Source organism: Providencia rettgeri (assembly GCF_013702265.1).
GTDB lineage: Bacteria > Pseudomonadota > Gammaproteobacteria > Enterobacterales > Enterobacteriaceae > Providencia > Providencia zhijiangensis.
Genome location: NZ_CP059348.1, coordinates 403,701 through 461,371 on the forward strand (window position 1 = coordinate 403,701; position 57,671 = coordinate 461,371).

Here is a 57,671-nt window from a genome sequence, read left to right on the forward strand (position 1 = left end):
CATGGCCACGTCCATGGTGCTGATGGTCACGACCACGACCATGACCACGAAGGTGGTTGCTGTGGCGGTGGCGGTCATAGCCACGGTTCAGAAGGCGGTTGCTGTGGTGGTGGTGAAGGTCAAGGCCACGGTCACAAGCATGGCGGTTGTGGTTGCCACTAATCCCTAGCGCCAATGAGTAAAAAAAAGGAAAGCAGATGCTTTCCTTTTTTCGTTGATAGTTTCAGTAATGTGGCGGTGGAGTCTCTTCTTCTGGACGAGCTAGGTGAGATGATTGCGATGCTTTTAATCTCTCCGCCACAATACGTAAATGTTCCTGCATTTTTGACAGCTGCATTTGTTGTTCTGTAATTACTTGGTTAAGCTGTTCAATGGCCAATTCTTGGAAAGCAACTTTGCTTTCTAAAAGTTCTAAACGCTGTTCAAAATTGTCTGATGAATCCATTTTAGACTCTCCTTATGGGTTCTCATCATGAAAAAACATCATAATAACCGAACATTACAAATCAACAGATAAGTTTTATTTAAAGGTGTAGGCGTTGAAACCTCTTTTTGTTAATGTGGTCTAAGATATTCTTATATTTATTGTGTTAACTGACAGCTTGTTTTTTTAAGGTAAGGAACAGCTATCAATAAAAATGAGCCGTATGGCTCGAATAATAGCTATCGGAGATTAGGATGAAATCACTGTTTAAGGCAAGTCTATTAGCAACAACATTAGCATTCGCTTTTACTGCCCCACAAGTTATGGCGGAAGAAGCAAAAACACAAGCGAGCGCTTTCAAAAATGCAGAAGAGCGTAACGCATACGCATTAGGTGCCTCTTTAGGTCGCTATATGCAGAATTCTTTAGAAGAACAAAAATCGATCGGTATTAATCTGGATAAAGCCCAATTACTGGCTGGTGTTCAAGATGCATTCAACGGCAAAAGCAAAATGACTGATGCACAAGTTGAAGAAACATTACGTCAATTCGAAGGACAAGTGAAAAAAGCAGCTGAAGATAAAATCAAAGCTGAATCAGTAGCTAACGTGAAGAAAGGTGACGAATATCGCGAGAAATTTGCAAAAGAAAAGGGCGTAGTGAAAACTAAGTCTGGCCTACTGTACAAAATTGAAAAAGACGGTACTGGCGCCAAACCTAAAGAAGACGAAACCGTTGTTGTTCACTATAAAGGCTCTTTAGTTGATGGCACTGAATTCGATAGCTCTTATTCTCGTAACGAGCCACTGACTATCCCATTAAACTCAGTGATCAAAGGCTGGACTGAAGGTTTATCTAACCTGAAGAAAGGTGGCAAGATGACATTAGTTATCCCACCAGAATTAGCTTACGGTGAAAACGGCGTTCCAGGTATCCCAGCAAATTCAACGCTGATCTTTGATGTTGAATTATTAGACATCAAACCTGCTGCAAAATAAGATTTCACAGCGTTAAAAACAAAAAAGCTCAGATTCGTTCTGGGCTTTTTTCATTGGGTTACGCAATTCAATGCTAAAAAAGCAGAGTTGTGTCATTCTCGATTAAAAATTTACATTTAAAAATCTTATATTCTTTAAAACTTGTGATAAAACATACTCTCTTGCATTCATTCGCTTGACGGCAACGCCTTGGAGTTTTAACTTCAGTAGATTCGTTTTTATTTTTAATCATCACATCCGTTGACTATGTACGATAAAGTGAAGGCAAATGAGTCGAATAATGAATGCCTCATTGGTTGACGTGATGAATTTTATACACTTTAGAAGGATGCCGTTGAAATGTCTGATGCATTACAATCCCAAGACCTCAGTGATATTAATATTCTTGATAACCAGCCGTTTACTGAGACTGACCACGAAATTTTAAAATCATATGAAGCTGCGGTTGACGGGCTCGCTATGCTAATCGGTGAGCATTGTGAAATTGTTCTTCACTCTTTAGAAGACCTCAAATGTTCAGCAGTGAGAATAGCGAATGGTCAGCATACAGGGCGTAAAATTGGCTCCCCTATCACTGACTTAGCATTAAGAATGCTTCATGACATGGCGGATGCGGAATCCAATGTCTCTAAAGCGTATTTTACGAAAGCGAAAAGTGGCGACTTAATGAAGTCCGTGACGATTGCGATTCGTAACCGTAAGCAACGTGTTATTGGCTTACTGTGTATCAACATGAACTTGGATGTGCCATTTTCTGAAATCATTAAGTCTTTTGTACCGGAAGAAAAACAAGAAGTGACTTCCGATGTGAACTTTGCATCTTCAGTTGATGACTTAGTTGCACAAACATTGGAATACACCATCGAAGAAGTTAGCAATGACCGTAATGTTTCTAACAACGCGAAAAATAAACAAGTGGTTCTGAACCTGTACGAAAAAGGGATCTTTGATATCAAAGATGCTATCAACCAAGTTGCTGACCGCCTGAATATTTCCAAGCACACTGTCTATTTATATATCCGCCAATTTAAGAGTGGTGAATGAGTAAAACAACCCCGCTAACCTATTGTTTGTTAGTGACAGGCCCCGCATACGGCACTTCACAATCAGCAAGTGCCTATCAATTTGCCAAGGCCCTTCTTCAAGAGGGGCATCTATTGAAGACGGTGTTTTTCTATCAAGATGGCGTTCTGAATGGCAATGCTTTAACTTCCCCTGCGAATGATGAATTTGATCTGGTCAAAGCATGGCGCCAGCTGGCACAAGAGTCGGGCTGTGAAATGAATATCTGCGTTGCAGCAGGGTTACGTCGTGGTATTACAGATGAAGAGCAAGCTAACGCGCTATCGCTATCTGCTTATAATTTATCTGAAAGTTTTACCATGAGCGGTTTAGGAAGTCTGGCTGAATCCATGTTAACCACTGACCGCACAATCCAGTTTTAAACCTGAACATCATGAACCACGTCACTCTATAAGATATAAGATAAGGTCTCTTGTGAAGAAAATAGCCTTTGTTTTTACGACTATGCCACATGGTAGTGCCAGTGGGCGTGAAGGACTGGATGCGTTATTAGCGACCTCAGCACTGACTGAGGAAATCAGTGTATTCTTTCTTTCTGATGGCGTATGCCAATTACTCGCTCATCAGCAGCCTAAAGAAATTTTAGCTCGGGACTATATTGCGACGTTCAAGATTTTACCTCTCTATGACATTGAAAACATTTACCTATGTTCAGAGTCATTAAAGGAAAGAGGCCTTAGCCAGCAAAATGAGTGGATTGTGACGCCTGAATTTTTAACACCCCAGCAGATCCAAGAGCAGTTATCTGTCTGTGATGTTGTGCTGAAATTTTGAGCTTGTGTTCAAAATTTGATCTTGTGTTCGGATTTTGATCTATAGTAGGATCCTGCCTATGCTATACACCCTAGCCACTTCTCCATTTAAATGTGATTTTTCCGCGCTATTGCGTTTAATCACCAATGAAGACGCTATATTGCTTTTCCAAGATGGTGTGATTGCCGCTGTTTCACAATCCAAATATCTTGCGGAACTACAAAATAGCGGTGTCCAAATCTATGCCTTGGATGCAGATATTGACGCCCGAGGGCTACAAGATCAGGTAGCAGATGGTGTTTCTATCATCTCATATCAAGGTTTTGTAAAGCTAACTGAAGCTCATAAGCAACATTTTGCCTTATAAAGTCACTAAAAGTTGTATATTTCTTGACACCTGAGCCAGTCGGCAATAAAATTTCGCGTCCTCGTGTATCGTCATGTTGGCGAACGAGGTCAAAATCCGTGTTTACGAAGCAAAAAAACCAGGAGCTTTTTTAATAATGGCAACTATTAATCAGCTGGTACGCAAATCTCGTAGCTCGAAAGTTGTGAAAAGCAACGTTCCAGCACTGGAAGCTTGCCCGCAAAAACGTGGCGTATGTACTCGTGTATATACTACCACTCCTAAAAAACCAAACTCAGCATTACGTAAAGTATGCCGTGTTCGTTTAACTAACGGTTTCGAAGTATCTTCCTACATCGGTGGTGAAGGCCACAACTTGCAGGAACACTCCGTAATCCTGATCCGTGGCGGTCGTGTTAAAGACTTGCCAGGTGTGCGTTATCACACCGTTCGCGGCGCACTGGACTGTTCTGGTGTTAAAGACCGTAAGCAAGCTCGTTCTAAATACGGCGCGAAGAAACCTAAGGCTTAATGGATTTCCGTTAAGTAAGGCCAAACATTTTTAATCTTAATGTCAAAATACTCTCGTAGAGTTTTGGACAAACCTGAATTAACAACGGAGTCATATCCATGCCACGTCGTCGCGTAATTGGTCAACGTAAAATTCTTCCAGATCCTAAGTTCGGATCAGAATTACTGGCCAAATTTGTAAATATCCTGATGGTAGACGGGAAAAAATCTACTGCTGAAGCAATCGTATATAACGCACTTGAGCTCCTTGCTCAGCGTTCTGGTAAAACTGAACTTGACGCATTCGAATTAGCACTTGATAACGTGCGTCCGACTGTGGAAGTTAAATCCCGCCGTGTTGGTGGTTCAACTTACCAAGTTCCAGTTGAAGTTCGCCCGGTTCGTCGTAATGCCCTGGCAATGCGTTGGATCGTTGATGCTGCTCGTAAACGCGGTGATAAATCTATGGCGCTTCGCCTGGCAAACGAATTATCAGACGCTGCTGAGAACAAAGGTTCATCTGTTAAGAAACGTGAAGACGTTCACCGTATGGCAGAAGCTAACAAGGCGTTCGCACACTACCGTTGGTAATCTCTTACCAATCTTAGTGATGTATCTCAGGGTAGCTTTCAGCTGCCCTTTATATGAAGAATTGAACGCCCACGAGAGAGGAAAAAATGGCTCGTCAAACGCCCATAGCACGCTATCGTAACATCGGTATCAGTGCACACATCGACGCCGGTAAAACCACAACTTCTGAACGTATTCTGTTCTATACTGGTGTAAACCATAAGATCGGTGAAACCCACGAAGGTTCTGCAACAATGGACTGGATGGAGCAGGAGCAAGAGCGTGGTATTACTATCACTTCAGCTGCGACTACTGCATTCTGGTCTGGTATGGCTAAGCAGTATGAACCACACCGTATCAACATCATCGACACCCCGGGACACGTTGACTTCACAATCGAAGTAGAACGTTCTATGCGTGTTCTTGATGGCGCGGTAATGGTTTACTGTGCGGTTGGTGGTGTTCAGCCACAGTCTGAAACTGTATGGCGTCAGGCTAACAAATATAAAGTTCCACGTATCGCGTTCGTTAACAAAATGGACCGTATGGGTGCGAACTTCTTACGCGTTGTTGAGCAGTTAAAAACTCGTTTAGCAGCTACTGCAGTTCCACTGCAATTACCAGTTGGCGCAGAAGAGTCGTTCACTGGTGTTGTTGACTTGCTAAAAATGAAAGCAATCAAATGGAACGATGAAGACCAAGGCGTTACCTTCGAATACGAAGATATCCCTGCGGACATGCAAGAGCTGGCTGAAGAGTGGCACAACAACCTGATCGAATCCGCTGCAGAAGCATCAGAAGAACTGATGGAAAAATATCTGGGCGGTGAAGAACTGACTGAAGCAGAAATCAAAGGTGCTTTACGTCAACGTGTTCTTGCTAGCGAAATTATCCTGGTTACCTGTGGTTCTGCATTTAAGAACAAAGGTGTTCAGGCGATGCTGGATGCGGTCGTGGATTACTTACCAGCTCCTACAGATGTACCGGCAATTAACGGTATTCTGGACGATGGTAAAGATACTCCAGCTGAACGTCATGCAAGTGACGAAGAGCCGTTCTCATCTTTAGCATTTAAAATTGCAACTGACCCATTCGTTGGTAACCTGACATTCTTCCGTGTTTACTCCGGTGTTGTTAACTCAGGTGATACCGTTCTGAACGCTGTTAAAGCGAAGAAAGAGCGTTTTGGTCGTATCGTTCAGATGCACGCTAACAAGCGTGAAGAGATTAAAGAAGTTCGCGCTGGTGACATCGCGGCTGCTATCGGTCTGAAAGACGTAACTACAGGTGATACTTTATGTGCAGTTGATGCACCAATCATCCTGGAGCGTATGGAATTCCCAGAGCCAGTAATCTCTGTTGCAATCGAACCAAAAACTAAAGCTGACCAAGAAAAAATGGGTATCGCATTAGGCCGTCTGGCTCAAGAAGACCCATCATTCCGCGTATCAAGTGATGAAGAGACTAATCAGACTATCATCGCTGGTATGGGTGAATTGCACTTGGACGTTCTGGTTGACCGTATGCGTCGTGAATTCAAAGTTGAAGCGAACGTTGGTAAACCACAAGTAGCTTACCGCGAAGCAATCACTGCTAAAGTGACTGACATCGAAGGTAAACACGCGAAACAGTCTGGTGGTCGTGGTCAGTACGGTCATGTCGTTATCGATATGTACCCACTGGACAAGAAAGACAAAGATGGTCTGCCAATGGACTACGAATTTGTCAACGAAATCAAAGGTGGTGTAATCCCTACGGAATACATTCCTGCGGTTGACAAAGGTCTGCAAGAGCAGCTTAAGTCTGGTCCATTAGCTGGTTATCCAGTAGTTAACATGGGTGTTCGTCTGCATTTCGGTTCTTACCATGATGTTGACTCCTCTGAATTGGCGTTTAAATTGGCAGCATCGCTGGCATTTAAAGACGGCTTCAAAAAAGCGAAACCAGTTCTGCTTGAGCCAATCATGAAAGTTGAAGTGGAAACTCCAGAAGACTACATGGGCGATGTAATTGGTGACCTGAACCGTCGTCGTGGTATGATTGAAGGTATGGATGACTTACCTACTGGTAAAGTTGTTCGTGCACAAGTACCATTGTCCGAAATGTTCGGTTATGCTACTGACCTGCGTTCTCAGACACAAGGTCGTGCTTCATACTCTATGGAGTTCCTGAAGTACAATGAAGCGCCAAACAACGTTGCACAAGCTGTAATCGAAGCTCGTAACGCTAGATAATCGATTTTTATCGATTTAACTACTTTAATTTAAGTTCCTTCTTTATCGTGAAGAGGGAACTCCATAAGGAATAGAGTCGTGTCTAAAGAAAAATTTGAACGTTCAAAACCGCACGTTAACGTTGGTACAATCGGCCACGTTGACCATGGTAAAACTACCCTGACAGCAGCAATCACTACTGTTCTGGCTAAAACTTACGGCGGTAACGCTCGTGCATTCGACCAAATCGATAACGCACCAGAAGAAAAAGCGCGTGGTATCACCATTTCTACTTCTCACGTAGAATATGACACCCCAACTCGCCACTACGCACACGTAGACTGCCCAGGACACGCCGACTATGTTAAAAACATGATCACTGGTGCTGCGCAGATGGACGGTGCAATTCTGGTTGTTGCTGCGACTGATGGCCCAATGCCACAAACTCGTGAGCACATCCTGTTAGGTCGCCAAGTAGGTGTTCCTTACATCATCGTTTTCCTGAACAAATGTGACATGGTAGACGACGAAGAACTGTTAGAATTAGTTGAAATGGAAGTTCGTGAACTTCTGTCTCAATACGACTTCCCAGGCGACGACACTCCAGTTGTTCGCGGTTCAGCACTGAAAGCGCTGGAAGGCAACCCAGAGTGGGAAGCGAAAATTGTTGAATTAGCAGGCTACCTGGATTCTTACATCCCAGAACCAGAGCGTGCAATTGACAAGCCATTCCTGCTGCCAATCGAAGACGTATTCTCAATTTCTGGTCGTGGTACAGTAGTAACAGGCCGTGTTGAGCGTGGTATCATCAAAGTTGGTGAAGAAGTTGAAATCGTTGGTATTCAAGCAACGGCTAAGACTACTTGTACTGGCGTTGAAATGTTCCGTAAACTGCTGGACGAAGGTCGTGCGGGTGAGAACGTTGGTGTTCTGCTGCGTGGTACTAAGCGTGAAGAAATTCAACGTGGTCAAGTACTGGCTAAACCAGGTTCAATCAAGCCACACACCCAATTCGAATCAGAAGTTTATATTCTGAGCAAAGATGAAGGTGGTCGTCATACTCCATTCTTCAAAGGCTACCGTCCACAGTTCTACTTCCGTACAACTGACGTAACCGGTACTATCGAACTGCCAGAAGGCGTAGAGATGGTAATGCCAGGCGACAACATCAACATGATCGTGACTCTGATTCACCCAATCGCGATGGATGATGGTTTACGTTTCGCAATCCGTGAAGGTGGTCGTACTGTAGGTGCGGGTGTTGTTGCAAGAATCATTGCATAATACCGCTCTTTCTGAATAAGAAAGAACCACTTTAGTAAAAAGGGCATCGACTGATGCCCTTTTTATACTCAAGTTTTTAAAATGTTAGCGCTTAAACCTAAGAACCTATCTCATCAATCGTTTTCATAATTATTGGTGAGATAGGCTCTGAAACAACGATTGACTGACTGTATTGAGAGCCCGATACAGTTATATGAGATTTATTAAGGTTTTGCTCAGAAGTTATGGTATATTTTACCGCTGCCACGAAAAGAAATTTATTTTCGAAATAGGGTGGTCATTAAATTTACTGGGTATGCTGGCATATTCTATTGGTGTGCTCTGATTGCCATACTGCATAGGTAAGGCAAGCGAGCTTTATACATACTTCATGGTAACAGGTTGAATTATGAGTGCGAATAGCGAAGCTCAAGGAAGTGGACGCAGTGCAGACATCTTCAAATGGGTAGTTGTCTGTGCCTTATTAATTGTTGCTATCGTGGGCAACTATTACTTCCGTCAATATAATCTCGCACTGCGTGCTTTTGCAGTTGTGGCTGTAGTAGCTATTGCTGGTGCTGTTGCTTTGTGGACCACAAAAGGTAAAGCAACTCTGGCGTTTGCGCGCGAAGCTCGCATCGAGGTGAAGAAAGTCATTTGGCCTACTCGCCAGGAAGCATTACAAACGACTCTGATTGTTGCTGCTGTAACGGCTGTAATGTCACTGATCCTGTGGGGATTAGATGGTATCCTAGTGCGTTTAGTTTCATTTATTACAAGCCTGAGGTTATTCTAAATGTCAGATTTACCTAAAAAACGCTGGTATGTCATTCAGGCATTCTCTGGTTTTGAAGGTCGCGTAGCACAGTCTCTGCGTGAACATATCAAATTACATAATATGGAAGAGTTATTTGGCGATGTTATGGTTCCAACTGAAGAAGTTGTTGAGATCCGTAGCGGCCAGCGCCGTAAGAGCGAGCGTAAATTCTTCCCTGGTTACGTATTAGTTCAAATGGTCATGAATGATGACTCTTGGCACTTAGTACGCAGTGTTCCGCGTGTAATGGGCTTTATCGGTGGGACTTCAGATCGTCCAGCACCAATTAGTGATAAAGAAGTTGATGCGATCATGAATCGCTTACAACAAGTTGGTGATAAGCCACGTCCTAAAACGCTATTTGAACCAGGTGAAATGGTTCGTGTTAGCGAAGGTCCATTCTCTGACTTCAACGGTGTTGTTGAAGAAATCGACTATGAAAAGAGCCGCTTAAAAGTCTCTGTTTCTATTTTTGGTCGTGCAACTCCAGTTGAGTTAGACTTCGGACAGGTAGAAAAAGCCTAACTAATCCGAATAGCAGACTTGCAAAAGGCGCGAAATTTTCATACAATTTCGCGCCTTTTGTTTTTTATGCTTGGCATCATACTGCGCAAACGGTGTGTTGCGGGGCGTTAATGTAACGGGGAGCCTTAATCCATTAAGGCGTTATTACCCAATTTGAGGAAATATTCATGGCTAAGAAAGTACAAGCCTACGTTAAGCTGCAAGTAGCAGCTGGTATGGCAAACCCAAGTCCACCGGTTGGTCCAGCACTGGGTCAGCAAGGTGTGAACATCATGGAATTCTGTAAAGCGTTCAACGCAAAAACAGACAGCCTGGAAAAAGGTTTACCAATTCCTGTTGTTATTACTGTTTATGCAGACCGTTCATTCACTTTCGTAACTAAAACTCCACCGGCAGCAGTTCTGCTGAAAAAAGCGGCTGGCGTTAAGTCTGGTTCTGGTAAGCCGAACAAAGACAAAGTTGGTAAAGTGACTTCTGCACAGGTTCGCGAAATCGCAGAAACTAAAGCTGCGGATATGACTGGTGCTGACGTTGACGCGATGATGCGTTCAATCGCTGGTACTGCTCGTTCCATGGGCCTGGTAGTGGAGGACTAATAGAATGGCTAAACTGACTAAGCGCATGCGCAATATCCGTGAGAAAGTTGATGTAACTAAACAGTATGACATCAATGAAGCCGTTGCTCTGCTGAAAGAATTAGCGACTGCTAAATTCGTTGAAAGCGTTGACGTAGCTATCAATCTTGGTATCGATGCTCGTAAATCTGATCAGAACGTTCGCGGTGCAACTGTACTGCCAAACGGTACTGGCCGTTCAGTTCGCGTTGCTGTGTTCGCACAAGGCGCAAACGCTGAAGCTGCTAAAGCTGCTGGCGCTGAACTGGTTGGTATGGAAGATCTGGCTGATAAAATCAAAGCTGGTGAAATGAACTTTGACGTTGTTATTGCTTCTCCAGATGCAATGCGCGTTGTTGGCCAATTAGGTCAAGTTCTGGGCCCACGTGGTCTGATGCCAAACCCGAAAGTTGGTACTGTAACTCCTAACGTTGCTGAAGCGGTTAATAACGCTAAAGCTGGTCAGGTTCGTTACCGTAACGACAAAAACGGAATCATCCACACCACTATCGGTAAAGCTGATTTCGACGCTGACAAACTGAAAGAAAACTTAGAAGCACTGCTGATCGCGCTGAAAAAAGCAAAACCAGCTTCTGCTAAAGGCGTTTTCATCAAGAAAATCAGCCTGTCCACTACCATGGGCGCAGGTGTTGCTATCGACCAATCTGGTCTGTCAGCAGCAGTTTAATTCCGTTAGCATCTGCTAATTGGCAATTAGGCTTTACCTTTGCGGCAAATTTGTATAAAATTTGACGCCTCGAGTTTGTTGGGTATAGAAATGTGCCCAACAAACCACAAATTTCGGTATGGAGTCTGGCCTTTCCAGACCCCGTCCAAGACCGCAGGTGTAGTTTATTAGTTACTAGTAGCTACTTAATTTACCTGCGTAGACGGTGACAGAGATACCTAGAATTTAATTCTGGATTTCTATTCTGCTCACCGTGTTTTAGCGCTCTTACATAATGTTGTGTTTGAGTGATGTGAGTCCCGGGTTTTCCCGGTTAATCCAGGAGCAAGAAGCTAATGGCACTAAATCTTCAAGACAAACAAGCGATTGTTGCTGAAGTCAGCGAAGTAGCCAAAGGCGCGCTTTCTGCAGTTGTTGCTGATTCACGCGGCGTAACTGTAGCAAAAATGACTGAACTGCGTAAAGCAGGTCGCGAAGCTGGCGTTTATATCCGTGTTGTTCGTAACACGCTGATTCGCCGTGCTGTTGAAGGTACTGCTTATGATGTACTGAAAGACGCGTTTGTTGGTCCAACCTTAATTGCTTTCTCTAACGAACATCCGGGCGCTGGCGCTCGTCTGTTCAAAGAGTTCGCGAAAGCGAATCCAGCATTTGAGATTAAAGCTGCGGCCTTTGAAGGTGAGTTAATCCAAGCGAAAGATATCGATCGTCTGGCAACTCTCCCAACTTACGATGAAGCAATCGCACGCCTGATGGCAACCATGAAAGAAGCCGCTGCCGGCAAATTGGTTCGTACTCTGGCTGCTCTGCGCGATCAGAAAGAAGCTGCATAAGCCCTTTCCTTCGTTGCTTTTTAACGTATAAACTATTTCTGAATTTTAGGAACACTTGTTATGTCTATCACTAAAGACCAAATCCTTGATGCAGTTGCAGAAATGTCTGTAATGGACGTTGTTGAACTGATTACTATGATGGAAGAAAAATTCGGCGTTTCTGCTGCTGCAGCTGTTGCTGTTGCTGCGGGCCCAGCTGAAGCTGCTGAAGAAAAAACTGAATTCGACGTTGTTCTGGCATCTGTTGGTGCGAACAAAGTTGCAGTTATCAAAGCAGTTCGTGGTGCAACCGGTCTTGGCCTGAAAGAAGCTAAAGACATGGTAGAATCAGCTCCAGCAGTTATCAAAGAAGCTGCAAGCAAAGACGAAGCTGAAACTCTGAAAAAATCTCTTGAAGAAGCAGGCGCTTCTGTTGAACTTAAATAAGTTCAATTTCAAGAACGCAGCTTAAGTAATTAGGCTGATGGCTGGTGATTTTTTAATCACCAGCCTTTTTGCGCTGTAAAGCGTGATGGGTGTTAACAGCTTTTCACGCAGTTTTAATGTTAACAAACAACCCTCCAATACTTCTTTCTATTTGACGACTTAATATACTGTGTTCTGCGCTACGACCCGCTCGGGTAGCTCGGTAGCAACTGCAACGCAATGAAATGATTTAAGAGTAATAGAAATGGGTATTCAGGAAAGTATTCATTTTCCATTTCTTCAAAAAACGCGTTCCTGTTCTGCCCTTAATCTAAAGGCGAACGATTTGGGTCACTGATCAACGAGCTGAGGAAACCTATGGTTTACTCCTATACCGAGAAAAAACGTATTCGTAAGGATTTTGGTAAACGTCCACAAGTTTTGGATATACCTTATCTCCTTTCCATCCAACTTGACTCGTTCCAGAAGTTTATCGAGCAAGATCCTGATGGCCAGAATGGTCTGGAAGCTGCTTTCCGTTCCGTATTCCCAATTCAGAGTTACAGCGGTAATGCTGAACTGCAATATGTCAGCTATCGTTTAGGCGAGCCTGTTTTTGACGTTAAAGAATGTCAAATTCGCGGCGTGACCTATTCTGCACCACTGCGTGTAAAACTGCGCCTGATCGTGTATGAGCGAGAAGCTCCAGAAGGCACCGTTAAAGACATCAAAGAACAAGAAGTTTACATGGGTGAAATTCCACTCATGACTGAAAACGGAACTTTTGTTATCAACGGTACTGAGCGTGTTATCGTTTCCCAGTTACACCGTAGTCCTGGTGTATTCTTCGATAGCGATAAAGGTAAAACTCACTCTTCAGGTAAAGTGCTGTATAACGCACGTATTATTCCTTACCGTGGTTCATGGCTTGATTTCGAATTCGATCCGAAAGATAACCTGTTTGTACGTATTGACCGTCGCCGTAAATTACCTGCGACCATTATTCTGCGTGCAATGGATTACAACACCGAAGAAATCTTAAATCTGTTCTTCGACAAAACTGTATTCCAAATCCGCGATAACAAACTGATGATGACGCTGGTTCCTGAGCGTCTGCGTGGCGAAACTGCTTCTTTCGATATCGAAGCAAACGGCAAAGTTTATGTTGAAAAAGGCCGTCGTATCACTGCTCGTCATATTCGTCAGTTAGAAAAAGAAGAAGTTAGCAATATCGAAGTTCCTGTTGAATACATCGCAGGTAAAGTTGTTGCAAGAGATTACATCGATGAGAGCACCGGTGAGCTGATTTGTGCAGCGAACATGGAACTGTCATTAGATATGTTGGCACGTCTGAGCCAGTCTGGTCACAAAACAATCGAAACATTGTTCACCAACGACTTAGACCACGGTGCTTATATCTCTGAAACCGTTCGCGTCGACCCAACTAACGATCGCTTAAGTGCACTGGTAGAAATCTACCGTATGATGCGCCCTGGTGAGCCGCCAACACGCGAAGCTGCAGAAAACCTGTTCGATAACCTGTTCTTCTCTGAAGACCGTTACGACTTGTCTGCTGTAGGTCGTATGAAGTTCAACCGTTCACTGAACCGTGATGAAATCGAAGGTTCTGGTATCCTGAGTGAAGAAGACATCATTGATGTTATGCGTAAACTCATCGATATCCGTAACGGTAAAGGCGAAGTCGATGATATCGACCACTTAGGTAACCGTCGTATTCGTTCCGTTGGCGAAATGGCCGAGAACCAATTCCGTGTAGGTCTGGTTCGTGTTGAGCGTGCAGTGAAAGAGCGTCTTTCTCTGGGCGACCTCGATGCATTAATGCCACAGGATATGATCAACGCTAAGCCAATTTCAGCAGCAGTTAAAGAGTTCTTTGGTTCCAGCCAGCTGTCTCAATTTATGGACCAGAACAACCCACTGTCTGAAATTACGCATAAACGTCGTATCTCTGCATTAGGCCCAGGTGGTCTGACTCGTGAACGTGCAGGCTTCGAAGTACGTGACGTACACCCAACTCACTATGGTCGTGTTTGTCCAATCGAAACCCCTGAAGGTCCGAACATCGGTCTGATCAACTCATTATCTGTTTATGCACAGACCAATGAGTACGGTTTCTTAGAAACTCCATACCGTTTAGTCCGTGATGGCATCGTAACTGATGAAATCCATTACCTGTCTGCAATCGAAGAAGGTAACTTCATCATTGCTCAGGCAAACACCGTATTAAGCGACGATGGCCGTTTCATTGAAGAATTAGTTACTTGCCGTAACAAAGGCGAGTCAAGCTTATTCAGCCGTGAACAAGTTGAATATATGGACGTTTCGACTCAACAGGTTGTTTCTGTTGGTGCGTCACTGATCCCATTCCTTGAACACGATGACGCCAACCGTGCATTGATGGGTGCGAACATGCAACGTCAAGCGGTTCCTACTTTACGTGCTGACAAACCATTAGTTGGTACAGGTATGGAACGTGCAGTAGCGGTTGACTCCGGTGTTACTGCTGTTGCAAGACGTGGTGGTTCAGTTCAATACGTTGATGCTTCTCGTATCGTTATCAAAGTTAACGAAGATGAGATGTATCCGGGCGAAGCTGGAATCGATATCTATAACCTGACTAAATACACTCGTTCTAACCAGAACACCTGTATTAACCAGATGCCTTGCGTATCTTTAGGTGAACCAGTTGAACGTGGTGATGTGTTAGCGGATGGTCCTTCAACAGACCTCGGCGAATTAGCACTAGGTCAAAACATGCGCGTGGCATTCATGCCATGGAATGGTTATAACTTCGAAGACTCCATCTTAGTTTCTGAGCGTGTTGTTCAAGAAGACCGTTTCACAACTATTCACATTCAGGAACTCTCTTGTGTGTCTCGTGACACCAAATTAGGGCCTGAAGAGATCACTGCGGATATTCCAAACGTTGGTGAAGCAGCACTGTCTAAACTTGATGAATCCGGTATCGTTTATATCGGTGCAGAAGTGAAAGGCGGAGACATTCTGGTTGGTAAAGTCACCCCTAAAGGTGAAACCCAATTAACACCAGAAGAAAAACTGCTGCGTGCTATCTTCGGTGAAAAAGCTTCAGACGTTAAAGACTCTTCTTTACGTATTCCTAACGGCGTATCTGGTACGGTTATCGACGTACAAGTATTTACCCGTGATGGCGTAGAGAAAGACAAACGAGCTCTGGAAATCGAAGAAACTCAGTTACGTGATGCGAAGAAAGACTTAACAGAAGAGCTGCGTATTTTTGAATCTGCACTGTTCTCTCGTATCCGTTCTGTACTGATCAGCGGTGGTATTGAAGCTGATAAACTGGACAAACTGCCTCGTGACCGTTGGTTAGAATTAGCATTAGCTGATGAAGAGAAACAGAACCAGTTAGAGCAATTAGCTGAACAGTACGATGAACTGAAATCTGAGTTCGCTAAGAAACTGGAAGCAAAACGTCGCAAGATCACTCAAGGTGATGACCTTGCACCGGGCGTACTGAAAATTGTTAAGGTTTATCTGGCTGTTAAACGTCAGATTCAACCGGGTGATAAAATGGCGGGTCGCCATGGTAACAAAGGTGTTATCTCAAAAATCAACCCAGTTGAAGACATGCCTTACGATGAAAACGGTAACCCAGTTGACATCGTTCTGAACCCACTGGGCGTACCATCACGTATGAACATCGGTCAGATTCTGGAAACTCACTTAGGTATGGCTGCTAAAGGTATTGGTGAAAAAATCAATGCTATGCTTAAACAGCAGCAAGAAGTTGCCAAACTGCGTGAATTCATCCAGAAAGCTTACGATTTAGGTGATGATCCGCGTCAGAAAGTTGACTTAAATACTTTCTCTGATGAAGAAGTTATGCGTTTGGCAGAGAACCTGAGAAAAGGTATGCCAATTGCAACACCAGTGTTTGATGGTGCAAAAGAGAAAGAAATTAAAGAACTGCTGAAACTGGGCGGTCTGCCAACTTCAGGTCAGATTACATTGTTCGACGGTCGTACTGGCGAGAAATTTGAGCGTCAAGTCACCGTAGGTTACATGTACATGCTGAAACTGAACCACTTGGTTGACGATAAGATGCACGCCCGTTCAACTGGTTCTTACAGCTTGGTTACTCAGCAACCGCTGGGTGGTAAAGCGCAGTTCGGTGGTCAGCGTTTCGGGGAGATGGAAGTGTGGGCACTGGAAGCATACGGTGCAGCCTATACCCTTCAAGAAATGCTTACAGTTAAATCGGATGACGTTAACGGCCGTACGAAGATGTATAAAAACATCGTCGATGGCAGCCATCAGATGGAACCTGGTATGCCGGAATCTTTCAACGTATTGCTGAAAGAAATCCGCTCACTGGGTATCAACATCGAGCTGGAAGACGAGTAATTCGTTCTGTGCCGGAAGGTTTGCCTTCCGGCCCATGTAAGCACTGGGATTTGGGGAGAGTCGCTTCGAGCACTCACCTGACAGGTCTAACTCCGACAGGAGCCATTTTGTGAAAGACTTAATTAAGTTTCTGAAAGCGCAAACCAAGACCGAAGAGTTTGATGCGATCAAGATTGCTCTGGCATCACCTGACATGATCCGTTCATGGTCATTTGGTGAAGTTAAAAAGCCAGAAACCATTAACTACCGTACGTTCAAACCTGAGCGTGACGGTCTTTTCTGTGCGCGTATTTTCGGGCCAGTAAAAGACTACGAATGCCTGTGCGGTAAGTACAAGCGTTTAAAACACCGTGGTGTGATTTGTGAGAAGTGTGGCGTTGAAGTTACACAAACTAAAGTGCGTCGTGAGCGTATGGGTCATATTGAACTCGCGTCTCCAACTGCGCATATTTGGTTCTTAAAATCACTGCCATCCCGTATCGGTTTGCTGCTCGATATGCCACTGCGCGACATCGAACGCGTTCTGTATTTTGAATCTTATGTTGTTGTTGAAGGCGGGATGACCAGCCTTGAGCGCGCCCAGATTCTGACAGAAGAGCAATACTTAGATGCGCTAGAAGAGTTCGGTGACGAATTCGACGCGAAAATGGGTGCGGAAGCAATCCAAGGTCTGCTGAAAAACCTCGATCTTGAGAACGAGTGTGAAACGCTGCGTGAAGAGTTAAACGAAACTAACTCAGAAACCAAGCGTAAAAAGTTGACTAAGCGTATCAAACTGTTAGAAGCGTTTATTCAATCTGGTAATAAACCAGAGTGGATGATCCTGAACGTTCTGCCAGTTCTGCCACCTGATCTGCGTCCATTAGTACCACTGGATGGTGGTCGTTTCGCAACGTCGGATCTGAACGATCTGTATCGTCGCGTAATCAACCGTAACAACCGTCTGAAACGTCTTCTAGATCTGGCTGCGCCAGACATCATCGTACGTAACGAAAAACGTATGCTGCAAGAAGCGGTTGACGCACTGTTAGATAACGGTCGTCGTGGTCGCGCAATCACAGGTTCTAACAAACGTCCTCTGAAATCTTTGGCAGATATGATCAAAGGTAAACAAGGTCGTTTCCGTCAGAACTTACTTGGTAAGCGTGTTGACTACTCAGGTCGTTCTGTAATCACCGTAGGTCCATACCTGCGTCTGCATCAGTGCGGTCTGCCTAAGAAAATGGCACTTGAGTTATTCAAACCATTTATCTACGGCAAATTAGAATTACGTGGTCTGGCAACAACCATTAAAGCTGCGAAGAAAATGGTTGAGCGCGAAGAAGCGGTTGTTTGGGATATCTTGGATGAAGTTATCCGCGAACACCCAGTTATGCTGAACCGTGCACCAACACTTCACCGTCTGGGTATCCAAGCTTTCGAACCAATTCTGATCGAAGGTAAAGCTATCCAATTGCACCCACTCGTTTGTGCGGCATATAACGCCGACTTCGATGGTGACCAAATGGCGGTACACGTTCCTCTGACTCTGGAAGCTCAGTTAGAAGCACGTGCGTTGATGATGTCAACCAACAACATCCTGTCTCCGGCAAGTGGTGAGCCAATCATCGTTCCTTCTCAGGACGTTGTATTAGGTATCTACTACATGACGCGCGACTGCGTAAACGCGAAAGGCGAGGGCATGGTTTTAGCCGGTCCTAAAGAAGCTGAGCGTGTTTACCGTTCAGGTCATGCTTCACTGCATGCCCGCGTTAAAGTTCGTATCACTGAAGAAGTGAAAGACAGCGAAGGTAACATTACGATTAACACTGGTTTAGTTGATACCACTGTTGGCCGTGCAATTTTATGGATGATCGTACCGAAAGGTCTGCCTTACTCTCTGGTTAACCAGGCGTTAGGTAAGAAAGCAATCTCCAAAATGCTGAACACCTGTTACCGCGTACTGGGTCTGAAACCAACTGTTATTTTTGCGGACCAAATCATGTATACCGGTTTTGCCTACGCGGCACGTTCTGGTGCATCGGTTGGTATCGACGATATGGTTATTCCAGAGAAAAAAGCTGGGATCATCGCCGAAGCAGAAGCAGAAGTTGCAGAAATTCAGGAACAGTTCCAGTCTGGTCTGGTTACAGCAGGCGAACGTTACAACAAAGTTATCGATATCTGGGCAGCAGCAAACGAACGTGTTGCTAAAGCGATGATGGAAAACTTGTCTACTGAAGCAGTCATTAACCGTGACGGCCAAGAAGAACAACAAGTTTCCTTCAACAGTATCTTTATGATGGCCGACTCCGGTGCTCGTGGTTCTGCAGCGCAGATTCGTCAGCTGGCCGGTATGCGTGGTCTGATGGCTAAGCCAGATGGCTCCATCATCGAAACGCCAATCACGGCGAACTTCCGTGAAGGTCTGAACGTTCTCCAGTACTTTATTTCTACCCACGGTGCTCGTAAAGGTCTTGCGGATACCGCATTGAAAACTGCGAACTCCGGTTATCTGACTCGTCGTTTAGTTGACGTTGCTCAGGACTTGGTTGTCACTGAAGATGACTGTGGTACTCACGAAGGTATCCTGATGACTCCGGTTATCGAGGGTGGCGACGTTAAAGAACCACTGCGTGAACGTGTACTTGGACGTGTAACTGCAGAAGATATCCTGATCCCAGGTACTGCAGATATTCTGGTTCCACGTAATACACTGTTACACGAAAAACTGTGTGACCTGTTAGAAGCTAACTCTGTTGACAGTGTGAAAGTACGTTCCGTAGTAAGTTGTGAAACTGACTTCGGTGTGTGTGCTCACTGTTATGGTCGTGACCTTGCTCGTGGTCATATCATCAACAAAGGTGAAGCTATCGGTGTTATCGCGGCACAATCAATCGGTGAGCCGGGTACACAGCTGACGATGCGTACGTTCCACATCGGTGGTGCGGCATCTCGTGCGGCAGCAGAATCTAGCATCCAAGTTCGTAACACAGGTACGTTGAAATTGTTCAACGCGAAATATGTTACTAACTCAGAAGGCAAGCTGGTAATTACTTCTCGTAATACAGAACTGCGTCTGATTGACGAATTCGGTCGTACTAAAGAGAGCTATAAAGTTCCTTACGGTGCGCACTTGACGAAAGGTGATGGTGCAGCAGTGATCGGCGGTGAAACCGTTGCAAACTGGGATCCACATACCATGCCAGTTGTCAGTGAAGTATCTGGTATCATCAGCTTCTCCGACATGCTTGAAGGTCTGTCAATGACTCGTCAAACTGATGAGTTAACCGGTCTATCTTCAATCGTTGTTATGGATACCGCTGAGCGTACCAGTGCTGGTAAAGACTTACGTCCTGCACTGCGTGTAATCGATGCGAATGGTAAAGATGTTCTGATCCCTAACACGGACATGCCTGCTCAGTATTTCTTACCGGGTAACGCAATTGTTCAGTTAGATGATGGCATCGCTATCAACGTCGGTGATACTTTAGCGCGTATTCCACAAGAATCCGTAGGTACTAAAGATATCACGGGTGGTCTGCCACGCGTTGCTGACCTGTTCGAAGCTCGTCGTCCGAAAGAGCCTGCGATCCTGGCTGAAATCAGCGGTATTATCTCGTTTGGTAAAGAAACCAAAGGGAAACGCCGTCTGGTTATCACTCCATTAGATGGAAGTGAGCCATACGAAGAGATGATCCCTAAATGGCGTCAACTCAACGTATTCGAAGGTGAAATCGTTGAACGCGGTGACGTCGTTTCTGATGGTCCAGAGTCTCCACATGACATCCTGCGTCTGCGTGGTGTTCATGCTGTGACCCGTTACATCACCAACGAAGTTCAGGAAGTTTACCGCTTACAAGGCGTTAAGATTAACGATAAACACATCGAAGTTATCGTTCGTCAGATGCTGCGTAAAGTTACCATCGCGGATGCAGGAAGTTCTGAATTCCTCGAAGGTGAGCAAGTTGAATACTCACGAGTTAAAGTTTCTAACCGTAAACTGGAAACTGAAGGCAAGATTCCAGCTAACTTTGAGCGTGATCTGTTGGGTATTACTAAGGCATCTCTGGCAACAGAATCCTTTATCTCAGCGGCATCGTTCCAAGAAACAACTCGCGTACTGACAGAAGCAGCGGTAGCAGGTAAGCGTGATGAATTACGCGGCCTGAAAGAGAACGTTATTGTTGGACGTCTGATCCCAGCTGGTACTGGTTTCGCGTACCACCAAGATCGTATCCGTCGTCGCCATCTGAGCGAAGCTGTGGAAGCTCCACAAGTTAGCGCAGATGAAGCAACAGCGAACTTAGCTGAACTGTTAAATGCAGGCTTCACCAGCGACAATCAGAACTAATTTCTGATTTGCAAATCGCTTAGTAGAAACCGGTATCGAAAGATACCGGTTTTTTTTGCCTGCCAATTGCCAGCTATTCATTATTAAGGTAACTCAGTGGCACAGGAATGCGACGACTTTCTTGACTCGTCAACCAGTGAGCCGTATCAAATAACCACCACTGTTCAACAATAAGCTCATAAAAACGTGAATAACCATTTTCTTGAAGTTGCTCAAGGGCAATAGAAGGCAACGCATTTTGAGTCTCATCGAAAAGCGAATTTTGATGAAATTCATGATAAGCATCCGCAGACTCATCAACTGATAATTCACGTGCAACCCCCGTAAACTGAGCCCCATCAAAACCAGCCGAACCAAATTCAGGTAAATGATAATTAAACAGTGTTCCGCTCACTTGAGAGTGATAACGAATATTTTGAGAATGTTGGCTTTGATAAGCGGAATACCAAAGAAACCGCACTGGATTGAACAGAATTTTTGGTTCGACAGTGGTTGCCCACGGAACATTTTCAGGACTGAGTGTCGCAAAAGTGACGAAACGGGTGGTGTGCAAGAGAACTAAACTGCGCTGCTTTAAACTCATGGGGTCTCCATTGTATGTATATAAGAAGAAAGCCCGCTATTGGGACTTTCGAGATTGGTCGTCGTGTATTGAATTAGATGGTAATTAAGGTGTGTCTTGGGGAGAGCGATAATTAAAAATAGTAAGGCTTGGTATTATTAATATTTTCATTTCATATAGGGTTATAGTTAGGATTAATAATTCATTTAGGAAATAGTTGAAGCTATTTCTCTATAAGCTTGTGTTTTTAATTGACTATTTTCACGGTGAATAAATTTGGCAATTAAAATTTTGAAGTAATATAGGTGAACAATAACGTGATGAACATTATCTCATTTATTAGGAACTACTAATAATTGAAGGGTAGTGATTGATTCATGAATGTATGCTTTATAATTCAATTAATTAGATTTTGTTTTTCTGAAAATATGATGTCGAGTAAAAATATTTAACTAATTTTATTTGTTAATGAATTGATTTTTAACTGAAGAAATTAATATTTATCAGTGCGTTGATATTAATTGTTATGTCAATGCAAATGCGAATAAATTAATAATACCGCCCTCGATTGAATCAATTAGGGGGTAGTTAAATACGTCATAAAAATATTATCTAAATATATTATTCAAATATTAAAATCCAATAAGTCAAATGCTATGAATTTAACAGGAATATAAATATGGGTAAAAATACAGAAAGTAATGACATTGAAAATAATAATAAAATGACGTCTAGCAGTATGATGCAAAATATGGCTTCGTTTGGAGCGCCAAGTATTATGGTTAATCAAACCTCGCAGCTTGTTACAGGGACGGGGGATATTGCCTTAGATTTGGTCGTGGTGATTGATACTAGCGGCTCCATGTCTGATGAATCTACGGATTTAAGCCAACAAATTGACGCTGCTATTGAAAAAGCGGCAGCAAATTGCCCATCACATTTACGCGCCACATTCTTAGGGATACAAGGTGTTTGGTCTGGTACTAAGTTTGATCAATCAGTGAGTGATTATTTAATCTTAAAAGGGGTTAACGAAAGCAGCCTACAAGCGCGCCCACCTTTTAAAGAGGCTGATGGTATTGACCATGCAGGTAATAAAGAAGATCTTTGTCGTGCCGTTATTGATGTGAGTAAATACTTTGATTGGCGTGATGGCGCTCGTCGAGCCATTTTTGTCTTAGGTGACGAAGGCATGGAGGGAGGAGGTGGCCGACTTACCAGTGCGGCAATAGCCAAAAACAATGAAGCGATTGACGTTGCTCAACATGCTCATGTCAAAGTGTATACCTATCAAGGGACACCGGATGATGCGCCAACCAATCTTGACCGTTTCCCAAGCCTAGCGGATAGAGACAGAGTCACAAAAGAATATGCCCGCCTAGCTGAGCAAACGGGGGGGCGTTCTTATATCTACACCACTGGCATAGCCAACTTCGCTTTAGTCTTGCAAGAAATTCTTTGTGACAGTTTGATCCCTCCGACTATCCCAAATCCAGAGCGTTCAGACTGTGCAAATGTCTGTGACCAACTGCCGACTATCTTAGGAACGGTGAATACGCTAGCTGAAATTATCAATAAGGCGATAGATGCTTGCTGTGGTAACGAAAGCCATCACAGCCACCACTCGCATCATCATTCAGCTTGCCAGTGTCAAAAATAATAACAAAAAGGCCTGCAATTGCAGGCCTAATTAAAGATAACAGTAGATTTAGTAGAAGATGCCGATAATTGCGCAGTGAGCCACAAAGCCCACCATCAACGGTATGGCAGTTCGTTTCACCACATCGAATGGCTGAAGTTTGGCACCACTGGATACGGCGATTATCACCCCCGAAACCGGAGACATACCGCGCCCCATATGAGAAGCCTGCTGCATTGGCAGGATCATCGCAATTGGGTTAACCCCCATGCTGTGTGCAATTTGTGGGATCAATTCCACGAATGCTAAGAATGGTGCGTTACCAGAACCCATAATAATCGCGGCGGCTAAGGTGACTAATGCGAACACAATCGCCATTGCAAACGGTGGTAAACCAACGGATTCAGCGCCAAGGATTAACTGGTCGATGGCACCACTGACTTTGATCCCGTGAGCAAACACGCCCGCAGCGACTAACAGCCCGACTACGTTACTGAACGCATGCCCCATCCCATTCAAAAAGGTTTGAAAGCCATTACACACTTGCTTGAAGTTACGTACTCGGATGGTTTCCAGTACCATACAAATCGCCATAGCAATCAGTACGATGGTCACAACATCGAGATGAATTCCCTCAAAGAACAGGTTGGAAGAGCCGACCGCCATAATTATGGGCAGCATCGGTAAAATGGCATAGTAGCCCGGTACCGATTTGGTTGTTGCTTCTTTATCGTGAGACTGGACTGCTTTACCGATTTCAGGGACGAAACCCTGTTTTCGGTCACAATGACGTTGCCAGAAAATATGGGTAATACCGACCACTAGCACCGTGGCTAATGCCGCAGGCCCTTGGTAGTAAAGGACATATTCAACGACAGACATATCAACGGCTTTCGCACCACGGATAGCATCAATCGCGGTTGGTGTATAAGCAACCCCAAGGGATGTTGCGATAACCCCAGCGGCAGAGGCAGGAGAGAGTCCCAAACCAATCATAATTGGGAACATCGTACCCATTAACAGCACGGCTAAGCCTGTCGCCGATGGAATAGCTAACTGTAAGATACTCGCTAACAAGAATGAGAAAAATAGCAGCACATAAGGCGAACGCATATTTTTCAGAGGCTTAGTTGCAACACGTACCACAGCTTCGTTGGCACCGATATGATCCATATAGTGAGCAAAACCCATTAATGCCATGATCATCAGACCAAGATCAGCAGCACGGCTACTAAATAGGTCGCGCATCACTTCAAACGGATCAAGCCAAGTAATGCCCGTGGTTGCGACGCTTTTCGGTAGGATCGGACCCCAGCCTAAGGCTAGAGTGAAAATCATCAATGCCAAACCCGCAATTAATAACACGGGTTCAGCTTTGTATCCCTTCAAAATAAAGCGAGCAACCAAAACAACGATAATCAGAACCGTTAGAATTGGGATCATGCTTTAGCTCCTGGCTTGAAACGTTCAGCCGTAATTTGTACCACTTGTTTTAAAACATCACTGGCGGCATACAGGGATTTCACTGACAGATATTCATAAATCGAGTGGAAGTTATGAGCACCGGTGAAAATATTCGGGCAAGGAAGTCCATTTTGTGAAAGCGCGGCTCCATCATAGCCTCCACGCATTGGGATCACTTTTGGCGTAATACCACAGGCTTCATAAGCGGCGTGGGCAATATCGATTGGGTAACGGTTTTCACCTTGCAGGCTGTTGAACACGTTTGAGTAACGGTCAGCTAAAGTGCAAGTGACACTTTCTGGTCCCCATAAGTCTTCACAGTGACCCGCTAATTTTTTCAGGAATGCCATACGAGCGCGGTAGCCCTCTTCGGTGAAGTCACGCACATCCATTTTCAGCACTGTGCGAGCGCTGTTACCGGACATCTGCTTAACCCAGTAATAACCTTCACGGTTTTCGGTATATTCAGGTGCTTCGCCGCCTGGCAGCATCGCGATAAATTTCTGTGCCATTAGCAGGGAGTTCACCAGTTTGCCTTTCGCAGACATTGGGTGAGCTGATTTACCTGTAAAGACGATTTCAACATCCCCCGCGTTCCAATTTTCGTACACCAACTCGCCAATACCACAGCAATCTAGGGTGTAAGCAAAATCGGCGCCAAATTCTTTTACATCAAACACTTTCGCACCGCGTAGACCTTGTTCTTCATCCGGAACGAAGCCCACTTTGATGTCCCCGTGTTTGATGTCTGGGTTTTGTTTAAAGTACTGCAACATATCCATTATCGAGGCGATAGCCGCTTTATCATCAGCGCCTAACAGGCTGGTACCGTCGGTGACGATGATGTCATCACCAAGGTAATTTTCTAATTCTGGGAACTCACTTTTACGCAGGTAAATATTGAGTTCTTTGTTCATGCAAATATCTTCGCCGTTGTAAGGCAAAATTTGTGCTTTGGTGTCGTTAGTCTGTTCTGCGCTGGTATCTAAGTGACCGAAAAATGCTACTGTAGGCACTTTATAATCGAGATTAGAAGGCAGTGTAGCGGTCACGATAGCCGTATCACGCAGTTTGATATCCTGTAAGCCTAAGCCTTCTAACTCTTGAACTAACTGTTTGGCAAGAACGCGCTGGCCTTCAGAGGATGGCATGATGCCTGCGGCGCCTTTTTCCCTATTCGTGGTGGTGTTAATTTTTGTATAAGAAATAAAACGGTCAACAATATTCATTATTCTCATTCTCCAGCATCATCGTGATGCATTATTTTTATACTTTCATTATGGCAATGAAGACAAACATCACTTCGTTGCAATATTCTTTTATCATGAATAACGACAAAATAAATATCTGACCAGTTATTTTTTTGACTAAAGACACAGAGTGATTAAAAAAGAGGAATAGAAGTGGCAATATTTAATTATTAAATTAGAATATGCATCACAAAATACTCAACGGAAGATTAATTTATCTAGTTGATATAAATAAAGTATTTTTGGTTGGTTACCGCTGGTTATATTTAATGCTAGATATTCAACTTTCCTAACTTAAATTGTTATTTAACGAAGATAATAAAAATTTAAAATTCAGTTATACTATTATCATAATGTCATCGTAGTTTTAAAAACTATTAAAATATTTTTTAAATATTATTAATATTTTAATTCAGCCTGACTAATGACGTATTCTTTTAGTTTTTGTGATCAGATTAATATTATTATTTAAAAATCAAACGTCATATTCTCCAAGTTCCATTTAATGGGAAATATTCTATTCAATATTTCCCATTGAAAATGGAACCGTTAACGTCCTAAGTAGCCATCCCAATCTTTCCAAACAGGTTGTAGCCCTGCTTGCACTAAGGCGTGGGCGACTTGTGCAGCACTACGATTATCGTGGGGCGAGAACTGCTCTAGCTCGGTTTTCGAATCCGCATAGCCTCCTGGTTGAGTTTTAGAGCCCGCACTGACACTGTTGATAGCCAGCGGTACCACATGATCCCGAAAATAAGGAGATTCTCGGGTGGACAGCGACAATTCCACAGTCGGGGCAAGCAAGCGAAATGCACAGATTAACTGAACCAGCTCCGCATCCCCCATCAGTGAGGCGGGCTCGATTCCCCCTGCACAAGGGCGCAGGCGTGGAAATGAAATGGAATAGCGGCTCTGCCAATAGTATTGCTGCATATACAGCAGATGTTCTGCCACCATATAACAATCCGTTCGCCAGCTACTGGAAAGCCCAATTAATGCTCCCAATCCAATTTTATCAACACCCGCTTGGCCAAGGCGCTCTGGCGTTGCTAATCGCCAATGAAAATCCTGTTTTTTGCCTTTTAAATGATGAAGTTGATAAGTCGGCTCATGGTAGGTTTCTTGGTATACCATCACGCCATCTAATCCCAAGGTTTTTAGCTCGCGATATTCTTCGGTTGATAAGGGTTGAACCTCCATCATGAGCGAACTGAAATAGGAGCGGATCACTGGGATATGGCGGCGAAAATAGTCCATTCCGACTTTGGTTTGATGTTCACCCGTTACCAAGAGCAAACTGTCAAAACCGATTTGGCGGATGGTTTCACATTCACGGACAATTTCGGCGTCATCGAGGGTTTTGCGCTTAATGCGGTTGCTCATCGAAAACCCGCAATAGGTACAGTCATTGGCACATAAATTGGAAAGGTACAGAGGAACATAAAATCCAACAGTATGACCAAAACGTTGACGTGTTAAGCGCTGCGCCTTTTGTGCCATCGGTTCGATGTAATGCCGCCCAGCAGGGGAAAGTAGCGCCATAAAGTCATCGAGAGTCAATGTATCACTCTGCAATGCTTGCTCTACATCCGCGGCGGTTTTGCTATTGATCTGTAATGTGAGATCGTCCCAATCCAGCTGTTCCCAACGCTCCCGAAAGCTTTCAATCATTGCAGCGCCTCCAAAAATTGAGTCAGAGGGCTGGATGCCTCTGCTCGCTGTTTGGGTGCCGCAAGCCCACTTTGACGAGCGAGTTGTGCCGCTTCAACTGCCATTTTAAAGGCTTGTGCCATTAATACGGGCTGTTTAGCGACAGCGATGGCTGTATTGACTAGTACCGCATCAGCCCCCATTTCAATGGCTTCGGCAGCGTGGCTAGGGGCACCAATTCCTGCATCCACCACCACGGGTACATTGGCCTGTTCGATGATAATTTGCAGCATCTCCTTGGTCACTAAGCCTTTATTGGTACCAATTGGCGCGCCGAGAGGCATCACCGCCGCGCAGCCCACTTCTTCCAGTCGCTTACATAACACGGGATCCGCGCTGCAATAAGGCAACACGACAAACCCTTCTTTAACCAGTTGCTCTGCGGCGAGTAACGTTTCAATAGGATCTGGCAATAAGTAACGGACATCGGGATGGATTTCGAGTTTTACCCAATGAGTGCCGAGCGCTTCACGAGCGAGACGTGCGGCAAAAATAGCTTCTTGGGCATTCTTCGCGCCGGACGTGTTGGGAAGTAACTTAACTCCCAACTCTTGAAGTGGCTGCAAAATACCGTCATCTTGCCCGCGTAAATTAACGCGCTTCATCGCCATGGTCACCAGCTGGCTACCCGATGCTTGGATGGCTTGCTGCATTAATGTTGGATTGGCAAACTTGCCTGTTCCAGTAAATAAACGTGACTGAAAAGTGACATCAGCAATTTTTAACATCATTAGCCCCCTGCGATAGCTTGAAACAGCAGAATGTTGTCTTGTTCATTCAAAAAATGGCTCTCCCACTGGCTTTTGGGAATGATTATTTGGTTAATCGCCAGTGCTGAGCCGGATGTACTTTGCCCGAGTTGTGTTAATAGCTGGTGGACGGTTATGGGCGATTCAACCTCCATCGGCTGGTCATTGATTATGATATGCATGTAGCTTCTCGGCAGACGGGACACTGTTTTGATCGAGTTAGTTGCAAGGTATTCCATTGCTGCTGCTTTCCATCAAACAGGCGCAGTTTTCCACTTAACGGAGAGGGTAACCCCACCAGCAATTTGATGGCTTCCAACGCTTGTAACGTGCCAATCACACCTACCACTGGCCCCAATACTCCCGCTGTGCGGCAGTTACGTTGAGGCTCTTCTTGGTCGGGATACAAGCAGGCGTAGCAGCCCGATTGAAAAGGCGGCTCAAGTACCATCAATTGCCCGCCAAAGCCAACGGCACTGCCACTGACGAGCGGGATATTGCTAATGACGCACGCGGCATTGACCGCATGGCGAGTGGCCATGTTGTCACAGCAATCCAGCACTAAATCCACCTGCTCCACTAAGGGAAGTAAACTTTCAGCATCCAGCTTTTGTTGGAAAATGCGCGTCTTGGTATGGGGATTAAGCCGCTTTAAACGCGCTGCGGCCAGCTGAGCTTTCGACTGGTTAATATCCTGTGTGTCATACAGCACTTGGCGCTGCAAGTTAGACACATGCAGGTCATCATGATCCGCTATCCATAGTTCACCGACACCCGCTCCCGCGAGATACAAACTTGCAGGGGAGCCTAGTCCACCTAAACCGACAATCAAAACCTTGCTCTGTTTGAGTTTTTGTTGCCCTTCAGGACTGACATCCTCAAGCAGCAATTGGCGGCTATAACGCATAAATTCGAGATCATTGAGCATGGTCGTTTTCCTTTAAGCGAGAGGTCGATTCAACCAGATCCAGCAATGTTCGCGTTGCACTTTGCCAATCATCGGCTTGGGTGATGGCACTGACAACCGCTACACTGCCAACGCCAGTGGCAAGCACCGCAGGTACGCGATCAATGGAGATCCCACCGATGGCCACGGTCGGATAGTCTGGCGTCTCCTCTACCATCTGCTTTAACGCCTCTAAACCTTGTGGCGAGGAGGGCATCTGCTTGGTCTGGGTTGGGAAGATATGCCCAAGGGCGATATAAGACGGACGCACGGTTTTGGCAATCGCGACTTCATCAGGAGCGTGGGTGGAGATCCCCAACCGTAGCCCAGCTTGGTGAATAGCAACTAGGTCGGTGGTTTCCAGATCTTCTTGCCCTAAGTGTACGCCATAGGCGCCCAGCTCTATGGCTAAACGCCAATAGTCATTAATAAATAATCGGGCGTTATGCTGCTTGCCAAGCGCTATTGCTTGCTGAATTTGATCGCGAACTTGGTGGTCTTGCTTGTCTTTGATGCGCAATTGCAAGGTGGAAACACCTGCATTTAGCAGGCGTTCAATCCATTCAATAGAATCCACAACCGGGTACAGACCGAGGCAATGCTCGGTCGGTGGAAATGGACTTTTTGGGAGATTAAGCGTTTTGTTCATCACTCACGACCTCAGCAATCTCAGCCCCATGATAGAGTTCGCTACCGTGAGCGCGGAACGCTTCCGACATCTGCTCCATACCCGCTTCTTTTTGTGCAGCATAGTCACGAACTTCTTGGGAAATTTTCATGGAGCAGAATTTTGGTCCACACATAGAGCAGAAGTGGGCGATTTTCCCTGACGCTTGCGGCAAGGTTTCATCGTGATATTTACGAGCGGTTTCAGGGTCTAGGGCGAGGTTAAACTGGTCTTCCCAACGGAACTCAAAACGCGCTTTGGACATAGCATTATCACGAATCTGCGCCCCTGGATGACCTTTCGCGAGGTCAGCCGCGTGGGCAGCAATTTTATAGGTGATCAGCCCCTGTTTGACGTCTTCTTTATTCGGTAAACCAAGGTGCTCTTTTGGCGTCACGTAGCACAGCATTGCACAACCAAACCAGCCAATCATCGCCGCGCCAATACCGGAAGTGAAGTGGTCATAGCCCGGAGCGATATCGGTGGTTAGGGGGCCTAAGGTATAGAATGGCGCTTCGTGGCAATGCTCTAGCTCTTCGGTCATATTGCGGCGGATCATCTGCATTGGCACATGCCCCGGGCCTTCAATCATTACCTGCACATCGTATTCCCACGCAATTTTGGTTAGCTCACCTAAGGTATGCAGCTCTGAGAATTGCGCTTCATCGTTGGCATCTTGCACAGAACCCGGACGTAACCCATCTCCAAGAGACAGTGATACATCATAAGCGGCGCAAATTTCGCAAATTTCACGGAAATGCTCATACAGGAAGTTCTCTTGGTGGTGGGATAAACACCATTTCGCCATGATCGAGCCGCCTCGGGAGACAATGCCGGTCAGGCGCTTCGCCGTCATTGGCACGTAGCGCAGTAAAACGCCAGCGTGGATAGTGAAGTAATCTACCCCTTGTTCGGCTTGTTCTAGCAGGGTATCGCGGAACATTTCCCAAGTGAGGTTTTCAGCAACGCCGTTCACTTTTTCGAGGGCTTGGTAGATAGGCACGGTACCAATTGGTACTGGGCTATTACGTAAAATCCATTCGCGGGTTTCGTGAATATAGCGGCCAGTGGATAAATCCATCACCGTATCTGCGCCCCAGCGAGTAGACCAAATCAGTTTTTCCACCTCTTCCTCGATGGATGAAGTCACGGAGGAGTTACCGATATTCGCGTTCACTTTCACTAAGAAATTGCGCCCGATAATCATCGGCTCAGATTCTGGATGGTTAATATTCGCAGGGATGATAGCACGACCCGCAGCCACTTCTTGGCGTACAAATTCCGGCGTAATATTTTCTGGCAAAATAGCACCGAAGCTTTGCCCTGGATGTTGTTGCCTTAAAACTTCGCTGCGAATACGTTCACGCCCCATATTTTCACGGATGGCGATAAATTCCATTTCAGGGGTCACAATGCCTTGGCGAGCATAATGCAACTGAGTGACGCATTTGCCTGTTTGCGCTTTCAGTGGTGCAGGGCGATTATTAAAGCGCAGGTGGTCTAAGCCCGCATCCGCTAAGCGCTGCTGGGTAAAGTCGGAACTGAGATTCTCAACAGCAACAGTATCAGAACGTTCACTGATCCACGGCGCACGGATTTTTTTCAATCCTTTGTGAACATTGAGCTCAGAAGCTGGGTCGCCGTAAGGGCCTGAAGTGTCATACACAGGAACGGCTTCGTTATCTTCAAACTTGGGATTATCTTTGTCACCGCCGATAAGTGTCGGGGAGAGCTGGATTTCGCGCATGGGAACTTGGATGTCGTCCCGCGAGCCTTGCAGGTAGATACGTTCAGAGTTTGGGAATGAAACACCGGAGAGGGTATTGATAAAGTCTTCTGCGGCGTCACGTTGCTCTTTTCGAGTGCGTGCTGGCGCAGCTTTAGGGGAAATATCGGTACTCGGTATAACTGAATTATTAGCATTATTGGACATAGCAATTTCCTGACATCGTCACAGGCTATAGGGCGTAAAGCGCTAATAGCGGGTTTATCGAAAGAAAGTTGCTTGTCTGGAGTTCGGAGGAGTAATGGTAAGGCGTTGCGGCTAGTTTTTCGCCAAATAAATGAGCGAAAATTGCGCTGAATGATTACTCTTGTTCCCTTCGCGGGTATTAACCCGATCAGGTTCCGCGGATCCCGAATTAACGGTCTCAGCCTGATGCAAATGCATACTAGGCACTCCGACAAGAGTTAATCAGTATAGAGTTTCCCCGCCATTCTTCAAGCGATAAGTGCGTTGGCTTCTCTCGGCTACCCTAGTCACATACTTATGTATGCTCCTAGGGATATCCTCGCTTGCCGCCTTCTTCTAGCTTGAATAATTTAGGGGAAATCAGTGTATTAGGTAAAAAAACAAAACCTAGAAATTAAAAATTAAAGATTAAAAATGGGGTTTTACAAACTCCACGAATATTGCGGCCAGTGGTTTTCAGTGGCGGCTTGGAGAAGGCGCGGGTCGCCGTTGATGATGAACGTCTCATCGGCGAAATGACACATTGGTAAGTCATTGGCGGAATCGGTGTAGAAATAAATATACGCATCGGTGATGGGCTGGTGGGAAATCCACTGAGTTAAACGCTTCACTTTGCCCTCTTTGAAGGTCGGGATGCCATCGACTTCGGTGGTGTAACAGCCATTTGAACGCTTAATATCAATACCCATCGTGACATCGGCGCCAAGGCGATCCGCTACCTTCTTCACGATAAAGGTAACCGTTGCGGAGATCACAATGATCGGGATCCCTTGCGAACGGTATGAAACGACGGTGCTTAGTGCGTTAGGGTAAATGCGCGGAATGATAATGGTATCCACAAAATCATCCAACCACTCATCGACTTGCTCTGTCTTGATGCCATTAAGGGTCTGCAAACTAAACTTTAAGTAAGTCACCATATCCAAATTGCCCGCGTTGTATTGTGCCATCATCTCTTTATCGGCTTCGACAAAACGCGGGTCGGTAATGATTTTCTTATCCCATAAATATTGCGTCCAAAGTACGCTGCTATCGCCACGGATCAGGGTGTCATCGAGATCAAAAATCGCTAATTTGGTTTGTGTAGATGGGTTTTGCATGGGGTTCCTTTCACTGACTAGCTTATCGTTGACTAGCTTAGAGCTCGAATTTCATTTTTATTAAACATTAACTCAAGGCGTGTGCCTGGCTCAAATAAACGCTCAGATGAGCGGTTGAGCAAGTCCACGGTCATATCCCCCGCAGGCGTGTTCACGCTATAGCGAATGATATTCCCTAAAAGCTGGTGGTCAAGGATCACGGCATCCACAGGCGCCGAAATATGGTTGCCATATTGCCGTCCCACTTCGCGAACATAAATGGATTCAGGGCGAATGGCTAGGGTGCCTTGTAAATTCACGCCCAGCATCCCATTGGCTTTTTCAGCGTCCACCAGATTGTAGTGCCCCATAAATCGAGCCACAAATTCAGTAGCCGGCTGAGTATAGATATTTTCCGCAGTATCGCTTTGGATAATCGAGCCTTTGTTCATTAAGAAGATGCGGTCAGACATAATCATCGCTTCGTCTTGGTCGTGGGTGACGAAAATGGTGGTGAGCTTCAGCTCTCGCTGAATTTCACGAATTTGCTGGCGTAAATGTTTACGAATACGGGCATCAAGGGCGGATAACGGCTCATCGAGGAGTAAAATTTGCGGCTTCATCACCAATGCGCGAGCAAGAGCAACACGCTGGCGTTGACCACCCGAAAGCTGGTGCGGATATTGGTTCTCTTTGCCTTGTAATTCCACCATATCGATGACTTCCGCCACGGCTTTATCTCGCTCAGTGGCGGGCATCTTACGCATTTTCAACCCAAACGCGATGTTTTCAGCCACCGTCATATTTGGGAATAGGGCGTAGCTTTGGAATACCATGCCCACGCCGCGCTGTTGAGCTGGCTGCTGGGTGATATTCTGGCGGTTGATATACAGCTCCCCGCTGTCGGGTTGTTCAAGCCCGGCGATACAACGCAGTAACGTGGATTTTCCGCAGCCACTTGGCCCCAATAGCGTAATAAATTCCCCTTGCTCAATCGTAAACTGGATATCGGAGAATACTTGGTTCTGACCAAAGGATTTTGTTAGGTTTTCAGCAATGACGTAGCTCATCGTTCATCTCCCGTACGATTCAAGCGCGTTGCTAGCCAAGTCAGCAGCAACGTAAATAGGAAGTAAGACATCACTAGCGCAGAGGTAAAGTGTCCACTAGTTTGGCGCATATTAAACAGATAGATCTGCAAGGTTTCGAAGCGGGTTCCCACTAAGATATTGGCGAATACGAATTCTCCCATTAAGAATGAGAAGGAAATCAGTAAAGAAACCAATAACCCTTTACGGATATTTGGCAGCACTATCATTAAAAAGGCTTTAAAGGTGCTGGCGCCGAGTAGGTGTGCGGCATCCATTAAGTCATGCAAGTTGATCCCTTGAAAGCTATTCGCCAGCGCGCGGTACATAAATGGCAACGTAATGGTGAAGTAGGTGCCAATTAAGATCCACGGGGTACCGACCAACATAAATGGCTCATCAGCAAAGATTTGCAGTAAACCGACTGAAGAAACCACGGGTGGGATCGCAAAGGGGAGAATAATCAGTAAATCCATCAACCCTTTGAGTTTTGGAAAGCGATAAAAAACGGCAAAAGTCATTGGCAAAATGACCAGTACGCTGATCAGCAATGTGCCAAAGCAGATCAGTAGCGATCGCCCAAATGCCATTAAAAAGCGCGGATCTTGCCACAGTTGTAGATACCACTTGATGGATAGGGCATCAGGCATAATCGTCGCACCCCATGAGCTCGAAATGGAGTAAATAAAAGTGGCGATAATTGGCAGCGCAAGAATGGCGGCAACGGTGCCGAGAACCATTTTATGAAACAGTAAGCTCGGTGCTTTTGGGCTACGAATATTAGGATTTAGCATGGTAGCTCCGCTTTAATAGCCAGTGGTGGATGGCGGTGATAAACCCGAGGATCGCAATCAGCACCACGGACAGCGCGGCTGCCATATTTGGCTCTAAAAACAGGTCGCCAGAGACAAGGCTAGCGATGCGGATAGTGACTAAATTGTAGTTTCCACTGGTGAGTGCGTAAGTACTGGCATAAGCGCCAACAGCATTGGCAACTAAGATAATAAATGTGCCTAACAGTGCAGGGGAAATGACCGGAATACCCACTTTCAGCCAGTAGGTTAACTTGCTGGCGCCCATGGTTTTTGCCGCATCTTCCCATTCAGGTTTGAGTGCATCGAATGCAGGATAAAGCAGTAAAATACCAAGCGGGATTTGGAAGTAGATATACAGCAGCATCAAGCCACTGGCGCTGTAAATATTAAAATCATCAATCCATCCCCAGGCTTTAAGTTGCAGGGTAATCGCCCCGTTAAAACCTAAGATAATAATAAATGCGAAAGCTAATGGGACGCCGCTGAAGTTGCTTGCCATGGTGGTAAACGAAATCATGAAATTGCGCACTTTGCCTTGCATTTTGTAGATAGAAAATGCCGTTACGCAGGCGATCAGCAAACCAACAACGCTACAAATTAGCGATAGCCATAGGGTGTTTTGAAACGCTTGTAGGTAGAAATCATTGGAGAAAATTTCAACGTAATTTTCAAAAGACCACGCTTCTTCGTAGACAAAACTGTTGAAGAGTACCCAAATCATCGGGGCGATTTGAAACAGGCAAAACAGCACAATAAACGGCACGATTAACAGTGCGGCACGCCAGTGAAAATGTACATTGGGCTTGTTAAACATCGTTAAGCCTCTCTCTTGCTGGCGGGGCTGGTCGTTGGCTGGGATATCCGCCATTAGCGACCTCCTGCTAATAAATCATGGCATACAGTTTTGTCTGTGAATGGCGCACCCAGTAGCTGGCAAACGGTGCCACAAATCGCCGTTTGTTCCATCGGAACGTCGGGGCGATGAGAGAATGCGCTACCAATAGTCAACAGCGGAACTGTACACTCTTCCGGCAAAATACCACCGTGGCTACGGTCGTTATTCATCCCGTGGTCGCTGGTGATGATGATTTGGTAGCCCTGCTCTATCCACATCGGTAAGTAATGGGATAAATAAATGTCTGCTTTGCGAGCTGCATTGCGATACTGGGACGAGTCAAATCCAAACTTATGCCCTGCATCATCGATATTCATGGGGTGGATCAGCAAAAAATCGGGGTCGTGCTGGGTGCGTAGATATTCTGCATCCATAAACAGGTGATCATCAGGGTAGTGGTCTGCTTGGTAGAAGCAACCATGCTGAATCGGTAGCTGTTTATCATGGGTAAATCGGTCTCGGTTCGCCTCAAATGGCGCGTGGTTATACAGCTCACTGACCCAATAGTAAGCTGCCGCTGCGGTGGTTTTTCCGGCTTGGTGAGCCAGTGAAAAGATGTTCTCGAAGTGAGAAAGTCGCACCACATCGTTGTTGACGATGCCACTTTGAACCGGAGGAATACCCGTCAAAATGCATTCGTACAGCGGGCGAGACATGGATGGGAGCTCACACTCCATTTTATAAAGTGTTGCTCTATCGGCTTTGATAAGACCATTGAGATAGCCCATACATTGATGGGCTACTGAATAACTTAAACCGTCGAGAACAACAAGTATGACTTTTTCAGACATCAGACTGTTGATTCCTAATTGCGATTATTGCTGGTGAATTAATACTTGCTGCTGCCACATTTTCGGTAAGTTGCGTGATGACTTTTCCCAGCCTTCAGCATCTTTAATCGGGTGAACATTTTTGTATTGCTCATCTGGCAGTAATTTGGCTTGGATATCCGCAGGCAGTGTCAGGTATTGAGCACGAATTGGGCGCGCATAACCTTCTGCAAGGTTGATTTGTCCTTTATCACTGAAGATAAACTCGCGGGCTAATTTCGCGGCATTTGGGTTTTTAGCAAATTTATTGATGATGGTGGTGTAGCCGGAGATAACGCTGCCATCGGATGGGATCACCACAATAAAGCGGTCGCGGTTGATTTGGTCACGGTAGTTCAGTGCGTTGAAGTCCCATAAAATTCCCACTTCCACTTCGCCTTTTTCGATGTTGGCAACCGTTGGGTCATTGACGGATAAACGCTTCTGTTTTGCTAATTCGCCAAAGAATTCAATGGCAGGCTTCAGGTTATTTTCATCACCACCACGAGCAAAAGCGGCAGCCAATACGGCGTTGTTGGCTTGTGCAGCAATGCCTACATCCCCAACGGTGACTTTGTATTTTCCTTTAAGTAAATCATCCCAGCTTTTTGGTGCGTCTTTGACTAAGTCTTTATTGATCATAAACGCGATAGTACCAGTGTAAGCCAACGCCCAGTGACCGTCTTTATCTTTTGCCCAATCAGGTACTTGTGACCAAGTGGTCGGTTTGTACGGCTGAGTCACGCCTTTTTGCACAGCAACAGGGCCAAATGACGCGCCGACATCACCGATATCTGCGGTGGCGTTATTTTTTTCAGCGGCAAACTTTGCAATTTCCTGCGCAGAGCTCATGTCTGTATCTTGATGCTTTAAACCGTATTCTGTCGATAAATCCTGCCATGTGCCTTTCCAGTTCGCCCATGTATCAGGCATCCCGACGCTATAAACTTGGCCTTCTTTCTTTGCAGCTTCGATAAGTTGGGTTAAATCGCTGTCAGCCGCAAATGCCATTTGAGACGCACTGAGTGACAGTAAAATTGCAGGTACGATAGCTTTCATCTTGTTTCTCTCTGTAAGAGTCGCCGTATTGGTTAGTTGGCATGCTAATTATTCGAGATGACAATGAATTGACAGTTGTGTGACACTTTTTAGATGCTGTGACTTTTAAATGTCTAAAAAGTGTCAAAATCGTGAAAGGGTAGTGACGAATCAAACGGTTGTATGACAATCTATAAAACAAGCGTATCTTTAACCGCAACTCAGCGTGCTGAAATAGAGAAACAGAATGAATAAACACACATTAGCAGGAACCGAAAGCGGCTGGTGGTTTGTCTGCTTTGCGGGTCGGTTGTGGTTGCCCCAAGGTGATGTACCTAGAGGTGCTGCACAGCAGTTTGGATTAACGGGAAAACTCGCGACTCCGATCGGTGAGTGGCAAGGGGAAATTGTCTGGCTGATTGCTGAAAAAATGTCATCGGATATGGCTTCGCCTCGCGTGGTCGCTTCCCAAGATGAAGGGCTATTTCGCCTCGCAGGGCGTGGTGTACAGCTCGCGGAATTTTATCGCTCTCATCGTTACTGTGGATATTGCGGAACGGCGATGCGCCACAGTTCAACGGAATGGGCGTGCCTGTGCGACCACTGCCATGAACGTTATTATCCACAAATTGCCCCATGTATTATCGTTGGTATACGCCGCGATGATCATATTTTGCTGGCACAACACCGTCGCCATTCACAAAATCCGCTGTTCACAGTGCTGGCAGGGTTTGTGGAAGTGGGGGAAACCTTAGAAGAGGCGGTGGCTCGCGAAGTGATGGAAGAGAGCCATATAAAAGTACGCAATATTCGTTATGTCTCTTCCCAGCCTTGGCCATTCCCACACTCGCTGATGATGGGCTTTTTAGCGGATTATGATAGTGGGGACATTCAAGTGGATCCTAAAGAGTTAGTGAGCGCTAACTGGTATCACTATAACTCACTGCCGCTGATCCCGCCGGGAGATACAATAGCTCGGCGATTAATTGAAGATAGTGTGGTGCTATGTCGTCAATTTGATGAAGATAACCACTAATTGCGCTGGCGCTGATATTGTTTCCCTTTGCTGGTATAATATGGCGCCTTAGCCATTTGCGGCGGCCACAATAATAATGGAGTAAATAATGACTGAGTTGAAAAATGACCGCTATCTACGTGCGTTGCTACGCCAGCCTGTAGATGTGACCCCAGTATGGATGATGCGTCAAGCAGGGCGTTACCTACCAGAATATAAAGCAACTCGTGCAGAAGCTGGTGATTTTATTGCTTTGTGTAAAAATACGGAGTTAGCGTGTGAAGTCACATTACAGCCACTTCGTCGTTTTCCATTAGACGCCGCAATTTTATTCTCTGATATTCTAACCATTCCTGATGCGATGGGGCTGGGGCTCTATTTCGAAGCTGGTGAAGGCCCTCGTTTTGAAAGACCAGTAGCCAGTGCTGCCGATGTTAATAATATTCCAATCCCTGATCCTGAACAGGAACTGGGTTATGTGATGGACGCAGTTCGTGCCATTCGCAGAGCCTTAAATGGTGATGTGCCACTGATTGGTTTCTCGGGTAGCCCGTGGACATTAGCGACCTATATGGTTGAAGGTGGCAGTAGCAAAGCGTTCACTAAAATCAAAAAAATGATGTATGAAGATCCAAAAACGCTGCATTTGCTGCTGGATAAGCTGGCAGATAGCGTGATTTTGTATCTGAATGCTCAAGTGCGTGCTGGCGCGCAATCCCTGATGATTTTCGATACGTGGGGCGGCGTGTTAACTAAGCGTGATTATCTGGAATTCTCCCTGCACTACATGCACAAAATTGTCGATGGTTTAATCCGTGAAAATGACGGCCGTCGAGTGCCTGTGACCCTATTTACCAAAGGTGGCGGTCAGTGGTTAGAAGAGATGGCGGCAACAGGCTGTGATGCGCTAGGTTTGGATTGGACGACCGAAATTGCAGATGCTCGTCGCCGTGTTGGTGACAAAGTGGCGCTGCAAGGCAATATGGACCCTTCAATGTTATATGCGCCACCTGCGCGTATTGAGCAAGAAGTACAGCATATTTTAGCGGGCTTTGGTCAAGGTGAAGGGCATGTCTTCAATTTAGGTCATGGTATTCATCAAGATGTAGCGCCTGAACATGCGGGTGCGTTTGTGGACGCGGTTCACCGTTTCTCTCGTCAATATCACCAATAGCCTTTCATTCCCAATAGCGGCGTCACTTTGCAGTGATTTGCCGCTATTTGTATCTCTGATTTAAGCGATGTATTTACAGGATCTTGTAAGTGCATCATTATCATCTATGATTAATCCTTATTAATAATGGTTCCATGATGGCAATTGATACTCAGCAGTTGCGACAACAGCAGGTAGAGCTAGCTCAACAAGTCATTTTGCACGACGAGTTTCTCCCGCCGCGTTTTATTGGTGGTGCGGATGTCGGTTTTGAGCAAGACGGCACTGTGACTCGCGCAGTGATTGTGGTGCTTTCATGGCCTGAGCTGCAATTGGTGGAGTATCAAATAGCACGGATCCCAACTCAATTACCCTATATACCCGGGTTGCTCTCGTTTCGTGAAGTCCCAGGATTAATGGCTGCGTGGGAAAAAATCCAACACAAGCCCGACTTAGTGCTGGTGGATGGTCAAGGTATTGCTCATCCGCGGCGTTTTGGGGTGGCTTGTCATTTTGGATTATTGGCCGATGTAGCGACGATAGGGGTAGCAAAAAGCCGTTTATGTGGTGATGTTGTCGAACTCAATGCTGAACCTGAAAGTGTCGAAATGTTGAAAGCGGCTCAAGAGCAATTAGGGTGGGTTTATCGCAGTAAGAAACGCTGTAATCCTTTATATCTTTCTCCGGGTCACAAAGTCAGTTTTATTTCCTCGCTAGAGTGGGTAAAACGGTGTATTCAGGGGTATAGATTGCCAGAACCGACCCGTTTTGCTGATGGAATCGCTTCGAATCGCACATTTTTTAAGCGAATGAATGAGAAAATTGGCTAATTATCAGCAAAATATGTGGCATTGGCAGATTTTCAGGTAAACTGCGAAGTATTGAGATTGATGAGTCAGAAATTATGTTAAGAAATCCTATTCATTTGAGGTTAGAGAAACTAGAAAGCTGGCAGCATATGACCTTCATGGCATCCCTGTGCGAGAGAATGTATCCTAATTATCAAATGTTTTGCCAGCAAACTGAATTTGCTGATGCGAAGGTTTATCGTGCCATCCTTGATTTAGTTTGGGAAACCTTGGTTATCAAAGATAGCAAAGTCAATTTCGACAATCAGTTAGAGAAGTTAGAAGAAATTATTCCAGTCGCCGATGACTTCGATATGTACGGTGTTTATCCCGCTATCGACGCTTGTATTGCTTTAGGTGAACTCATTCATGCAAAACTGAGTGGTGAAACCCTTGAGCACGCAATCTTAGTCAGTGAAGCATCGATTCGTACTGTTGCTATGCTTGAAATGACTCAAGCAGGGCGTGAAATGACCGATGAAGAGCTAAAAGTGGTGCCTGCTGTGGAAGAAGAGTGGGACATTCAATGGGACATTTTCCGCTTATTAGCCGCTTGCGAAGAACGAGACTTAGAGTTAATTAAAGGATTAAAATCTGACCTCCGCGAAGCGGGTGTCAGCAATATCGGCATTACTGTCGCGTAAATTTTGCACTTTTAAGTGCGAAAACGTGACTTAAAGCAGTAATGCTGTGTACTAAGACTTCACATTTACCCCTACTCTGTTCTACATTTAGGGGCGAGAAGAAGTGGCTATCGGGGGCGTGTATCAGGGGCTGTCTATCTGGCATATCCGACGCACTCGATGCTTTGCAAACGATAAACACACTGTGTAAGGATAATTTATGAACAAGACTGAATTAGTTGATGCTATCGCAGAATCAGCAGATCTGACTAAAACTCAAGCTAAAGCAGCTTTAGAAGCAACTCTGAGCGCAATTTCAGATTCTCTGAAAAGCGGCGAAGCAGTACAACTGGTCGGTTTCGGTACTTTTAAAGTTAGCCACCGTGCAGCTCGTACCGGTCGTAACCCACAAACTAAAGCAGAAATCCAAATTCCTGCAACAACTGTACCAGCATTCTCTGCCGGTAAAGCACTGAAAGACGCTGTAAAATAAGTACATTGTCTACGAGAATTATCAGAGGGGGTATGAAGTTACCCCTTTTGTTTATTCGCCAAAGGTTGCTGGTGTTGGGAGCAGTCTCAATACTAAGCGCCTGTTCTTCTAATTCGCCTCGACTCCCTGAGTTTAGTGCCAGCGGATTTATTGCCGATGAAGGCGTAATTCGAATGTGGAGACTGAATGATGCGAAGAGTCAGCCGTTGGTCTTAATGGTGGTGTATAGCCCCTATAAACGAACCGACACCTCCGTCAATTTCTTCGAATATCGTGATGGCAAATTGTGGCAAATCCGCAGCCAAGTCCTCAATCAAGGGGATAACAACATCACGGAACAACTGCGCTTTAGTAAAGATAATGAAATTGTGTTTATGCAGCGCGCGCAAAATAATATCAAAACCCCGCTTTCCTCTGATGAAATTAGCCGTTGGCGCTTTGAAGCTGACCGTATCTTGAATATTAATACCGCACTGATTGTGGGTGGCGTAGAGCTACATCAAGGGTATTGGAAGCAAGGTAAAATCACCACTTGTGATGGTGAAAAGCGCGATGTTACTTTCGAACCGTATGCACAGAAATGGCTTGATGATAGAGCCAAAGTCTGGACGAAAGAGCTGAATTTGGCGTGGCTGGAGTCACCAGAGGGAAGTCAGCTTTTGATGGTGGCGGATACTAATTTTTGCAGCTGGCAACCTTCTAAAGATAGTTTATAGATAACCGCTCGTCGTCTTTCAAATCCTAGCGTTGTTGGCTTCGGTGACTTAACCCAGTCACATAGTTATCTATGCTCCTGGGCATAAGTAACCTCGCCGCCTAGCTATGCTTCGAAATACTTAGAGCCATTGGCTGGGTGAAGGTCAAAGGTAAAAACAAGAAACAGAAAAGCAAAAAGCTGATAAAAGTTTCCTCTTATCAGCTTGTGGGTTATTTGTTTCTATTATTTGTTCTATTACTTGATGCGGGCGATGGCACGGTAGCCGATATCGTTGCGATAGAAGCTGCCAGACCAATTGATAGTCTTGGCAACTTCGTACGCTTTAGCTTGGGCTTTTGCGATGTCATTACCTAACGCAGTGACACACAGAACGCGTCCGCCGGCAGTGACGACTTCGCCTGCTTGGTTTAGCTTGGTACCTGCGTGGAACACTTTGCTATCAGCTGCTTCTGACGTTGGTAGACCCGAAATCACATCACCATTGCGATAATCACCTGGATATCCACCTGCCGCAATCACGATACCTAGCGCTGGACGTTCATCCCACAGGGAATCTTTACCTGCGAGTTCGCCTTTAGCACCCGCTAAACACAGAGCGACTAAATCAGATTGTAAGCGCATCATAATTGGCTGAGTTTCTGGGTCGCCAAAACGGCAGTTAAACTCGATAACTTTCGGATTGCCCGCTTTATCAATCATCAAACCTGCATATAAGAAACCTTGATAACGGTTCCCTTCCTGATCCATTCCTTTAACGGTTGGATAAATGACTTGCTCCATAACACGTTGATGAACCGTATCTGTCACCACTGGCGCTGGGGAATATGCACCCATACCGCCAGTGTTTAAGCCAGTATCGCCATCGCCAACACGTTTATGGTCTTGGCTGGTTGCCATCGGAATGACATTTTCACCATCTACCATGACGATGAAACTCGCTTCTTCGCCATCAAGGAACTCTTCGATAACGATACGATGACCCGCATCACCGAATGCATTGCCAGCTAGCATATCATGGACGGCATCTTTAGCTTCTTGCAGCGTCATCGCCACAATCACGCCTTTACCCGCAGCCAAACCATCAGCCTTGATAACGATAGGTGCGCCAACTTTATCTAAATAAGCCAAAGCAGGCTCAATTTCCGTAAAGTTTTCATAAGCTGCGGTCGGAATGCTGTGACGCGCTAAGAAATCTTTGGTGAACGCTTTAGAACCTTCTAACTGCGCAGCACCTTGAGTTGGCCCAAAAATGGTTAAGCCAGCTTGCTTGAATGCATCAACAACACCGATAACCAATGGTGCTTCAGGGCCTACGATGGTTAAACCGATTTGCTTGTCTTTGGCAAATTGGAGTAAGCCATCAATGTCAGTTGCTGAGATATCGACATTTTCCAGAGCAGGTTCCAGTGCAGTACCCGCGTTACCCGGCGCAACATACACTTTATCTGCTAATGGAGATTGTGCGGCTTTCCATGCTAAAGCGTGCTCGCGGCCGCCACCACCAATAATCAGTATATTCATAGAAACCCCTAGCAATTAGTGACGGAAGTGACGCATGTTAGTGAAGATCATTGCGATGCCATGTTCATTGGCAGCGGCAATCACTTCATCATCACGAATAGATCCACCTGGTTGAATAACGCAAGTCACGCCTACAGAGGCAGCGGCATCGATGCCATCGCGGAATGGGAAGAATGCATCGGATGCCATTGCACAGCCTGCGACTTCTAAACCTTCATCAGCAGCTTTGATCCCTGCAATCTTAGCAGAGTACACACGGCTCATTTGGCCTGCACCAATACCGATAGTCATGTCATTCTTAGAATAAACAATCGCATTTGATTTCACGAATTTAGCCACTTTCCAGCAGAACAGTGCGTCTTTCAATTCACGCTCAGTTGGCTGGCGTGTGGTCACGACGCGTAAATCTTCCGCTTCGACCATACCTAAGTCACGATCTTGAACCAGTAAACCGCCATTCACACGTTTGAAATCTAAACCAGCAACAGGCTTGCTCCACTCACCACACACTAGAACGCGTACGTTTTGCTTGGTAGATAAAGAAGGTAATGCATCTTCAGCAATTGAAGGGGCAATGATCACTTCAACAAATTGGCGTTCAATAATGGCTTCTGCGGTAGCTTTATCTAATTGACGGTTAAACGCAATGATGCCACCGAATGCTGAGGTTGGGTCAGTCTTGAATGCTTTATCATAAGCGGCATGGATATTGTCACCAATGGCAACACCACAAGGGTTAGCATGCTTAACAATAACGCAGGCAGGCTCATCGAAAGATTTAACACACTCAAGAGCGGCATCGGTGTCTGCGATATTATTATAAGAAAGTGCTTTACCTTGAATTTGGTTCGCAGTGGCAATCGACGCTTCTTTTGGATTTTCTTCTATATAGAAAGCCGCGTCTTGATGGCTGTTTTCGCCATAGCGCATATCTTGCTTCTTAATGAAGTTTAAATTCAGGGTACGAGGGAAACGACCTGATGGCTGAGTAGTATCACCGTGATATGGCGCGACCAGCTCACCAAAGTAGTTAGCAATCATGCTGTCATAAGCGGCAGTGTGCTCGAATGCTTTAATAGCTAAGTCAAAGCGTGTTGACCAGTTCAGGGAATTTTCGTGGTTATCCATCTCTTCGATGATTTTGTCATAGTCATTACTGTTAACCACGATAGCCACGTCTTTATGGTTCTTCGCTGCGGAGCGAACCATAGTTGGGCCACCAATATCGATATTCTCAACGGCATCTTCTAATGTGCAGTTTGGTTTTGCGACGGTTTGAGCAAATGGATAAAGGTTCACAACCACCATATCAATAGGTGCGATGTTATGCTGCTGCATGATGGCATCATCTTTACCGCGACGACCTAAGATCCCACCGTGAACTTTCGGGTGCAGAGTCTTAACGCGACCATCCATCATTTCAGGAAAACCGGTGTAATCTGAAACTTCAGTGACCTTAAGGCCTTGCTCTGCTAATAATTTAGCGGTTCCACCGGTAGAAAGCAGTTCAACACCACGGTGAGAAAGCGCCTTAGCGAATTCAACAACCCCTGTTTTATCAGACACACTAAGCAGGGCACGGCGAATAGGACGAAGCTGTTGCATGAGAGAGATCCCTTGGATTTGGATAAAGAAGCAATATCTATATATAAGTCACTAACAATTTCAGAGCATCAAAATAAAATCAATGCCGAATTTTCGCGCTAATTGTAGCGCAAACGTTTGCGTAATGCGCGAACTATTTTCACTATTTTTTCAGTCTGTGGATAAATCTGTGTGTAAGTGGGTATAAATAGGGGTTTTGCTGTGGAATGCAGCAGTTGAACTAAAAACCGTAAAAAATCTTAAAAAAAGGGTTGCAGGATTTCTGCGACTCCCTATAATGCGCATCCACTGACCGGGAACAAGCCAACGCAAAGCGCGATGGACACTGAACCGGCAGCGAGAGAATCTGAAAAGATTAAGCAAAAAAAAATGCTTGACTCTCACTGAGGAAAGCGTAATATACGCCACCTCGCGGCAACGACCTAAGTTGATAAAAACTGAGTCGAATTTCTCAAGAAATGTCGCACCGCTCTTTAACAATTTATCAGACAATCTGTGTGGGCACTCACAGGACACTATCAAAAAAATATTTGATTTTAAGTCTTGAAGAGTGACTAACACGTTAATTCATATATATGAACTAATAGGTAATTTGGTTTCTTCGGAAATCAAACGACAGTAAACATTCTTTGAGCATCAAGCTTTTTAATTGAAGAGTTTGATCATGGCTCAGATTGAACGCTGGCGGCAGGCCTAACACATGCAAGTCGAGCGGTAACAGGGGAAGCTTGCTTCTCGCTGACGAGCGGCGGACGGGTGAGTAATGTATGGGGATCTGCCCGATAGAGGGGGATAACTACTGGAAACGGTAGCTAATACCGCATAATCTCTAAGGAGCAAAGCAGGGGAACTTCGGTCCTTGCGCTATCGGATGAACCCATATGGGATTAGCTAGTTGGTGAGGTAATGGCTCACCAAGGCGACGATCCCTAGCTGGTCTGAGAGGATGATCAGCCACACTGGGACTGAGACACGGCCCAGACTCCTACGGGAGGCAGCAGTGGGGAATATTGCACAATGGGCGCAAGCCTGATGCAGCCATGCCGCGTGTATGAAGAAGGCCTTAGGGTTGTAAAGTACTTTCAGTTGGGAGGAAGGCGTTGATGCTAATATCATCAACGATTGACGTTACCAACAGAAGAAGCACCGGCTAACTCCGTGCCAGCAGCCGCGGTAATACGGAGGGTGCAAGCGTTAATCGGAATTACTGGGCGTAAAGCGCACGCAGGCGGTTGATTAAGTTAGATGTGAAATCCCCGGGCTTAACCTGGGAATGGCATCTAAGACTGGTCAGCTAGAGTCTTGTAGAGGGGGGTAGAATTCCATGTGTAGCGGTGAAATGCGTAGAGATGTGGAGGAATACCGGTGGCGAAGGCGGCCCCCTGGACAAAGACTGACGCTCAGGTGCGAAAGCGTGGGGAGCAAACAGGATTAGATACCCTGGTAGTCCACGCTGTAAACGATGTCGATTTGGAGGTTGTTCCCTTGAGGAGTGGCTTCCGGAGCTAACGCGTTAAATCGACCGCCTGGGGAGTACGGCCGCAAGGTTAAAACTCAAATGAATTGACGGGGGCCCGCACAAGCGGTGGAGCATGTGGTTTAATTCGATGCAACGCGAAGAACCTTACCTACTCTTGACATCCAGAGAATTTAGCAGAGATGCTTTAGTGCCTTCGGGAACTCTGAGACAGGTGCTGCATGGCTGTCGTCAGCTCGTGTTGTGAAATGTTGGGTTAAGTCCCGCAACGAGCGCAACCCTTATCCTTTGTTGCCAGCACGTGATGGTGGGAACTCAAAGGAGACTGCCGGTGATAAACCGGAGGAAGGTGGGGATGACGTCAAGTCATCATGGCCCTTACGAGTAGGGCTACACACGTGCTACAATGGCGTATACAAAGAGAAGCGACCTCGCGAGAGCAAGCGGAACTCATAAAGTACGTCGTAGTCCGGATTGGAGTCTGCAACTCGACTCCATGAAGTCGGAATCGCTAGTAATCGTAGATCAGAATGCTACGGTGAATACGTTCCCGGGCCTTGTACACACCGCCCGTCACACCATGGGAGTGGGTTGCAAAAGAAGTAGGTAGCTTAACCTTCGGGAGGGCGCTTACCACTTTGTGATTCATGACTGGGGTGAAGTCGTAACAAGGTAACCGTAGGGGAACCTGCGGTTGGATCACCTCCTTACCATTGAAGTGTACTTGTGAAGTGCTCACACAGATTGTCTGATAGAAAGTAGAGCAAAAAGCGCGTCTGCGAAGCTGACTGTAGTGTCCCCTTCGTCTAGAGGCCTAGGACACCGCCCTTTCACGGCGGTAACAGGGGTTCGAATCCCCTAGGGGACGCCAATTGCGCGGAGAATGAGTGAAAGACGTTCCCCACAAATAATGATTAAGCCAATTACGTTGTAGTTGGTTTAACAATTATGCTCTTTAACAATCTGGAACAAGCTGAAAATTGAAAACAACGCACATTGTTTATCGCTTAAACAATGTGAGAGTCTCTCAAAAATCTCAACTTGAATGTGTTCAATTGGCCGTCGGGTCAGTTGATAAAAGACACCTTCGGGTTGTGAGGTTAAGCGACTAAGCGTACACGGTGGATGCCTAGGCAATCAGAGGCGATGAAGGACGTGCTAATCTGCGATAAGCGTCGGTAAGGTGATATGAACCGTTATAACCGACGATTTCCGAATGGGGAAACCCAGTGCAATTCGTTGCACTATCGTTTGATGAATACATAGTCAAACGAGGCGAACCGAGGGAACTGAAACATCTCAGTACCTCGAGGAAAAGAAATCAACCGAGATTCCCCTAGTAGCGGCGAGCGAACGGGGAGCAGCCCAGAGTCTTAATCAGCATTAGCATCAGGAGAACGGTCTGGAAAGGCCGGCAGTAAAGGGTGATAGCCCCGTATCCGAAGGTGTTAGTGTTGTGAACTCGACGAGTAGGGCGGGACACGTGTTATCCTGTCTGAATATGGGGGGACCATCCTCCAAGGCTAAATACTCCTGATTGACCGATAGTGAACCAGTACCGTGAGGGAAAGGCGAAAAGAACCCCGGCGAGGGGAGTGAAATAGAACCTGAAACCGTGTACGTACAAGCAGTGGGAGCACCCTTGTGGTGTGACTGCGTACCTTTTGTATAATGGGTCAGCGACTTATATTCTGTAGCAAGGTTAACCGTATAGGGGAGCCGTAGGGAAACCGAGTCTTAACTGGGCGAATGAGTTGCAGGGTATAGACCCGAAACCCGGTGATCTAGCCATGGGCAGGTTGAAGGTTGGGTAACACTAACTGGAGGACCGAACCGACTAATGTTGAAAAATTAGCGGATGACTTGTGGCTGGGGGTGAAAGGCCAATCAAACCGGGAGATAGCTGGTTCTCCCCGAAAGCTATTTAGGTAGCGCCTCGTGAACTCATCTTCGGGGGTAGAGCACTGTTTCGACTAGGGGGTCATCCCGACTTACCAACTCGATGCAAACTACGAATACCGAAGAATGTTATCACGGGAGACACACGGCGGGTGCTAACGTTCGTCGTGAAGAGGGAAACAACCCAGACCGCCAGCTAAGGTCCCAAAGTCATAGTTAAGTGGGAAACGAAGTGGGAAGGCTCAGACAGCCAGGATGTTGGCTTAGAAGCAGCCATCATTTAAAGAAAGCGTAATAGCTCACTGGTCGAGTCGGCCTGCGCGGAAGATGTAACGGGGCTAAACTATGCACCGAAGCTGCGGCAGCGATATGTAAATATTGTTGGGTAGGGGAGCGTTCTGTAAGCCTGTGAAGGTGTGCTGTGAGGCATGCTAGAGGTATCAGAAGTGCGAATGCTGACATAAGTAACGATAATGCGGGTGAAAAACCCGCACGCCGGAAGACCAAGGGTTCCTGTCCAACGTTAATCGGGGCAGGGTGAGTCGACCCCTAAGGCGAGGCAGAAATGCGTAGTCGATGGGAAACGGGTTAATATTCCCGTACTGGTGATAATTGCGATGGGGGGACGGAGAAGGTTAGGCTGGCCGGGCGACGGTTGTCCCGGTTTAAGGATGTAGGCAGGTGAATTAGGCAAATCCGGTTCACTATATGCTGAGGTCTGATGACGAGTCACTACGGTGGCGAAGTAGCTCATACCCCGCTTCCAGGAAAAGCCTCTAAGCTCTAGATTATCATTAATCGTACCCCAAACCGACACAGGTGGTCAGGTAGAGAATACTCAGGCGCTTGAGAGAACTCGGGTGAAGGAACTAGGCAAAATGGTGCCGTAACTTCGGGAGAAGGCACGCTGGCATTAGGTGAAGTGGTTTACCCATGGAGCTGAAGCCAGTCGCAGATACCAGCTGGCTGCAACTGTTTATTAAAAACACAGCACTGTGCAAACACGAAAGTGGACGTATACGGTGTGACGCCTGCCCGGTGCTGGAAGGTTAATTGATGGGGTTATCCGTAAGGAGAAGCTCTTGATCGAAGCCCCAGTAAACGGCGGCCGTAACTATAACGGTCCTAAGGTAGCGAAATTCCTTGTCGGGTAAGTTCCGACCTGCACGAATGGCGTAATGATGGCCAGGCTGTCTCCACCCGAGACTCAGTGAAATTGAACTCGCTGTGAAGATGCAGTGTACCCGCGGCAAGACGGAAAGACCCCGTGAACCTTTACTATAGCTTGACACTGAACATTGAGCCTTGATGTGTAGGATAGGTGGGAGGCTTTGAAGCGTGGACGCCAGTCTGCGTGGAGCCAACCTTGAAATACCACCCTTTAATGTTTGATGTTCTAACGTAGCCCCATTATCTGGGGTGCGGACAGTGTCTGGTGGGTAGTTTGACTGGGGCGGTCTCCTCCCAAAGAGTAACGGAGGAGCACGAAGGTTGGCTAAGCATGGTCGGACATCATGCGGTTAGTGCAAAGGCATAAGCCAGCTTGACTGCGAGAGTGACGGCTCGAGCAGGTACGAAAGTAGGTCTTAGTGATCCGGTGGTTCTGTATGGAAGGGCCATCGCTCAACGGATAAAAGGTACTCCGGGGATAACAGGCTGATACCGCCCAAGAGTTCATATCGACGGCGGTGTTTGGCACCTCGATGTCGGCTCATCACATCCTGGGGCTGAAGTAGGTCCCAAGGGTACGGCTGTTCGCCGTTTAAAGTGGTACGCGAGCTGGGTTTAGAACGTCGTGAGACAGTTCGGTCCCTATCTGCCGTGGGCGTTGGAAGATTGAAAGGGGCTGCTCCTAGTACGAGAGGACCGGAGTGGACGCACCACTGGTGTTCGGGTTGTCATGCCAATGGCATTGCCCGGTAGCTAAGTGCGGAAGAGATAACCGCTGAAAGCATCTAAGCGGGAAACTTGCCTTGAGATGAGTCTTCCCTGACTCTTTAAGGGTCCTAAAGGAACGTTTAAGACTAAGACGTTGATAGGTTGGGTGTGTAAGCGTAGCGATACGTTGAGCTAACCAATACTAATGAACCGTGAGGCTTAACCTGACAACACCGAAGGTGTTTTCGAGATTGAGAGATGAAGTTGATTCAATGAAGTGGGACGCCGAGAGGTGGACACGACAGCTTGTTCAGGATTGATATTCTGGTTTAGTGGATTAAAGGCTAAACGGGAATAAACAGAATTTGTCTGGCGGCAATAGCGCGGTGGTCCCACCTGACCCCATGCCGAACTCAGTAGTGAAACGCCGTAGCGCCGATGGTAGTGTGGGGTCTCCCCATGTGAGAGTAGGGAACTGCCAGACATTAAATTAGCCGAGAAGCCACCCATTGGGTGGCTTTTTTGCGTTTGGGGCATGAAAAATAGGCGATAAAAGGCCAGATTGTCATCCTCTGAGGCACTATTATCGAAACAGACACCTTCAGATCTTACAAATTCCGTTATTCTTACTCTCTGACTACCTGCATTTAAAGGCGACTATGCAAAACCTACCACCCGAAAATCATTATTCAAGAAACAATAAGTCTTAAAATCCACTCTATTTCAGATCAAAAAAGTCTAAGCCATTTTAGCTATTAAGCTGTAATAAAAAGTCTGGATATCATTGAGTTATCAGTTTGCTAGACTCTCAATATTCCTATAACACTGACCATCGCTTGAAATTATTTCAACTTGCTTTGAAACGCTCGACAAGTAGAGTTACATTGGTTAGATTGTTTAGCATTCTAGAAGTCTAAACGTATAAAGTATATTTAAGGGGATGAACCATGCCAATTCGCCTGCCTGATGAGCTACCAGCAGTTAATTTCTTGCGTGAAGAAAATGTTTTTGTCATGACCACGACGAGAGCAAGCCTTCAGGAGATCCGTCCCTTGAAAGTACTGATACTGAACTTAATGCCTAAAAAAATTGAGACTGAAAACCAATTTTTACGGTTGCTATCAAACACGCCATTGCAAGTCGACATCCAGCTTCTACGCATTGATCAGCGAGAATCTAAGAATACACCAACGGAACATTTGAACAATTTTTACTGTGACTTTGAAGATATTAAACACCAAAATTTTGATGGATTAATTGTCACAGGTGCTCCGCTCGGCTTAGTTGAATTTGCTGACGTGTGTTATTGGGAACAAATAGAGCGCGTGATTGCATGGGCAAAAGAGCATGTAACTTCAACATTGTTTGTTTGCTGGGCTGTTCAAGCTGCGCTTAACGTATTGTATGATTTACCTAAATTAACCCGTAAAGAGAAACTTTCTGGGGTATATTCACACGAAACATTAGAGCCTTACGCGTTATTAACTCGAGGATTTGATGCTTCTTTTTATGCGCCGCACTCCCGTTATGCCGATTTCCCTGAAGACTATATTCGTCAGAACACAGACCTTGATATTTTAGCCAGTTCACCGGAAGCAGGAGCGTACTTATTTGCATCAAAAGATAAGCGTTTGGCATTTGTCACGGGACATCCTGAGTACGATGCAGAGACATTATCCCAAGAATATTGGCGTGATGTGGATGCGGGGATTACACCTGAACTGCCGTGTAATTATTTCAAAAATGATGATCCGAATAATTCATCGGAAGTTCGTTGGCGTAGTCATGGCCACTTGTTATTCTCCAATTGGCTCAATTATTATGTGTATCAGATCACACCATTTGATCTTACTCACATGGAACCGACTTTAGATTAAAAAACTCACTTAATGCCAGTTAACTGGTCATATCTCAGAATATAAGGCTGAATAATCAAAATTATTTGGCCTTTAAATCAAGATTTCCTTCTTTATTTAGATGAATAAATAACCATTTTTTGCCTATTTGTTCATTTTTTATTTTTAACAAAAAAAATCTCACCAATACACAACCCTATGATTTAACTAATATTTAACACTTTGTTTTTTGTAATAGAAATTAAAAGCAAAATAAAAATAGTAAATATCTCTTTTTAGATCAAATAGATAAAATTAATTTAAATTAAAATGGAAACCGTTTTTGATTTATTTGTTTTTTGAGTTTACTCTTAATTCATAGCCAGCCATGAGTGAGGAAAAAACAATGGATCAGCAGTTATCTATTTCAGATTTAACCTTCAAGAAAGCATTTTCTCAGCAAGCAAAACAGATATTAAATGCTGATTCTATTGGTTTTATCTCTTATCTCGTTGAAGGTTTCTTGCCAAGAAGAGAGCAGCTACTCAAAGATAGAGTACATCGCCAAAAAGGGATTGATGCAGGAAGTTTACCTGATTTTATTATGGAATCTAATTCCATTAAAAATGCAGATTGGAAGATTCAAAATATTCCTGACGATTTACAAGATCGTCGTATAGAAATTACTGGGCCAGTTGATCGGAAAATGGTGATCAACGCATTGAATGCTAACGTAAAAGTATTTATGGCTGATTTTGAGGACTCTTTATCGCCATCATGGGAAAGGTTGATTGATGGGCAAATCAACTTACGCGATGCGATCACCGGCGAAATATCTTACACCAATGAAAATGGCAAAGTTTATCAGCTGAAATCTAATCCCGCTGTGTTGATCGCCCGAGTACGTGGACTGCATTTAGATGAAAAACATGTGCTTGTTGATAACCAACCGATACCCGGTGGGCTGTTTGATTTCGCACTCTACTTTTTCAATAACTTTCAGGCATTACTGGCGAAGGGAAGTGGCCCTTATTTCTATATTCCGAAGCTGGAATCTTGGCAGGAGGCTCAATGGTGGAGCGATGTGTTTAGCGCCGCAGAAGATTATGTAGGCTTACCACGCGGGACTATCAAAGCCACAGTGTTAATTGAAACACTCCCTGCGGTTTTCCAGATGGATGAAATTTTGTACCACATGCGCCACCACATTGTTGGGCTTAACTGTGGGCGTTGGGACTACATTTTCAGCTACATCAAAACATTGAAAGAGCATGCGGACCGCGTTTTACCGGATAGACAATCGGTCACTATGACACAGGAATTTTTAAGCGCCTATTCACGTCTGCTGATCAAAACCTGTCATCGTCGCGGAGCATTCGCGATGGGGGGAATGTCCGCCTTTATTCCAAGTAAAGATGCACAGGAAAACCAAGCGATTCTTGCCAAAGTTAAAGCGGATAAAGAACTGGAAGCGCGTAATGGTCATGATGGTTCATGGATTGCACACCCAGGTTTGGCTGATACCGTCATGGCGGTTTTCAACGAAGCATTAGGCGAGCGAAAAAACCAGCTGAATATCCGACGTGAAAATGATGCTGAAATCACCGCGCAACAGTTACTAAAACCTTGTGAGGGCGAAAGAACCGAAGCGGGTATGCGCGCCAATATTCGCGTGGCGGTGCAATACATTGAAGCATGGATTTCAGGAAATGGCTGCGTGCCTATCTACGGTTTGATGGAGGATGCGGCGACCGCTGAAATTTCGCGGACATCAATTTGGCAGTGGATCCGTCATGGCAAATCACTATCGAACGGCATGAAAGTCACGAAAGCGTTATTTGAAGAGATGCTGGATGAAGAGTTGCAAGTCATCCAAAAAGAGCTTGGTGATCATCGTTTTCAAAGTGGGCGATTCAAAGAAGCGAGTGAGCTGATGCGCCGAATCACAACCCAAGATGAATTGATCGAGTTCTTAACGATACCGGGCTACCAATTACTTGATTAGCCAAGTTAACGAATGCAGATAGCACCCAATTACCCTACAAAGACAGATAACAAGAAAGGACGTAAATCATGACAACATCGCGCTTAGAACAGATTGCTCAATTGGAAAATGAGTGGAAAAAATCACGCTGGAAAGGCATTACTCGCCCTTATGCAGCCGAAGAAGTGATCAAATTACGTGGCTCGGTCAATCCTGAGCATACATTAGCTCGTAAAGGAGCTGAACGCTTTTGGGCACAGCTAAATGGCGGCGCGAAGAAAGGCTATGTAAATGCATTAGGTGCATTAACGGGCGGGCAAGCATTGCAACAAGCAAAAGCGGGAATTGAAGCTGTTTATCTCTCTGGTTGGCAGGTAGCGGCAGATGCGAACTCAGCATCCAGCATGTATCCAGACCAATCACTCTACCCTGTGGACTCAGTGCCGAACGTGGTTCAGCGGATCAACAATACATTCCGTCGCGCGGATCAAATTCAGTGGGCGAATGGCATTGGTCCCGATAATAAAGAATACATCGATTTCTTTTTACCTATCGTTGCGGATGCGGAAGCTGGCTTTGGTGGGGTACTGAATGCGTTTGAACTGATGAAGCATATGATTGAAGCGGGCGCAGCGGCGGTACACTTTGAGGATCAATTGGCGGCAGTGAAAAAATGTGGCCATATGGGCGGGAAAGTCTTAGTACCAACCCAAGAAGCTATCCAAAAATTAGTTGCAGCACGCTTAGCGGCGGATGTTTCCGGTGTTCCTACTATCTTAGTTGCTAGAACGGATGCGGACGCTGCTGATTTATTAACATCAGATTGCGACCCTTATGATGAGCCATTTATCACGGGTGAGCGTACGGCCGAAGGTTTCTTCCGTACCACGGCAGGGATAGAGCAAGCGATTAGCCGAGGCTTAGCCTATGCCCCTTATGCTGATTTAGTCTGGTGTGAAACTTCCAAGCCAGATCTGGAAGCTGCGCGTCAATTTGCTGAGGCAATTCACGCTAAATTCCCAGGTAAATTATTAGCTTATAACTGTTCACCTTCATTTAACTGGAAGAAAAATTTGGACGACAGCACCATTGCTCGTTTCCAACAAGAGTTGTCAGACATGGGCTATCGCTTCCAGTTTATTACCTTGGCAGGAATTCACAGCATGTGGTTCAACATGTTCGACCTTGCTCACGCTTACGCACAAGGCGAAGGAATGAAACACTATGTTGATAAAGTTCAGGAATGTGAATTTGCCGCTATCAATAAAGGCTATACCTTCTCTTCTCATCAGCAAGAAGTGGGAACTGGCTATTTTGATAAGGTGACGACGGTGATTCAAGGGGGGAGTTCTTCAGTTACGGCATTAACGGGTTCGACCGAAGAAGAGCAATTCTAATCGGGGAGAAATTTACGGTTCCTATTGTTCGGTGTATGTGTGTTGACATAAGTGTATCTTTTGACTTTTCAGGCACGTAAGTGCCTGTTTTTTATTGGGAGAGTGAAGATGACCCTCGAAACTGAACAGATCATCGCTCAAACCATTTTGCAGGGCTTTGATGCGCAATATGGGCGATTTCTTGAAATCACCTCGGGCGCTCAAGAACGCTTTGAACGCGGGGATTGGCATGCGGTTCAACACGCGATGAAGCAAAGGATCAAACTGTATGATCACCACGTGGGGCTTGTCGTTGCTCAGCTGCAGTGTATGGGGCTAGTGCAATCGCTCAGTCCTTATAATTTGGCAAGGATCAAACAGGTCTATGCGACATTGCTACCGGATTACCCGCGTTTTGAAATTGCTGAAAGTTTTTTTAATTCAGTATATTGCCGGCTGTTTCAACATCGAGAGCTGACCCAAGAAAATCTGTTTATCTTTACTTCACAACCTGCACGGCGCTTTTGCACCTTACCAAGACCATTAGCTCGCGAATATAAGCTCAATGGGAACATGGAAATGGTATTTAATGGGATCTTAAGCGGGTTGCCCATTCGCTTAACGTGGCGAAATTTAGCCTTTGATATTGATTGCATTGTAGAAACGCTAAGGCAGCGCTTCCCAGAGATTGTTGAACAGGGTGCTCAATTGCATGTGGCGAATGAGCTGTTTTATCGGAATAAAGCCGCATGGTTAGTTGGGAAGCTATATATCAATCACCAAGTTTACCCATTCCTATTGCCTATTCACCATGATGAAGACGGTAAAATGTATGTAGACGCGTGTTTAACTGGGTTTGATGACGCGAGTATAGTGTTTGGCTTCGCTCGTTCCTATTTTATGGTGTATGCACCGTTTCCGGCTGGGCTAGTTTTCTGGTTACGTGAAATTTTACCCAGTAAATCAATCGCTGAGTTGTATATGGCGATTGGTTGCCAAAAGCACGGTAAAACAGAGTATTACCGAGAATATTTGGCGTATTTAAATTTTTCACGAGAACAATTTACCCTCGCCCCCGGCGTGAAAGGGATGGTGATGTTGGTGTTTACGGCACCATCATTTGATCGGGTATTTAAGATTATTAAAGATAAATTTGCGCCACAAAAAGAAGTGACTAAAGCTCGAGTGCTTGAGTGCTATCAAATGGTCAAAGAGCACGACCGAGTGGGACGCATGGCAGATACTCAAGAGTTTGAAAACTTTATTATTGAAAAGCGTTTTGTCAGTGATGGGCTAATGAGCGAGTTACTAACGGAGGCGCCGTCTCAGGTTGAAGATTTGGGGGATAAAATATTAATTCGTCATCTCTATATGGAACGTAAGATGATCCCGCTGAATATTTTTATGGATGAAGCATCGGATGAGCAGCTTTATCACGCGATAGAAGAATATGGTTGCGCCATCAAGCAGCTGGCTGCCGCTAATATTTTCCCGGGGGATATGTTATTTAAAAACTTTGGGGTAACGCGCCATGGTCGGGTGGTATTTTATGATTATGATGAAATTTGCTATATGACCGAGGTGAATTTCCGTCATATTCCTGAGCCACTTTACCCTGAGCAAGAGCTCTCTGGTGAACCTTGGTACAGCGTACGGGAGCAAGATGTTTTCCCCGAAGAATTTGCGCAATTCTTATGCCAAGATCCGAAAGTTAGAGATTATTTACAGCTGCATCATCAAGATTTATTTAACGCAGATTATTGGCAAAAACTGCAAAAACA

The 57,671-nt window shown here is 45.5% G+C and carries 47 protein-coding genes, 1 tRNA gene, 3 rRNA genes and 1 riboswitch (2 of these 52 cut by a window edge); of the genes, 33 read left to right on the forward strand and 18 right to left on the reverse strand.

Annotated features, from left to right (window positions below; genetic code table 11):
- A protein-coding gene (gene slyD / locus H0913_RS01845; protein ID WP_006659533.1) for a peptidylprolyl isomerase crosses the window boundary here: on the forward strand, positions 1 to 162 show its final stretch. The gene continues 444 nt to the left of window position 1, outside the view; 162 of the gene's 606 nt are visible here — the last part of the coding sequence; the start codon falls outside the window, past its left edge; the stop codon is at positions 160 to 162.
- Between the two features lie 61 nt (positions 163 to 223).
- On the opposite strand, the gene H0913_RS01850 is transcribed toward slyD, so the two are convergent.
- Entirely contained in the window at positions 224 to 445 is a 222-nt protein-coding gene (locus H0913_RS01850) for a SlyX family protein (protein ID WP_154602335.1), read from the reverse strand.
- Positions 446 to 678: 233 nt separating this feature from the next.
- On the opposite strand from H0913_RS01850, the gene fkpA reads away from it, so the two are divergent.
- The 17 genes from fkpA to rpoC all read left to right on the forward strand — a co-directional run bounded on the left by fkpA (position 679) and on the right by rpoC (position 20,782).
- Complete coding sequence (gene fkpA, locus H0913_RS01855; RefSeq protein WP_154602336.1) at positions 679 to 1,422, forward strand: FKBP-type peptidyl-prolyl cis-trans isomerase; 744 nt, start codon at positions 679 to 681, stop codon at positions 1,420 to 1,422.
- 339 nt (positions 1,423 to 1,761) lie between these two features.
- A complete protein-coding gene (locus H0913_RS01860) occupies positions 1,762 to 2,466 on the forward strand; it encodes a helix-turn-helix transcriptional regulator (protein ID WP_036948726.1) in 705 nt (234 codons plus the stop codon).
- Positions 2,463 to 2,867, forward strand: a complete 405-nt coding sequence (tusD, locus tag H0913_RS01865) for a sulfurtransferase complex subunit TusD (RefSeq protein WP_154638619.1) — start codon at positions 2,463 to 2,465, stop codon at positions 2,865 to 2,867. The genes H0913_RS01860 and tusD overlap by 4 nt, the downstream gene beginning before the upstream one ends.
- A gap of 82 nt (positions 2,868 to 2,949) precedes the next feature.
- A complete protein-coding gene (gene tusC / locus H0913_RS01870) occupies positions 2,950 to 3,279 on the forward strand; it encodes a sulfurtransferase complex subunit TusC (protein WP_154602349.1) in 330 nt (109 codons plus the stop codon).
- Positions 3,280 to 3,337: 58 nt separating this feature from the next.
- Positions 3,338 to 3,625 (forward strand): sulfurtransferase complex subunit TusB, encoded by a 288-nt coding sequence (tusB, locus tag H0913_RS01875; protein WP_181477892.1) that lies wholly within the window; start codon positions 3,338 to 3,340, stop codon positions 3,623 to 3,625.
- Positions 3,626 to 3,761: 136 nt separating this feature from the next.
- Positions 3,762 to 4,136 (forward strand): 30S ribosomal protein S12, encoded by a 375-nt coding sequence (gene rpsL, locus H0913_RS01880; RefSeq protein ID WP_004265905.1) that lies wholly within the window; start codon positions 3,762 to 3,764, stop codon positions 4,134 to 4,136.
- Between the two features lie 98 nt (positions 4,137 to 4,234).
- Positions 4,235 to 4,705, forward strand: a complete 471-nt coding sequence (gene rpsG, locus H0913_RS01885) for a 30S ribosomal protein S7 (RefSeq protein WP_006813694.1) — start codon at positions 4,235 to 4,237, stop codon at positions 4,703 to 4,705.
- A gap of 86 nt (positions 4,706 to 4,791) precedes the next feature.
- Positions 4,792 to 6,918 carry an elongation factor G gene (gene fusA, locus H0913_RS01890; protein ID WP_154602339.1) on the forward strand — a complete coding sequence of 709 codons (2,127 nt, stop codon included), beginning with the start codon at positions 4,792 to 4,794 and terminating at the stop codon, positions 6,916 to 6,918.
- A gap of 78 nt (positions 6,919 to 6,996) precedes the next feature.
- Positions 6,997 to 8,181, forward strand: a complete 1,185-nt coding sequence (gene tuf, locus H0913_RS01895; RefSeq protein ID WP_096759607.1) for an elongation factor Tu — start codon at positions 6,997 to 6,999, stop codon at positions 8,179 to 8,181.
- A 388-nt stretch (positions 8,182 to 8,569) separates the two neighbouring features.
- A complete protein-coding gene (gene secE, locus H0913_RS01900) occupies positions 8,570 to 8,956 on the forward strand; it encodes a preprotein translocase subunit SecE (protein ID WP_154626047.1) in 387 nt (128 codons plus the stop codon).
- Positions 8,957 to 9,502 carry a transcription termination/antitermination protein NusG gene (nusG, locus tag H0913_RS01905; RefSeq protein ID WP_181477893.1) on the forward strand — a complete coding sequence of 182 codons (546 nt, stop codon included), beginning with the start codon at positions 8,957 to 8,959 and terminating at the stop codon, positions 9,500 to 9,502.
- A 167-nt stretch (positions 9,503 to 9,669) separates the two neighbouring features.
- Positions 9,670 to 10,098, forward strand: a complete 429-nt coding sequence (gene rplK / locus H0913_RS01910; RefSeq protein WP_006657044.1) for a 50S ribosomal protein L11 — start codon at positions 9,670 to 9,672, stop codon at positions 10,096 to 10,098.
- A gap of 4 nt (positions 10,099 to 10,102) precedes the next feature.
- Positions 10,103 to 10,804 carry a 50S ribosomal protein L1 gene (gene rplA, locus H0913_RS01915; RefSeq protein ID WP_132497207.1) on the forward strand — a complete coding sequence of 234 codons (702 nt, stop codon included), beginning with the start codon at positions 10,103 to 10,105 and terminating at the stop codon, positions 10,802 to 10,804.
- 335 nt (positions 10,805 to 11,139) lie between these two features.
- Positions 11,140 to 11,637 (forward strand): 50S ribosomal protein L10, encoded by a 498-nt coding sequence (gene rplJ, locus H0913_RS01920; protein ID WP_006657046.1) that lies wholly within the window; start codon positions 11,140 to 11,142, stop codon positions 11,635 to 11,637.
- 60 nt (positions 11,638 to 11,697) lie between these two features.
- Positions 11,698 to 12,063 carry a 50S ribosomal protein L7/L12 gene (rplL, locus tag H0913_RS01925; RefSeq protein ID WP_006657047.1) on the forward strand — a complete coding sequence of 122 codons (366 nt, stop codon included), beginning with the start codon at positions 11,698 to 11,700 and terminating at the stop codon, positions 12,061 to 12,063.
- A 357-nt stretch (positions 12,064 to 12,420) separates the two neighbouring features.
- Positions 12,421 to 16,449, forward strand: a complete 4,029-nt coding sequence (gene rpoB, locus H0913_RS01930) for a DNA-directed RNA polymerase subunit beta (RefSeq protein ID WP_036953635.1) — start codon at positions 12,421 to 12,423, stop codon at positions 16,447 to 16,449.
- A 109-nt stretch (positions 16,450 to 16,558) separates the two neighbouring features.
- Complete coding sequence (gene rpoC / locus H0913_RS01935) at positions 16,559 to 20,782, forward strand: DNA-directed RNA polymerase subunit beta' (protein ID WP_181477894.1); 4,224 nt, start codon at positions 16,559 to 16,561, stop codon at positions 20,780 to 20,782.
- Between the two features lie 73 nt (positions 20,783 to 20,855).
- Here the strand turns inward: rpoC and H0913_RS01940 are convergent, their stop codons facing one another.
- Positions 20,856 to 21,365: a pyridoxamine 5'-phosphate oxidase family protein gene (locus H0913_RS01940; RefSeq protein ID WP_181477895.1), complete on the reverse strand. Its 510-nt coding sequence runs from the start codon at positions 21,363 to 21,365 to the stop codon at positions 20,856 to 20,858.
- Between the two features lie 658 nt (positions 21,366 to 22,023).
- Between H0913_RS01940 and H0913_RS01945 the strand changes: the two genes are divergently transcribed.
- Positions 22,024 to 23,004: a VWA domain-containing protein gene (locus tag H0913_RS01945; RefSeq protein ID WP_420720235.1), complete on the forward strand. Its 981-nt coding sequence runs from the start codon at positions 22,024 to 22,026 to the stop codon at positions 23,002 to 23,004.
- A gap of 48 nt (positions 23,005 to 23,052) precedes the next feature.
- Here the strand turns inward: H0913_RS01945 and dcuC are convergent, their stop codons facing one another.
- From dcuC to H0913_RS02015, 14 genes are all read right to left on the reverse strand, one after another.
- Entirely contained in the window at positions 23,053 to 24,426 is a 1,374-nt protein-coding gene (gene dcuC / locus H0913_RS01950; RefSeq protein ID WP_154626055.1) for a C4-dicarboxylate transporter DcuC, read from the reverse strand.
- Positions 24,423 to 25,676, reverse strand: coding sequence for a peptidase T (gene pepT, locus H0913_RS01955; protein WP_181477896.1), 1,254 nt, complete (start codon positions 25,674 to 25,676; stop codon positions 24,423 to 24,425). The genes dcuC and pepT overlap by 4 nt, the downstream gene beginning before the upstream one ends.
- Positions 25,677 to 26,246: 570 nt before the next feature.
- On the reverse strand, positions 26,247 to 27,368 hold the full coding sequence (gene thiH / locus H0913_RS01960; RefSeq protein WP_154603146.1) for a 2-iminoacetate synthase ThiH: 1,122 nt from the start codon (positions 27,366 to 27,368) through the stop codon (positions 26,247 to 26,249).
- The gene (locus H0913_RS01965) at positions 27,365 to 28,135 is read right to left on the reverse strand and encodes a thiazole synthase (RefSeq protein ID WP_181478648.1); all 771 of its coding nucleotides are present in this window, start codon (positions 28,133 to 28,135) and stop codon (positions 27,365 to 27,367) included. Before H0913_RS01965 ends, thiH begins: the two co-directional genes overlap by 4 nt.
- A gap of 2 nt (positions 28,136 to 28,137) precedes the next feature.
- A complete protein-coding gene (gene thiS / locus H0913_RS01970) occupies positions 28,138 to 28,338 on the reverse strand; it encodes a sulfur carrier protein ThiS (protein ID WP_154603145.1) in 201 nt (66 codons plus the stop codon).
- Positions 28,326 to 29,084: a HesA/MoeB/ThiF family protein gene (locus tag H0913_RS01975; RefSeq protein ID WP_181477897.1), complete on the reverse strand. Its 759-nt coding sequence runs from the start codon at positions 29,082 to 29,084 to the stop codon at positions 28,326 to 28,328. The genes thiS and H0913_RS01975 overlap by 13 nt, the downstream gene beginning before the upstream one ends.
- Positions 29,074 to 29,751, reverse strand: coding sequence for a thiamine phosphate synthase (gene thiE / locus H0913_RS01980; protein ID WP_181477898.1), 678 nt, complete (start codon positions 29,749 to 29,751; stop codon positions 29,074 to 29,076). Before thiE ends, H0913_RS01975 begins: the two co-directional genes overlap by 11 nt.
- A complete protein-coding gene (thiC, locus tag H0913_RS01985; RefSeq protein WP_181477899.1) occupies positions 29,735 to 31,702 on the reverse strand; it encodes a phosphomethylpyrimidine synthase ThiC in 1,968 nt (655 codons plus the stop codon). The genes thiE and thiC overlap by 17 nt, the downstream gene beginning before the upstream one ends.
- A gap of 147 nt (positions 31,703 to 31,849) precedes the next feature.
- A riboswitch (TPP riboswitch) is annotated at positions 31,850 to 31,962 on the reverse strand.
- Positions 31,963 to 32,163: 201 nt separating this feature from the next.
- Complete coding sequence (locus H0913_RS01990) at positions 32,164 to 32,841, reverse strand: HAD family hydrolase (protein ID WP_181477900.1); 678 nt, start codon at positions 32,839 to 32,841, stop codon at positions 32,164 to 32,166.
- A gap of 32 nt (positions 32,842 to 32,873) precedes the next feature.
- On the reverse strand, positions 32,874 to 33,890 hold the full coding sequence (locus H0913_RS01995) for an ABC transporter ATP-binding protein (RefSeq protein ID WP_154626071.1): 1,017 nt from the start codon (positions 33,888 to 33,890) through the stop codon (positions 32,874 to 32,876).
- Complete coding sequence (locus H0913_RS02000) at positions 33,887 to 34,702, reverse strand: ABC transporter permease (RefSeq protein WP_154638832.1); 816 nt, start codon at positions 34,700 to 34,702, stop codon at positions 33,887 to 33,889. Before H0913_RS02000 ends, H0913_RS01995 begins: the two co-directional genes overlap by 4 nt.
- Positions 34,689 to 35,591: an ABC transporter permease gene (locus H0913_RS02005; RefSeq protein ID WP_154638831.1), complete on the reverse strand. Its 903-nt coding sequence runs from the start codon at positions 35,589 to 35,591 to the stop codon at positions 34,689 to 34,691. The genes H0913_RS02000 and H0913_RS02005 overlap by 14 nt, the downstream gene beginning before the upstream one ends.
- Positions 35,591 to 36,409, reverse strand: coding sequence for an alkaline phosphatase family protein (locus H0913_RS02010; protein WP_154603137.1), 819 nt, complete (start codon positions 36,407 to 36,409; stop codon positions 35,591 to 35,593). The genes H0913_RS02005 and H0913_RS02010 overlap by 1 nt, the downstream gene beginning before the upstream one ends.
- A gap of 24 nt (positions 36,410 to 36,433) precedes the next feature.
- Positions 36,434 to 37,486, reverse strand: a complete 1,053-nt coding sequence (locus H0913_RS02015) for an ABC transporter substrate-binding protein (protein WP_154626077.1) — start codon at positions 37,484 to 37,486, stop codon at positions 36,434 to 36,436.
- A 226-nt stretch (positions 37,487 to 37,712) separates the two neighbouring features.
- Between H0913_RS02015 and nudC the strand changes: the two genes are divergently transcribed.
- The 6 genes from nudC (at position 37,713) to H0913_RS02045 (ending at position 42,313) form a co-directional block, all read left to right on the forward strand.
- Complete coding sequence (nudC, locus tag H0913_RS02020) at positions 37,713 to 38,501, forward strand: NAD(+) diphosphatase (RefSeq protein WP_154603135.1); 789 nt, start codon at positions 37,713 to 37,715, stop codon at positions 38,499 to 38,501.
- Positions 38,502 to 38,589: 88 nt separating this feature from the next.
- Positions 38,590 to 39,654, forward strand: a complete 1,065-nt coding sequence (hemE, locus tag H0913_RS02025; RefSeq protein ID WP_181477901.1) for a uroporphyrinogen decarboxylase — start codon at positions 38,590 to 38,592, stop codon at positions 39,652 to 39,654.
- A gap of 137 nt (positions 39,655 to 39,791) precedes the next feature.
- Entirely contained in the window at positions 39,792 to 40,463 is a 672-nt protein-coding gene (gene nfi, locus H0913_RS02030) for a deoxyribonuclease V (RefSeq protein ID WP_181478650.1), read from the forward strand.
- A 74-nt stretch (positions 40,464 to 40,537) separates the two neighbouring features.
- Positions 40,538 to 41,125, forward strand: a complete 588-nt coding sequence (locus H0913_RS02035) for a YjaG family protein (protein WP_036953566.1) — start codon at positions 40,538 to 40,540, stop codon at positions 41,123 to 41,125.
- 199 nt (positions 41,126 to 41,324) lie between these two features.
- Complete coding sequence (locus H0913_RS02040; protein ID WP_006657071.1) at positions 41,325 to 41,597, forward strand: HU family DNA-binding protein; 273 nt, start codon at positions 41,325 to 41,327, stop codon at positions 41,595 to 41,597.
- Between the two features lie 32 nt (positions 41,598 to 41,629).
- Positions 41,630 to 42,313 (forward strand): DUF1481 domain-containing protein, encoded by a 684-nt coding sequence (locus H0913_RS02045; protein ID WP_154638826.1) that lies wholly within the window; start codon positions 41,630 to 41,632, stop codon positions 42,311 to 42,313.
- A gap of 236 nt (positions 42,314 to 42,549) precedes the next feature.
- Here H0913_RS02045 and purD read toward each other — a convergent pair whose 3' ends face one another.
- A complete protein-coding gene (gene purD, locus H0913_RS02050; RefSeq protein WP_154603131.1) occupies positions 42,550 to 43,836 on the reverse strand; it encodes a phosphoribosylamine--glycine ligase in 1,287 nt (428 codons plus the stop codon).
- A gap of 15 nt (positions 43,837 to 43,851) precedes the next feature.
- Entirely contained in the window at positions 43,852 to 45,441 is a 1,590-nt protein-coding gene (gene purH / locus H0913_RS02055; protein ID WP_154638825.1) for a bifunctional phosphoribosylaminoimidazolecarboxamide formyltransferase/IMP cyclohydrolase, read from the reverse strand.
- A 646-nt stretch (positions 45,442 to 46,087) separates the two neighbouring features.
- Here purH and H0913_RS02060 point away from each other — a divergent pair.
- From H0913_RS02060 to aceK, 8 genes are all read left to right on the forward strand, one after another.
- Positions 46,088 to 47,628 (forward strand): 16S ribosomal RNA (locus H0913_RS02060).
- 85 nt (positions 47,629 to 47,713) lie between these two features.
- Positions 47,714 to 47,789 (forward strand) — tRNA-Glu (locus H0913_RS02065).
- A 227-nt stretch (positions 47,790 to 48,016) separates the two neighbouring features.
- A 23S ribosomal RNA gene (locus H0913_RS02070) occupies positions 48,017 to 50,922 on the forward strand.
- Between the two features lie 141 nt (positions 50,923 to 51,063).
- Positions 51,064 to 51,179 (forward strand): 5S ribosomal RNA (gene rrf, locus H0913_RS02075).
- Together the 16S, 23S and 5S rRNA genes with 1 tRNA gene alongside form the textbook arrangement of a ribosomal RNA operon.
- Positions 51,180 to 51,642: 463 nt before the next feature.
- Positions 51,643 to 52,572, forward strand: coding sequence for a homoserine O-acetyltransferase MetA (gene metA, locus H0913_RS02080; protein ID WP_181477902.1), 930 nt, complete (start codon positions 51,643 to 51,645; stop codon positions 52,570 to 52,572).
- A gap of 364 nt (positions 52,573 to 52,936) precedes the next feature.
- Positions 52,937 to 54,535 carry a malate synthase A gene (gene aceB / locus H0913_RS02085; protein ID WP_181477903.1) on the forward strand — a complete coding sequence of 533 codons (1,599 nt, stop codon included), beginning with the start codon at positions 52,937 to 52,939 and terminating at the stop codon, positions 54,533 to 54,535.
- A 68-nt stretch (positions 54,536 to 54,603) separates the two neighbouring features.
- On the forward strand, positions 54,604 to 55,911 hold the full coding sequence (aceA, locus tag H0913_RS02090; RefSeq protein WP_181477904.1) for an isocitrate lyase: 1,308 nt from the start codon (positions 54,604 to 54,606) through the stop codon (positions 55,909 to 55,911).
- A 108-nt stretch (positions 55,912 to 56,019) separates the two neighbouring features.
- Positions 56,020 to 57,671 carry the 5' portion of a bifunctional isocitrate dehydrogenase kinase/phosphatase gene (aceK, locus tag H0913_RS02095; protein ID WP_181477905.1) on the forward strand. It continues 91 nt past the right edge of the window, so only the first 1,652 of its 1,743 coding nucleotides appear in the window; the start codon lies at positions 56,020 to 56,022; its stop codon lies off the right edge, out of view.

Coding starts and splice junctions, on each gene's coding strand:
- H0913_RS01850 (WP_154602335.1), bottom strand. CDS start 445: ATGGATTCATCAGACAATTTTGAACAGCGTTTAGAACTTTTAGAAAGC.
- fkpA (WP_154602336.1), top strand. CDS start 679: ATGAAATCACTGTTTAAGGCAAGTCTATTAGCAACAACATTAGCATTC.
- H0913_RS01860 (WP_036948726.1), top strand. CDS start 1,762: ATGTCTGATGCATTACAATCCCAAGACCTCAGTGATATTAATATTCTT.
- tusD (WP_154638619.1), top strand. CDS start 2,463: ATGAGTAAAACAACCCCGCTAACCTATTGTTTGTTAGTGACAGGCCCC.
- tusC (WP_154602349.1), top strand. CDS start 2,950: ATGCCACATGGTAGTGCCAGTGGGCGTGAAGGACTGGATGCGTTATTA.
- tusB (WP_181477892.1), top strand. CDS start 3,338: ATGCTATACACCCTAGCCACTTCTCCATTTAAATGTGATTTTTCCGCG.
- rpsL (WP_004265905.1), top strand. CDS start 3,762: ATGGCAACTATTAATCAGCTGGTACGCAAATCTCGTAGCTCGAAAGTT.
- rpsG (WP_006813694.1), top strand. CDS start 4,235: ATGCCACGTCGTCGCGTAATTGGTCAACGTAAAATTCTTCCAGATCCT.
- fusA (WP_154602339.1), top strand. CDS start 4,792: ATGGCTCGTCAAACGCCCATAGCACGCTATCGTAACATCGGTATCAGT.
- secE (WP_154626047.1), top strand. CDS start 8,570: ATGAGTGCGAATAGCGAAGCTCAAGGAAGTGGACGCAGTGCAGACATC.
- nusG (WP_181477893.1), top strand. CDS start 8,957: ATGTCAGATTTACCTAAAAAACGCTGGTATGTCATTCAGGCATTCTCT.
- rplK (WP_006657044.1), top strand. CDS start 9,670: ATGGCTAAGAAAGTACAAGCCTACGTTAAGCTGCAAGTAGCAGCTGGT.
- rplA (WP_132497207.1), top strand. CDS start 10,103: ATGGCTAAACTGACTAAGCGCATGCGCAATATCCGTGAGAAAGTTGAT.
- rplJ (WP_006657046.1), top strand. CDS start 11,140: ATGGCACTAAATCTTCAAGACAAACAAGCGATTGTTGCTGAAGTCAGC.
- rplL (WP_006657047.1), top strand. CDS start 11,698: ATGTCTATCACTAAAGACCAAATCCTTGATGCAGTTGCAGAAATGTCT.
- rpoB (WP_036953635.1), top strand. CDS start 12,421: ATGGTTTACTCCTATACCGAGAAAAAACGTATTCGTAAGGATTTTGGT.
- H0913_RS01940 (WP_181477895.1), bottom strand. CDS start 21,365: ATGAGTTTAAAGCAGCGCAGTTTAGTTCTCTTGCACACCACCCGTTTC.
- H0913_RS01945 (WP_420720235.1), top strand. CDS start 22,024: ATGGGTAAAAATACAGAAAGTAATGACATTGAAAATAATAATAAAATG.
- dcuC (WP_154626055.1), bottom strand. CDS start 24,426: ATGATCCCAATTCTAACGGTTCTGATTATCGTTGTTTTGGTTGCTCGC.
- pepT (WP_181477896.1), bottom strand. CDS start 25,676: ATGAATATTGTTGACCGTTTTATTTCTTATACAAAAATTAACACCACC.
- thiH (WP_154603146.1), bottom strand. CDS start 27,368: ATGATTGAAAGCTTTCGGGAGCGTTGGGAACAGCTGGATTGGGACGAT.
- H0913_RS01965 (WP_181478648.1), bottom strand. CDS start 28,135: ATGTTAAAAATTGCTGATGTCACTTTTCAGTCACGTTTATTTACTGGA.
- thiS (WP_154603145.1), bottom strand. CDS start 28,338: ATGCATATCATAATCAATGACCAGCCGATGGAGGTTGAATCGCCCATA.
- H0913_RS01975 (WP_181477897.1), bottom strand. CDS start 29,084: ATGCTCAATGATCTCGAATTTATGCGTTATAGCCGCCAATTGCTGCTT.
- thiE (WP_181477898.1), bottom strand. CDS start 29,751: ATGAACAAAACGCTTAATCTCCCAAAAAGTCCATTTCCACCGACCGAG.
- thiC (WP_181477899.1), bottom strand. CDS start 31,702: ATGTCCAATAATGCTAATAATTCAGTTATACCGAGTACCGATATTTCC.
- H0913_RS01990 (WP_181477900.1), bottom strand. CDS start 32,841: ATGCAAAACCCATCTACACAAACCAAATTAGCGATTTTTGATCTCGAT.
- H0913_RS01995 (WP_154626071.1), bottom strand. CDS start 33,890: ATGAGCTACGTCATTGCTGAAAACCTAACAAAATCCTTTGGTCAGAAC.
- H0913_RS02000 (WP_154638832.1), bottom strand. CDS start 34,702: ATGCTAAATCCTAATATTCGTAGCCCAAAAGCACCGAGCTTACTGTTT.
- H0913_RS02005 (WP_154638831.1), bottom strand. CDS start 35,591: ATGGCGGATATCCCAGCCAACGACCAGCCCCGCCAGCAAGAGAGAGGC.
- H0913_RS02010 (WP_154603137.1), bottom strand. CDS start 36,409: ATGTCTGAAAAAGTCATACTTGTTGTTCTCGACGGTTTAAGTTATTCA.
- H0913_RS02015 (WP_154626077.1), bottom strand. CDS start 37,486: ATGAAAGCTATCGTACCTGCAATTTTACTGTCACTCAGTGCGTCTCAA.
- nudC (WP_154603135.1), top strand. CDS start 37,713: ATGAATAAACACACATTAGCAGGAACCGAAAGCGGCTGGTGGTTTGTC.
- hemE (WP_181477901.1), top strand. CDS start 38,590: ATGACTGAGTTGAAAAATGACCGCTATCTACGTGCGTTGCTACGCCAG.
- nfi (WP_181478650.1), top strand. CDS start 39,792: ATGGCAATTGATACTCAGCAGTTGCGACAACAGCAGGTAGAGCTAGCT.
- H0913_RS02035 (WP_036953566.1), top strand. CDS start 40,538: ATGTTAAGAAATCCTATTCATTTGAGGTTAGAGAAACTAGAAAGCTGG.
- H0913_RS02040 (WP_006657071.1), top strand. CDS start 41,325: ATGAACAAGACTGAATTAGTTGATGCTATCGCAGAATCAGCAGATCTG.
- H0913_RS02045 (WP_154638826.1), top strand. CDS start 41,630: ATGAAGTTACCCCTTTTGTTTATTCGCCAAAGGTTGCTGGTGTTGGGA.
- purD (WP_154603131.1), bottom strand. CDS start 43,836: ATGAATATACTGATTATTGGTGGTGGCGGCCGCGAGCACGCTTTAGCA.
- purH (WP_154638825.1), bottom strand. CDS start 45,441: ATGCAACAGCTTCGTCCTATTCGCCGTGCCCTGCTTAGTGTGTCTGAT.
- metA (WP_181477902.1), top strand. CDS start 51,643: ATGCCAATTCGCCTGCCTGATGAGCTACCAGCAGTTAATTTCTTGCGT.
- aceB (WP_181477903.1), top strand. CDS start 52,937: ATGGATCAGCAGTTATCTATTTCAGATTTAACCTTCAAGAAAGCATTT.
- aceA (WP_181477904.1), top strand. CDS start 54,604: ATGACAACATCGCGCTTAGAACAGATTGCTCAATTGGAAAATGAGTGG.